Here is a 57,671-nt window from a genome sequence, read left to right as displayed (position 1 = left end):
ATCTCCGTAACTTGAAAAGTTTCAGTGCTGATCTCAAGGACATGGTAGGGATCATTGAAAAAGGAATTGAGTGTTCGGAGTGTGCGGGTGCAGTCAATGCTGTGTTTGGTGTCGCCGACCTCGCTTCATCCTCGGTCTCTATATTGCCTGCGGGTTTAGATAGCCATTGGTCTGACGGAAATACGAATCAACACATCGCAGCAGGTAACCGTTTAGGGGGAGGAAGTATGAAAAACTTCATCACCCGCGATTTACCGCTTAGTGTTGCAGGACAGTTGTCTATCGGGTGTTTAGGTTCTTCAAGTTTTAGTTTAAGTATTACCCGGAAATCCCGACTAGTATAATTATGACTTGCAAACCAATAAGCAGCGTCCTTACGCTGCTTATTATCTTTTTAGAACCACCAAAACAACATACGTTTAGTTTAATAACCTTACTTTTTACTGGTGTTTAGATTTGGCTGTTTAATGTATAGTCAGCGCTTAAAACAATAATGACCCATTTGTGCAACGATAATTTAACGCTGTGCCTTGGGAGAAGCAAAGTCAACTAGTGAGAAGACACATCATGGCAGATAAAGATTTTAAAGAGCCTTATAATATTTTTTATTTTTTAGGTTTTATTGCAGTTCTTTTGATCCCAACACTTCCTGCAACGCTAACCTGGCTTCGTGTAATGAATGGTTACGCAGGCTTTTAATCTAGCTATTTTGTACCGGAGTTCACCATTCGTATTAAGCGTTACTTTTTCAATACTGTTGGTGGACTCTGTATTGTGCTCGGCATAGCCGGCATAGCCCTTCCACTTTTACCCACCACACCTTTTATTTTGCTTGCTAGCGCATGTTTTATGCGTGGTAGCCCCGCATTTCATCAATGGTTACATAACCACAAAACGTTTGGACCCATTCTCGACAATTGGCATAAGCATCGGGCTGTTACTTCAAAAGTAAAAAAGCGTGGTGCGATTTTTATTGCGCTTAGTTTCATGGTTTCAATCGTTGTTGTCCCCCTCGTTTGGGTAAAAATTGGTCTTTTAGTGATGCTAATCGTTTTACTCAGCTGGTTTATGCGTCTGCCTGTGATTGAGTTGGTTGCTGACCGAGAAGAAAATCACTAAGATTGTAGAGAATAGTGTGCCCGCTCTTCGAGTGGGCGTTTGTATTTTCAGCGCCTGTGACTTTTACGAAAATAAGTACATAGTGGTGAAAACCTATTGTTCGTTGCCCTCGTGATACTGCGATTAGAGAGGGCGATGAGCCAATCTAAGTAAATCGGTATTATGACTACAGAAACAATTTCACTGATCAAATCTAGCATCAAAAGCATCCAAGACTACCCAAAGCCAGGCATTCTATTTCGTGATGTGACGAGCCTTCTTGAAGACGCGAAAGCATACCAAGCAACGATCAACTTACTTGTTGAACGTTACAAAGATATGGGCTTTACCAAGGTTGTGGGTACGGAAGCTCGTGGCTTTCTATTTGGCGCGCCTTTAGCGCTTGAGCTAGGTGTTGGTTTTGTACCAGTGCGTAAACCAGGCAAGCTACCACGCCCTACTGTTGCTCAATCTTATGAGCTTGAATACGGCGTTGATACACTAGAAATCCATACAGATGCCATCGTTGAAGGCGACAAAGTACTGGTTGTCGACGATTTATTGGCAACGGGCGGTACTATTGAAGCGACGACTAAGCTGATTCGCCAACTGGGTGGTGAAGTTGAGCACGCTGCGTTCGTTATCAACCTACCAGAAATCGGTGGCGATAAACGTTTAGAAGCATTAGGTCTAAACGTGTACAGCATCTGCGATTTTGAAGGACATTAATACATTCAATGAGTTATTTAGCTTTAGCGCGAAAATGGCGTCCTAATCAGTTTGACCAAGTTGTCGGACAAAAACATGTCCTGACGGCGTTGGAAAACGCACTGGCGCAAAACCGTTTACACCATGCTTATCTGTTCAGCGGGACTCGTGGTGTGGGTAAAACGAGTATCGGTAGGCTGTTTGCCAAAGGCTTGAACTGCGAAACCGGCATTACCGCGACACCTTGTGGTAAGTGTGATACTTGTCGTGAAATTGATGAAGGTCGCTTTGTCGATCTTCTTGAAATCGACGCAGCATCACGTACTAAAGTTGAAGACACTCGTGAACTGTTAGACAACGTTCAATACAAACCTGCTCGTGGACGTTTTAAAGTGTACCTCATCGATGAGGTGCACATGCTATCGCGTCACTCTTTCAATGCGTTGTTGAAAACCCTGGAAGAGCCGCCAGAGTATGTGAAGTTCTTACTCGCGACAACCGATCCACAAAAGCTGCCTGTTACTATATTGTCGCGTTGTCTACAGTTCCATCTCAAACCGATCAGCGTTGATGATATTCATCAGCAACTTGACTACATTTTGGGTCAAGAGCAAGTATCGGCAGAACCAAAAGCACTGGGTATGATTTCACATGCTGCAGATGGCAGTATGCGTGATGCTCTCAGCTTGACCGATCAAGCAATTGCTTTAGGTAACGGTGCGGTGCAAACCGATATTGTCAGCCACATGTTGGGGACGATTGATACCGACCAAGCGATTCACTTACTAGAGTCAATCAGCAGCAAGCAACCTCAACCAGCCATGGATAAAATCCAGCAATTAGCAGCAAATGGTGTTGAGTGGGATGGTTTGTTGCAGCAAGTCGCAACACAGCTTCATCGAATTGCGATGTATCAAGCGCTGCCAGCGTCGCTAGACCGAGCGCAGCCAGATGCAGAAAAAATCGAGTTGTTGAGTAAAGCACTAAGTCCGCAAGACGTTCAGCTTTACTACCAAATTGCATTGAAAGGTCGTGAAGATTTGACTCTCTCGCCAAATGGGCGAGTCGGTCTGGAAATGATTGTGCTGCGTATGATGGCGTTCCGCCCATCAAGTAACAGTGGGGCAAATGTTGTTTCCAGTAACTGCGAATCAGCTTCAGCCCCAGTTCAAAGTGCCAGTCAATCAAAGACTGCACCAGCTCGGACAGTAGCAGCTCCTCGAGCTCAGCAGCCGAGTCCAGCACAAAGCTCACCACAAGTGGCGCCTCAACCTTCATCCAATTCACAACCTGAATATCACGCGAGTGGATATGAGACGGTTCCGCCACAGTATGATATGGCGCCGCCGATGAGCGAAAACCCTGCACCGCAGCATGAAACGCCACCTCAACAAGTGCAAGAGAGCGTTTCAACACCGGCGCGCGGTGGTCTAAGCGGTTTACGTCACCAATTACGTTCTCAGCGTCAAGGCCTACAACAGAACACTCCTCAAAATGGTGGCTCAAAAAAGCCTAAAGCGGCATCTGCACAACCAGAATCGGTTATCGACCGAGTAGCGCAATTGCATGGCAATTCCGCGCAGGTGTCGCCAAACTCAGCTCCGAAGTCGACGGAGCCACAAGTTGAGGAAGCGTATCGCTGGCGTCCAAGCAAGCCTGTTGAGACAAAAGTAAATACAAAACTGACACCTACGCAGCTCAAGCAGGCACTTGAGCATGAGAAAACGCCTGAAATGGCACAAAAGCTCATCGATGAGTCATTAGAACATAATGAATGGGCGAAGCTCATCAGCTTAATGGAGATCCCTAAGCTGGTAGAACAACTTGCGCTAAACTCTCATTATAGTAAGGAAGGAACAACCGTTTCGTTACTATTGAGAAGCAGCCAAGCTCATTTGAATACTGATAGAGCTCAAGCCGAATTGCTCAAAGCACTTAATACCGTGTTAGGTGAAGAGTGCCACATGAGCATCGAAATAGGGGAGAGTGGAGAAACACCACTTGAACTGAGAGATAGGCTCTACCAAGAGAAATTACAGCAAGCGCTGAACAGTTTAGAAAACGATCCAAATGTTCAATTTATTGAACGTCGTTTTGCTGCAGAGCTTGATAAAGATAGTGTGCGCCCTATCTAATAATCGAATGGAATGGGGTTGAAAACCCAAAGGTATAACCCCATTAATTGATGCAACACCTCATTAAACCAGAGAGATAAACATGTTTGGTAAAGGCGGTATGGGCAACCTAATGAAGCAAGCCCAGCAAATGCAAGATCGCATGCAAAAGCTTCAAGAAGAAATCGCGAATATGGAAGTAACTGGCGAGTCTGGTGCTGGCCTAGTTAAAGTTACTATCACTGGTAGTCACAGCGTACGTCGTGTTGACATCGATGAAAGTTTGATGGAAGACGACAAAGAAATGCTTGAAGATCTGATCGCTGCGGCGTTCAACGATGCAGCCCGTCGTGTTGAAGAAACTCAAAAAGAGAAAATGGCTTCTGTAACTGGCGGTATGCAACTACCACCAGGCATGAAAATGCCATTCTAATCTGCTGATATTTAATTAAGCGGACTTTTAATGCGTACCAGTCATATGCTGGAGCAATTGATGGAGGCCTTACGTTGTCTACCTGGGGTTGGCCCCAAGTCAGCGCAGCGTATGGCCTTTCATTTGTTACAGCGCGATAGAAAAGGCGGTTTGCAGCTTGCAGATGCGCTGAGTCAGGCAATGACAGAAATAGGTCATTGTACTGAGTGTCGAACCTTCACCGAAGAAGAAGTCTGTCACATTTGTACCAACCCAAAACGCCAAGAAAATGGTCAAATTTGTGTGGTAGAAAGCCCGGCAGACATCGCAGCCGTTGAAGCAACAGGCCAATATTCTGGTCGGTATTTTGTTCTTATGGGGCATTTGTCGCCATTAGATGGTATTGGTCCAAGTGATATTGGATTGGATGTCCTTGATTACCGCTTACGTCGCGGTGATATTACCGAAGTGATTTTGGCGACAAACCCAACAGTTGAAGGTGAAGCCACTGCCCACTACATCGCAGAGCTATGTAAAGAGCACCAAGTTGATGCCAGCCGCATCGCGCATGGTGTGCCTGTCGGTGGGGAGCTAGAGCTTGTTGATGGCACGACGTTGTCACATTCGCTATTAGGTCGACACAGAATTTAATAAAAAGCCGCTGAATTCAGCGGCTTTTTTGATTTTGGGAGTTAGGAACGATTAATCGTTCGATTCTTTACCAAGAAGGTTTTTATAGATAACCGCACCAAGCACGCCACCCACAATAGGAGCAATCCAGAACAGCCATAGCTGAGAAACCGCCCAGTCACCCACATATACTGCGACTGCCGTGCTACGAGCAGGGTTTACTGACGTATTGGTGACAGGAATGCTGATCAGGTGAATGAGAGTCAAACACAGGCCAATTGCGATAGGTGCAAAGCCTTGTGGCGCACGTTTGTCTGTTGCACCCATAATGACAATCAGGAACATCATCGTCATGACAACTTCAGTCACAAGTGCAGCGATCATCGAGTATTGGCCTGGAGAGTGTTCACCATAACCATTGGCGGCAAAGCCAGAACCCACAACATCAAATCCTGCTTGTCCAGATGCAATAACGTAAAGCACACCACCTGCGATAAGCCCGCCGATCACCTGTGAGATGATGTAGGGAGCAACGTCTTTTGTCTCAAAACGACCGCCTGCCCAAAGGCCAACTGTCACTGCAGGGTTCAAGTGACAACCTGAAATATGACCGATAGCAAATGCCATCGTCAGAACGGTTAAACCGAATGCCAAAGAAACGCCCAACAGACCAATACCCACTTCAGGGAAACCCGCAGCCAACACCGCGCTACCACAGCCGCCTAACACTAGCCAGAACGTGCCAAAAGCCTCAGCCAAATACTTATTCATGTTCTTTCCTGATCTTTAATTAAATGACCCGCTGAACATAGTCGAGAATTGTCAATAAATTGTGAGGGAGATCGCGCAAAAACCGCAAATGGAACGCTATGTGGCAAGAGTTCTCAAGGGTGAGATAAAAGGCTGAGGGGGGAGTGCTAAATCTTGAGTTTGCTTTGATTACTGCCTCGGAGAGAAACAACCGAGGTACTAACTTTAAACGTGTGGTCTAGAGTCGCGTTACGTCAATTGTTCTAATTCAGTGATGTTGTCGAGTGCTTCTTGATTGGTGTTGCCGCATACAATCGGACACGGTTTAAAATCGTGACAGACTTTGGGGCGTTCAGGCTTACCAAATAGCTTGCACAAATTGTCGTCGTTGAGTTGCACACAACGAACACCTGCAGGTTTGCCCCTTGGCATTCCAGGTATTGGTGAAGAGATACTTGGCGCAATACAGCACGCTCCACATCCTAATCGACAATCCATAATGTAAACCTCTTAAAAATTAAGGGGCCAATTATGGTCATTTTGACGTGGATTGGAAGAGTGAAGAAAGAAAAAAACAAAAGGGCGCGCTTAACATTACGCTCCCTTTTTGGTTTTTTGCTTTTAAATCATCGTGATTATTTTAAGAAACGGTTATAAACAAACAACAGAATAAATGCGCCTAGTGTTGCGGTAATGATACTACCAATGTTGACGCCAGTTGCTCCGCCGAAACCGAGAATGCCGCCAAGGAAGCCACCTACAAATGCCCCTGCAATACCAAGTAACATTGTTGCAATCCAACCGCCCCCATCTTTTCCTGGCATGAGCCATTTAGCAAGTGCGCCGGCGATTAAGCCCAAAATAATCCAAGAAATAATACCCATGAAAACTCCTTAATGCCTTCTTGATCAATTGAGTAATGGAAACTTGTTTAAGGATAGAACAGTAAAACGAAAGTAGTTGAATATCTCCACCGTTATGTGGGAAGGATGCAAGATCTTCTCAAAACTTGAACTTTTGCGTTGAGAAGAGTATAAATCGCCCCCTAAATTCCCTTGGTGAGACCTGAAGTATGAGCACTCCATTTTGGCAAAGTAAATCGTTAGAGCAGATGACAGAAGAGGAATGGGAATCTCTCTGTGATGGTTGTGGCAAATGTTGTTTGCATAAGCTTATGGATGAAGATACCGATGAAATCTACTATACCAATGTGGCTTGTAGCTGGCTGAACAGTAAAACGTGTTCATGTAAGGATTACCCAAACCGTTTCACTTCGGGTGAAGAGTGCACCAAGCTGACCCGAGAAGACATCGACGATTTTACTTGGCTGCCACACACGTGCGCTTACCGTCTGTTGGCTGAAAAGCAGCCTTTACCAGAATGGCATCCGTTGATTACAGGCTCTAAGTCCGCAATGCATGCGGCAGGGGAAAGTGTCCGTAACAAAGTTGTTTACGAGATTGATGTGGTGGATTGGGAAGACCATATTCAAAACTTACCTGATAGACTAAAACCTCATAATTAACTTTCAAAGTTGAGAATGCTGTATATGCTGATTGTATGTACAGTATGAGGTTTAGTATGTCAGATAACGATACAAATCAGAAAAAGGTCATACGAAAAGAGATAGAAATTTCGACTATCCTTAACTTCGTTTACAAGAAACCATTGGTGTCCATTGATGAGAATGGTGAACCTCAGGTTATATACTGTGCCAATGGCAATAAGATCCCCATCAAGAAACTCCCCTTACTCCATATTGTTGGATATGACGACAAAAACAACCTAGTCAGCTACCAACCATTAGATATGGTGAATGAGTTCTTATTGTCGAAAGCAATCGATGATGGTGTGCTTGAGCTTGGCACCGATGCGCAGGGGCTTGCTCATTACTTCTGTTTTGTATTGGACAAGCAGGCAGAGTGGGATGCTGAATACGATAAAGAGGACTTTGACCCTCTCTATGATGACCCTCGTCCAGAATGGAGTAGCTTTCCTCGCAACAAGCAAGAACGGTTAACCTACCAGTATCGGGATGGCATAAAGCAGCTCGCTATTGATGGTGTATTGGCTAAAACTACAGCTAGGCAATACATGAGCAGTATTGTTGGTTTCTATAAACACTGTCTTCGCCAAGGCATCCGCTTTAATAACCCTCCCTTCCAGTTTGAGACAGTTAATATACATTTCGAGGCGTCTGCATCTAGTATGAAAGCTTACCTACGTAAGCAGGTGCATACGACGGATATGCGAATTAAATTCTCTAAATCATCTCGCAGTGGTGGCACAAACCTCAGCAACCTACGCCGAGACCTAAAACCGTTTACCAATAATGAATGGAAAATTCTGCAAAACATATTAGTAAAGTCCCGCAGAGTGGTTCGTCATGGTGATAACAGTAAATTGCACTCACTTCCGATTGAATTTTGCCTGCACCCAATGATTTGCCGTAATACTGGATTGCGGCGTGAGGAAGCAGCAAGCCTTCATTTGGGACAGATTGTTAACCCCGAAACCATGATTCAGGACGGCAAAGAGGTGTTTAAAAAGCCTGTGCTGGATTTGGGTGTCGGTGATATGTACCAATCACTCACAAAAACCGCAGATGGCTCCGCAGAGAAGAATAAAAGCCGTGAAACCATAATCCCCGCCCCATTGATGAAGATGCTTTACGATTACTCGCAGTCCGACAGGTATCAAAAGCGCCTTGAGAAATTCAAAGCATGGTGCAAGGAGCAGTCTGAGGCAGGTAACACGCACCTTTTTGAGGGTGACGATGCGATTAACCCTGAACTTGAGTACCTATTTATTACCCAGTCTGGGAAACCCATGTTTACGCGGCTACAAGACTTCACTGGCCGCTGGGTGGAAATACGTAATACTGCGAATCTAACCCAAGGTCTTGACCACCCTATTGTCGGCTCCATACATAATTTACGCTCAACGTTTGCCGTGAATATCTTCCGCCACCTTTTAAATAAAAAGGATGAGTATGGTAACCCGTCAATCACACCCGATGAGGCATTGGATAGGGTGTCAGCGTTGCTAGGACATGAAGATAGGGCGACGACGATAGAGTACCTGAAAATAGCACAAGATATACCCTCTGCCGATGAAATTTACGAGGACGTACTGGACTATATTGGCGCTTTTGATGACTTGGAGACGACAGTATGATCCAAGGACGTAAGCGTACCAAAATTACAACAAAGAAGACCAGCGCACCTATCATCCTACTTCGTTTTGAAGATATGGTTTTAGATTCTGGTAATGGATATAAAGCCTACACTCACCGCCTGCGTTATCTGAATGTCCCAACAGTAAATCAAATAAAATCAGGGAATGAGGTATTGGCGAATCGGGATGATATCGTCAGGGAGATTCACCAAAAGCTAAATCCTTTACCAAAAAACCGGTCAAAGCAGACTCACTTTTCTGGTCTTGTTAGCTACTTCCAATTTCTTGACGGTATTGGTTATCAAGGTGACCTTTTCAGTAACGCTGCTATGATTGATTGCATTAAGCACTTCAATAAATTACGCGAAAGAGGTGAGCTGGTATCGTTAGCGGGGAATATTAAAAACAGCTTATCTTTCCTATTAAGGCTGTGGAATCGAGAATCTGACCTGAAGATGCTGCCAGAAGTTGCAGCAAACCTTTTGGCTGCAAATAAGGCGTTTCATGTGGAAACAGAGCTGAAACCATTATCCAAGATATTGATTAAAGGCGCACTGGCCTTTCAGGAAGCGATTGAGAGAAATGAGTTGCTAGAGATTCATCCGTTCTTTGATGAACAGCTGTTTGATGAGCAAGCAAGGCGCAATGACTGGACACCACGTCAAATTAGTATTAAGAAAAGCGGTTTTAAGAAGTGCATGAAACCTCAACCAGGAACAATAGAGAATAGCCCGCTTCCACTTGAGCAACTTAATCGGCAAGTATTTTATAATCAGGCATCACGCAATTGTTTTTTCGTGTTTTCAATGCTGACAGGAATGAATACATCGGTGCTTACTAATGTGCGCTACAAGGACGTTTCATTTAAAAGTATTGGCAGTGGGCGGTTTGTTTTTGACGGTGAAAAGTTTAGGGCAGGCTATAAAAGTTTGGATAATAGCGCTGGCTTTAGCCAGCGAACTAAAGGGTTGATTAACCGATGGCTAAAAACCTCTAAAGTGATGTACCAATCACTGGGTATTCCGTTGTCAAATGAGCTACCGCTTTGTCCTTATTTTAGTTCCAGAGGTGAGGTCTGCACATTCAATACCAACGGTTCAAATATTGGCTACATTAATACACATCTTGAGAAGGTAACTGGGTTAAGGGTTAATGCGAGCCGATTCCGAGCAACAAAATCTAATGTTCTGATGCGAGTGACTGAAGATATCTTCCTTGTGTCACAGGGTCTGAATAATACAGTGAATGTTGTCGCCCAACGCTACTCTAGTGGTGTTCAGGCAGACCATGATAACAACCTTAATGCCACGATGGGTGCACAATACGCTATTGCCAAGGGAGAGGAAGTTGGTAAAGCCATCGAGGGTGCAAAGGCGATGCACAGCGATATTTTGTCAGATTATGATTATAAGACATTGCGCAACCGTGAAAGCAAAGAGCAGCCATTAATGACAACGCCTACTGGCATCAAGTGCGCTGGAGCAACACCAGAGAAGCTCGTTGCTGAGGCGCGGCGAATGAAGCAGTTAGGCATTGACTTTTCGAAAGACACGGGGCGGTGCACAGATTTTCTTGGTTGCTTTGATTGTGACAGCCATAAATTGGTTGCGTCAGAAAATGATATCTGGTTGATGCTGTCATTTTTAGAACAAATCGAAGACCTCAAAGAGATGGTGGCAAGTAATTCCGCACCTAAGGATGAGTATTTTGTTGTGGAGAGGATGTTGAAAAAAGTCCTTCTCAGGCTGAAACAAAAAGCACCAAAAAATTACGCTCAAGCAAAACAAAAAGTGGAAGATGGTGATTACCACCTGCTTTACCAAGACCGAGCCAGCGCCAGCCAATTTTTTAAGGGGTAATTTATGTCTAAACAGCTTATACAACCTCGCCAAGAGCTCGCTGAAAACCCGTATGTGACGTTTGACTCTGACAATAACGGTGTGTCACGTGTCTTTGATCTCGTGTGGGATTTCCACGCTCTTAACCAGAACAAAAAAATCATTTCTTTTGGATGGATTAATGAAAAGTACCGCCACGATATTCAGTCTTACCTTTATGCACTGATCCAGTACCAAAAGGAAACCTCAAGCTCTGATTCGCATGCAGCGGTTAGCTCGTTGATAACCATTAGAAGTAAGTTAAACGCCCTCGCCACACGTTGGGGTAAAAGTGACTTCAGCTTACTTACGAGCGAGCGAGAGTGGAAAAAGTGCACTAAAGCATTATATGGGGGGGGGGGCGGTCAAGGCCCGTGCCGACGCATTGCGTCTACGATTAATTCATTGAATAAAGCGGGCCTTGTAAAGCGTTATGTTCATAAGCGAGAGTATGTACGGTGGATTCAACCTGATTCAGGTGAAGGTCAGGCAATTGCGTTTCCTGAAGCGATTCATGTCAGTATATTAAAAACAGTTGTTGAGTTTGTTGAAACCTATCACCCCTATCGTCACCAAATTTCAACGGCAATGGAAAAACTTTACATCTATCAGGATGAAATGTTCAACACTAAGCTTAAAGCGTTAGGCGTGAGTGCCCTAAGCGATGGGCAAATGAAGACACTCTATACAAGGATGTCTCTCATAACAAGCAAGTGGCCTGAACGAAAAGCTATTCCTAATTTCTCATTTGACAGGAAAGGAGGTTGGTTGGGTAAATTACTCAGGATGTGCTTTATCTGTGTGGGTTTATTCTCTGCCGCCCGCAAGGAAGAGCTGCTTTCCATGAACAAAGAGAGCTATGACGATTCACTGATTGCTGTACCCAAGGTTTCAGGATTTTCTACAAAAGGAAACAAGGGCGAAAAGATTTATACAACGTGGAATACTGCCCCTATCGCAAAACTGGCACTGGAGCTAGCTTTTGATGCCACGCAAGCCGCAAGGAAATATTCGTTAGAGCGACTGGATGACGGCTATCAAAAAGCTCAGTTAACCCAAGACCAATATAGTGCAAGGAAACAAGACCTTGAGAGTGCTTTCATTTCTTCTTGTATCCCTTACGACAGTGAAGCACTCATAAATAAAACGTCGCTAAAATACACGATTGAAGGGGCTGGTGATGCATTGAACATGAATGAGTTCAACATTACTGCGACCGCTGAAGACGTTGACGAATTCGACCTGTTAAATCCAGACCGTGCAGGAAGCTTAAAGGTCGGAGGTGCCTTACCAAGGCTTAGCCCTCATGATTTACGACGGAGTTTTGTGGTCTTTATGGTGAAAAACCGATTGGGCAATGCACTCACAGTAAAATACCAGCTAAAGCACCGCAATATTAATATGTCCAACTGGTATGCAAATTATTCCGAACTCGCGCGCACCAACCAATTGCTGATGGATACAAAGTTAATTAGTGAGTTTGATAAAGCAATTGAAGCATCTGCTGTGGACGCATGGGATGAGATTTACAATGTATCCGAAACCTTGAGTGGTGCTGAGGGCGAGCGTATAGCTCAGAATAAAGCAGAGCGGCTAGCACAGGGTGAAGAAATCGTGATGTCTCGGAGTGAACTGGAGGCATTGGTAAGGTCTGGTGACAAATCTATTGTATTACTTCCTACAGGTGGCTACTGCACCAACCGTAATTGTGAACGACTTTGCTCCCTGATGGATATTGTTGAAGCATCCTGTAAGCATAAGGTAATCACTGATAAAGCGGCGAAAAGGCTATCGAGGGAGCGGGATAACCTCATTGCTTCATTCAGGTCAATAAATGAAATGGGTGACTATGTCAATGAATTAATTCTCGATGCTAGAAAAAAGAAGATTCAGTCTATTGAACCAACTCTAGTCAAACACAGCATTCCTTTTGATAACTTCAATGATGATATTAAGGCGGTATGGTCATGAAAGTAGAATATAAGGCAACCTGCAAGACCGAGGGGTTACTGGTAAATGCATTTCAACGTTTATTAGATGGTAAGCCGCTTCACGTTAAGGCGACGGGCAAACTGACGTTGAACCGAATCAATAATGAAGCTCGGCTTGGCAATAGCTATGTCCATAAGTTCAAAGAGTTCGTTGCCTACGCCAAACCTGTTATCGATGAATACAACCTCAACCGCGATAAAGCGATGACAACAGGTTTAGATATTGAGTTAGATGTCCCTTTGTCTGAGCTTGATAGGCTAAAACACGAATTAAAAAAAGCCAATGAGCTTAAAGATAAATACAGGGTGCAACGAAACAATGCAGTCGAAGCCCGAAAGCAGTTAGAAGCTGAAAATGCGAGGCTCCGCTTTAGGGTGTTTGACTTGCAGCAAGAATTATTAGATGAAAATTGTGTTGTGACCTCTATCAAGTAGCGTGCTCTTACGCTCAAAGTGTAAAGGGGCTGAGGATCGTAACGCGTTTTGTCGAGTAGACGACACCTGTTACCAAGTGGCGTCCGGAGCGACTAAGAAGCTTCTGCCCAGCAATGATTTAACGTAATTGCTCTAAGCAGTTTATGCCCCATTCCTGCTTAGTGCGATTGCTCAGCAGCGGATTACTCTTCTGAGTTTGCCATACGTGAGGTTATCGCAGATACCAGAACGGCGCTGAACGGAATCTCCCAATTTCTGTCAAAACGGTGTGTCCAGCCAGAAATCATCACCTGCATTATTATGCACTTAAATTGAAAGGTGTAACTTGGAGGTGGGCATGAAATGAGCTAGGCTCTTCATACTATTTAGACCTTGGGATTACACAAGATATAGGGTCAGCACTCCATGCACGATATAGTTCAGGACCGAGTTAACAACGTCAGCTAGTTTTGTTAGCTTTCCTAGTCCCCTGTTTATCAATTTAGACAGGTTACCTCGTCAGGCAATGGACCAGGTGCTGAAGACTTGAGCCACTGATAGAGTAAATCGATGTATTGTCTTTTAACTGAACCTTTAGGCCAGACAAGATAATAGCTATCACCAGTCACCACCGCTTGCTTAAATGGCAACGCAAGTAACTCGGTGTCAATCGCTTTCAGACTAAGTAACAAATCTCCAACAGAGATACCATGGCGGCTGATGGCCGCTTGGTTGCCTTGCTCAAGAGTATCGAACACCTTGCCCTTATTAATGTTCAAAGACTTATAATAACCAGTGCGGTCTATCCAACGCCGCCAGTCACGGCGGTCCGAAGTTGGGTGAATTAGCTCACAAGCGCTTAAATCATATTGAGCCTCACTCAGTAACGCTGGTGAACAGACGGGAATCAGCAGCTCTTCAAACAGCGGAAGGCATTCGGTATCTGTACCAAAATTACCCTGTCCCAGCAAGATGGCGCAATCGTAGGGTTCTCGGACAAAATCCACGCTGTCAATATCCATCCATACACTTACAATTTCAATAATTGGTACGGTGTGCTCATCTCGAAAACTCCTCAATGCGTCCAGTAACCAGCTCATGGTCAGTGTGGATGGCGCTTTTAAGCGCAGTTGCCGATTGTTGCGACCAAAGTAGTAACAGGCATTTTCCAGGCTCTGGAAACTTTCCGTCAGTTGACTGGCCAGAGAGTTACCAGCGGGAGTAATTAATACTTTCGGGCCATGTCGTTCAAACAGCTTGCATTCAAACCATTCTTCCAGCGTTCGCACATGGCGACTTACCGCACCAGGTGTAACGTTAAGTATTTCAGCAGCTTTAGAAAAAGATCCTAAGCGGGCAGCTGCTTCAAATGCCCGTAACGCATACAGTGGAGGCAATGTCATGTCTGTATTCCATTGTGAGTATTACTCATAATAATATACAGTTTTTTCCGTTTTTCAGCATTGATTAAGCCTTACATAATAGGATTATTTCGTTAAGTTAAATCGAACTAATGAAATTCGAAAGAATGAGTTTCACTCATCTATAGGCAATCAAGTATCTCCACAGGAAGAAACACACCATGAATCTATCATTACTCGCCACCTACAGCCTCGCTGTTCTACTGCTAATTATCACTCCCGGTCCAGTCGTTGCTCTGCTTATTTCTACAGCAACCCGCGAAGGACAGCGCAAAGCATTTATGACTTTGCTAGGCACCAATGGAGCGTCCCTGCTGTTAATGACGATTGCAGTATTGACTTTAGCTGGTGTAGTACACTTGTCTCCCGTTTATCTATATTTATTGGGCATTGCTGGTTCTTTCTATATTGGCTTCGGCGCGATATCGGAACTACTCACAATAAGGAAGTTACCAAATGTCAATATAGATAATGAATCAACATCAACTCTCAACGAAACCACCAAAAATAGTGGGTTAGTCAGAGGTTTTATTATTGGGGTAGTCAACCCGAAAGATATCTTATTCTTTGTCGCTTTTTTTCCGCAGTTTATTGCAGTGACACACAATTTTTCTACCAGCGTAATAACATTGTCATCTATCTGGGTGCTATTTGATGCAAGCATTCTCTCTCTTTACATTTTGTGCGCTAAATGGTGGTCAAAAGCATTTAACTCGCGCTGGATTGAAGGATTATGTGAGGGGTTCTTATTGGCTGTAGCTGTGGGTGGAGTGTTTTATAATTCTCAACAATTGCTTCTGTTATCGGTACCTAGCTAGCTCAAGTTTGGAAAAAGTTAGTTGTACATGATCGAGTTAATGCATGTTTTTTTTTGTGAATTCTGCATTAAATTAACCTAGAACCTCAGTTCGAGGATGCACGATAATAAGATGGTACGCCCCACACCTGCACTACACTCAGCTATGTCGCTGAATATTGGGAGGTGCCATCATGTCGGCAATCAAAGTTATTGGAATCGATTTAGGTAAGTCTACTTTTCATCTAGTTGGCCACGATTATAGTGGTCGTGAACAATATCGGCACAAATTATCTAGAAGTAAATTACTACAGTTTATCTCTGTGCATGAACCAACATTGATAGCAATGGAGGCTTGCTGTGGTGCTCACTGGCTTGCAAGAAAATGCCAAGAATACGGGCATCAAGTTAAACTTATCCCACCTCAATATGTAAAACCTTACGTTAAAGCTCATAAGAATGACTTTATCGATGCAGCTGCTATTGCTGAGGCATCTACAAGACCTAATATGAGGTTCGTTTCTCCAAAGAGTGAGCAGGCTCAAGTAGGCGTCGTTATTCGGCGTGTTAGAACTGGTTATATTAGGGAGAGGACAGCAACGATGAACCGTATTGGTTCGATGTTAATAGAGTTTGGCATCAGCTTTCCACGGGGTCATGCAAACATGAAAAAGCTGTTTCAATGGTTAGCGGACAACAAAGAACCGATCCCTCCGTTATTGGTTCAGGAACTACAAAATCAGCTCGACTATTACAATCAACTGAATGAACGGATAAAAGAGCAAGACCGAAAAATAGAAAAACTGAGTTCCGAAGATGAACTTTACACTTTACTTCAAACGATACCAGGTGTGGGTCCCATGACTGCATCTTGCTGTTTATCGTGTGTTGGAAAACCTTCAGATTTTTCTAATGGTAGAAACTTTGCAGCGTGGATCGGACTTGTACCATTCCAGTACTCGACTGGAGGGAAACAACGGATGCTGGGAATTTCAAAGCGAGGAAATAAAGAGCTGAGAGAACTCTTTGTTCATGCCGCACGAGCAGTGATGTGGAGGGAAGAAACTGCTGAACGCTATTTCGGTTCATGGTTATTAGATTTGAAACGTCGAAAGCCTTTTAATGTTGCTCTAGTTGCGTTAGCAAATAAGCTAGCGAGGATTGCATGGTCAGTAATGACAAGTCACAAGCCCTTTGAATTAAGAGTTTAATCTAGATTTGCATATGGTAATGAAAGATGACAAAACGGTTAGACCACCAGATTGAAGACCTGATGGACAGAACAGCAACTAGAGTGCTTTCACGTTTTTGAGGACAATCTGGCGCGGATCTCATCGTAGAGCTGGGGCTAACTAATCAGTGTCCCAATTAGACTCTGAATACATTAGCGCAAACCAACGCCGTTATTTGGATTTTTCACTTGCAAAACGGGGCGTACCATACATTCTGTCCATTTTCTTCCATCTCAGGCACTGCGTTCAGTGGTGCCTGATTGCGTTTTGGGATATCTAAAGTTATTCGATGATAGCTAAATCAGAAGAACCACTGACACGCCTTTGTCCAAAAGCATCTCGGATTGAATTTTTACCTGTGGCACTTTCTAACTCGAAAGTGCCCCATTATCATTTACGGCTAAAATATTCGCGGCCACGAACTACTGAAATTTGCCCAAATACAGCTCATGTAACGATAATAATATTTATGCAAAAATAGTGAGTTTCTATGTTTGCAAAGTCGCTTCGGGACAAAACCGCCTCCACTCTTTCTCACCAATTTAATCAACCGGTGGGGTTAGAACCTGCAGTCGTGCTTCATTACAAGCCGCTTCGAGCTTATGAGGTAAGGCATCATCAGAGATCAAATAGTGGAAATTTAGCAAGTTACCGATTTTGTATGTGGCGGTTTGATTGATAGTTTTCTTTTCTACTATCAGATACTTTTTCATGCTCCTTTCCATAACCAGATTCGCAATGTTTGCTACCAACATATCCGAAGCTGTCACGCCAAACCTATCGTGAACACCTGCGGACGAAATAAACACTTTCTGAAATATCATAGGTGTTAGCACATCATTAGAGGTGGAGACGAAGATATCATGTACAGCGTTATAATCGCCGCCTTGCAAGATAGACTTACAGTTAGGTTTATTCTTTAATGCCAAAAAGACATTCATAGAAGCAGTAACACCTGTAAATTTCACATGATCGGGTATTGAACCAATAATGTCAGCGTTAAGTACTCCGTTGTCGAAATACACTACATCATTCATCTCTATAAAGTCAGAAACGATAGCCGAGATATAGTTGTTCACTTTGACTGGAGGGAAAACTGTTGTATTGCGCGCTTTCTGAAGTGGAATCGCCTGAGAAGATACTTTCGAAGACATCTGTTCAAGATCTTCCGTAACTTCATCATGAACGATTGGATCACCACGACGGATATATCCGCCGTAGTATTCAAGAGGAAAAGAATGAGCAGCATTGGAGCTTAAATCACGACGAACTGTCATTTCTGACACTTCTAAAAGGCGGGCGATTTCTTTCAAATGAATTTTGTCGCTGTGTTTTAGGCATGCTTCAATTCGTCGAAGTCTTTCTAACTGCTTTGTAACCATGTTTCTCCATTTTCGGCCTTTTACAGCCGAAGGCTTCTTACTCTTAGTAACTATTCGTCGTTGGAGCTTCACCCGTGACAATGCTCACACTCGCACTAGCGCCAACTCGAGACGCCCCAGCGTCAATCATTGCTTGTGCTGTTTCTTTGGTGCGAACGCCGCCAGATGCCTTTACTCCCATTTGTTTGCCAACAGTATCACGCATTAACTTAATATGCTCAACAGTTGCACCACCTGTTGAGAAACCTGTTGATGTTTTCACAAAATCAGCACCAGCACGCTTGCTAATGTTACACAGTTCAACAATTTGTTTGTTGGTGAGTAGGCAGGTTTCGAAGATGACTTTGAGCAATTTCGGCCCACATGCCTCTTTTATAGCGGCAATCTCTCTTTCAATAGCATCCCACTCACCGTCTAAGACATCGCTGATGTTCACTACCATGTCAATTTCATCAGCGCCTAACGAGATTGCATTTTGAGTTTCAAACACTTTAACAGCAGTGGTGTTTGCCCCTAAAGGAAAACCGATAACTGTGCAGATCTTAACATTTGATGTCTTTAGGCGTTCGGCGCAATGCTCAACAAAATCAGGATTGATACAAACAGAGAAGAACTGGTGTTCGTGGGCTTCATCACAGAGTGTGTTGATTTGGTTAGTTGTGGCGTTAGCCAATAATAGTGTGTGGTCAATATAGTGATTCATGTTGTTACCCTATGCGTTAATCTTGGATTAGAGTGTATGTTACTTTAATAACATTTCAAAGTTTTAATGTTATCATATTAACCTATAAGTGTGATTTAGTGCTGGTTTTTTCATTGCTTAATAGGCGTTAACATCATTTAAGTGATCCTAATCTCAGTAAATACTCATAAAGATCGATTAATGTTAGTTTTATAACATTAGTAAGGGAAGTTAAACATGAAAACAATTGCAGTTATCGGCTCAAATATGGTCGATCTCATTTCATACACAGACCGTATGCCAAAAGAAGGTGAAACATTAGAAGCTCCATTATTCAAAATGGGATGTGGTGGTAAAGGTGCTAACCAAGCCGTAGCCGCCGCGAAAATGGGAGCAGATGTTGTAATGGTAAGTAAAGTGGGTGACGACATGTTTGCCGACAATACAATTCGAAACTTTCAATCTTACGGCATCAATACTCAATATGTGAGCAAAGTACCTCAGACTTCAAGCGGTGTGGCGCCAATATTTGTTAGTTCCACATCTCAGAACTCTATTTTGATCATTAAAGGAGCGAATGAGTTTTTAAAACCAGCTGACATTGATAAAGCGGAAAGTACCTTGGTGGAGTGCAGTTTGATTGTACTTCAGCTAGAAGTACCACTAGAAACTGTCTATGCTGCCATCGAATTTGGTAATAAGCATAGTATTCCAGTATTGCTAAATCCTGCGCCTGCAGTACCTGAGCTTGATATTGAATATGCTTGTCGTTGTGACTTCTTTGTGCCTAACGAAACTGAACTAGAAATTCTAGTGAACAAGCCTGTTGAAACGGTTGAACAGATTAAAGAAGCCGCCACCATTCTTCTAAATAAAGGTTTGAACAACATCATCGTTACCATGGGTTCGAAAGGTGCACTTTGGTTAAGCAAAGATGGTAAAGACGTATTCATTGAGCCAACCAAAGTAAACGCAGTGGATACCAGTGGTGCGGGTGATGCATTCATTGGCTGCTTCTCTCACTACTTCATGCAAACTGGTGATGTACAGACGTCCTTAGAAAAAGCTTCACTGTTTGCTGCATTCAGTGTGACGGAAAAAGGAACACAGTTCTCTTATCCGAGCATTGAACAATTCGAAGAGTTTGAAACAAAGCACTCTAAATAATACTAACGGTCTGAACTAACAATTAAAACTGGCTCATTATTTCTAATGAGCTACAGATAACCTGTTCTTTAAGGAACCCTACAATGATAAAAAATAATACCATCCAAGGCTCTGATGGCTATTTGGATAGAACACCAGTATTTCAATTTATACTATTATCTTGCCTTTTTCCTTTATGGGGGTGTGCGGCTGCATTAAACGATATTCTAATTACTCAATTTAAATCTGTTTTTGAATTATCTAACTTTGCAAGTGCCTTAGTACAAAGTGCTTTTTATGGCGGTTATTTTTTAATTGCGATCCCTGCTTCTTTAGTCATTAAAAAGTCGTCGTATAAAGTGGCTATTATGATTGGTTTGTCGCTTTATATCTTTGGCTGCGCTGCATTTTTCCCTGCTTCTCATATGGCAACTTATACTATGTTCCTAGCAGCGATTTTCTCTATTGCAGTGGGTTTGTCTTTTCTGGAGACAGCGGCGAACACATATTCTTCAATGTTGGGGCCAAAATCGCATGCAACACTGCGCTTGAACATCAGCCAAACTTTCTATCCAATAGGCGCTATTGCGGGTATCTTGCTTGGTAAGTACCTTATTTTCCAAGACGGTGCGAGCTTAGAATCACAAATGGCGGCGATGTCTCCAGATCAGATTCATGCGTTCCGTCTAGAGATGCTAGAACATACGCTGAAGCCTTATAAGTACATCATTTTCATTCTTATCGGTGTGTTAGCGTTGTTTATGTTCACTCAATACCCGAAATGTAAAGTGGCTCAACAAAGTGGTAAAAAAGCCCCTTCTATTGGTAAAACGCTTAAGTATTTATCGACTAATAATCGCTTCAAAAAAGGCATCATTGCACAGTTCTTATATGTAGGTATGCAGGTCGCGGTGTGGTCGTTCACGATACGTTTAGCACTAGAAATGGCTGATATCAACGAACGCGCAGCATCAAACTATATGGTGTACTCATTCGTGTGTTTCTTTATAGGTAAATTTATTGCCAACATCCTGATGACAAAATTCTCTGCTGAGAAAGTACTCATTGCTTATTCTGTGATTGGTATGGCGTTTCTTGCTTATGTATCTCTAGTTCACGATTTTAGCGCGGTATACGTAGCTGTTGGTGTGAGTGTTTTGTTCGGTCCTTGTTGGGCAACTATCTACGCTGGTACATTAGATACGGTAGATAACGAATACACGGAAACAGCGGGAGCTGTCATTGTTATGGCGATCGTAGGCGCAGCAGTGGTACCTGCTATTCAAGGTTTGGTGGCTGACGCTATTGGCATGCAGCTTTCGTTTTTGGTCAACTTTATTTGCTTTGGATACGTTGGTTATTATTTCTTAGGTGAAATGAAAAATAAGAACCAAAGCGAAAAACAGACTCAATTAGCAGAACAAACAAATTAATGTAGCAAAAAGCCACTTTATAAGTGGCTTTTCTGTTCCGGAGAAGATTTATGTATATCATTCCACTAAACAAAGCACAGTTTAATCAGCAAGAAACAATTTTAATTCAATCTGAGGATTTTAAAGTATCAGCGTTCCAATATAACTCTGGGGTCGAAGGGTTAAAAATCGAAAATGCGAAAGGTTATTTAACAATTCTGCCTTACATGGGGCAAATGATTTGGGATGCGAAATTTCTAGGTGAAGACATTTGTATGGAGAACATGTTTTCGGAGCCGAAACCAAACAATGAGATTGTAGCCACATACGGATGTTTCGCTTTCCATTCTGGCATGATTAGAAATGGCTGTCCAAGTCCTGAAGATGATCACCCGCTGCACGGTGAAATGCCGTGTGCTAATATGGATAAAGCATGGTTAGAAGTCGATGAATATCAAATTACTCTAAAGGGTGAATATGAGTATGTAATGGGTTTTGGAGACCACTACTTAGCGACTCCGTCAGTTTCTATTGAGAAGGGGGCGTCTATGTTTGAGATTAAAATGAAAGTGCAAAACTTAGCTTCGGTCCCAATGCCACTACAGTATATGTGTCACATGAATACGGCATACTTCCCAGAGGCGAAGATGACGCAAAACATTCCGGATAGTGCGGTTAAGTTGCGTAAATCGATTCCCGGCCATGTTAAGCCAACACAACAATGGCTCGATTTTAACGACACACTCAAAGCGCAATCAGCACCCATTCAACAGCTTTCTTCACCAGACATGTATGATCCTGAAATCGTCTATTTTATGGATGACTTGTCCCAGCATACTGACAATGCTGAGTTTGAAATGACAATACCGAATGGCAAGACGTTAATTACTCGATTTGATACGACAGAATTCAACTATGCGACGCGTTGGATCTTGTACAACGGAGACCAAAAAGTCGGAGCCTATGTCCTGCCTGCAACTTGTCGACCAGAAGGTTACTTAGCCGCTGAGAAAAACGGTACGTTGATTCAATTGCAACCAAAGGAAGTGAGAGAGTTTACAGTGAAAACAGGCATTGTTGAAAAATAAAACTTTGCGGTGTGATGTAAAAAAACAGCCATTTGTTTGGCTGTTTTTTTAGTTTGAAAGCCATTTTGTAGACAAAAAAGTAAGAATCTATGAATCTACTTATTTGCATATAAACGATGTAGTTCACTTAGACCGCATTCTGACAACGCTGAACAAATGCCACAACCTCAGCATCGAAACCGCTCTGGTCATCGAAGAACTGATTCCAGTGGACAAAAGAGATGCATGAAGATAAAGAGCTACTTGATAAGCTAAATCTTTCAGTGTATGAGATGGTGTTCTACCGGGCCTTGGTTGAAAACGAGGCCTCAGTACATGAACTTGGCGATCATGCTTTGCGAAACCTCGCTATAGAGTTAACAGTTCAGCTTCGTAATTCAGCAACGCTTGACTGGCAGAAGCGTGAAAGTGTCCGTGCTCGTATGCGTAACTTAGTTTGTCGACTGTTACGCGGCTGGACGTATCCGCCAGATGCCGCAGAGGAGACTATCAAACTTGTACTTGAGCAAGCAGAGGTTCTCGCTGACGCGTGTTACAAATAATGACAAAAGTAAGCTATCAACCTTGCCTTTTGAATATCTATGCATAACTTGTTTGATAGCCGTCCAGATGATTACATCTTTTGGTCAAAAAAAAGTAATCTAATCAGAACGAATTAGAGTTTTATAACCAAGCAATAAATGTCCAACGGCTTGCTGACGGGGTAGATCATCGTAACGCAGAACTGCCCCTTTCCTTGTTTCAGAGCTAATTTCTAGCTGCTCACTATGTTATAAATTATCTAATGTCATTTTTGAATCGAGAAGTAAGTTATGAGTAAAAAACTGCTGTCAGAAAAAGACCTTTTAGAAGGATTAACAAGTCATACTGCGCACACCGATGAATTCGTGACTACAAGTGAAAAAGATTGGGGGGCTTATTCGGAAGGTGCGGATAAGGCGGATATTGACTTTCTAGTTGAACGACGTGATGTTTTTGACTCTTCACGAATTGAATTTGAGGAAGATGAACAAGACCGAGAACTAGTTAAGCAAAGAGAAAACTCCCCAGAAATTGACGTTGATATTGATGAGTTGTGAACCAGTATGTTTGTGTTTCGGAGTTAATCACCAGAATCAAAAATGCCCCAAGTGTATCAACTTCTCATTTGTTTGAATTGCCACCCGACCGAAAAATAACAAAAGTTAGATTTAGCGATGATATGAGCGTAAAAGCTACGCTTTAGTCACTTAAATTGGATCATTTAGGGCTGGGTCTATACGAACTAGCTAAAGCGCAGAGTAAATATTTAATAGTAACTAAGAATAAGCCTAACTGTTCTTTGAGAGATCCAGAGCTATGGTAGATTGATAAAACGGAGCTGAGTAATCCTGAAAGATATGGTTGAATTGCTCACGGCTATCAAGCACAAAAGCAACTCGAACGTGGTCTAGGTTGTATGTCGTCAAAACAGAGCGTAACCAACCCGCCAACGAACTCTCCAAAAGCGCTCTACAGCCTACGAACCACACCCATGTTTGCTGATCACTTCGAATGACATCTAAGATTTCTGACTTGTATCGATAACCATCTCCCATTGAAGTTAGGTCGATGTACACAACACTAGCTCCCAGTCCATGGTTAATGCGATTGTACGTATCTTGAAGTTCTTTACCGCATTCACTATCAAATGTGTGAAGCCTCATTACGCCCAACTCCCAATAGCCGTGTATTAAGCGTTCTGGTGTACCTACAGGCCAGCTATCAAAGGTGTATAAGTTATCTTTACGCATCTACGAAACTTATTTTTATGAACGGATTAGAGAAGTGAAGCCCAATGGCTGGACACATAAGCCAATATCTTAAGTGATTGACCAGCTTATGCAGCGTAGCTCTGTCTGTCAAAGTAGACTTAATCAGGGTGAGGTCATTGAGTACCTGGTGTTTACGCTCCTCATTATAAAACACCATGTAGTGCCCGATTTCAAGCTCTGCTTCACGGGGTGTGCTGTAATCTTTTAAGCAAATCTCCTCGTATTACAGACTTCTCAATAGTCGCTCAATAAAAAGATTGTCAATCCAGCGACCTTTTCCGTCCATGTTGATCCATATCCCCCTGATTGAGCAACCTCTGTGTGAACTCAGTGCTAGTAAACTCGCAGCCCTGATCGGATAAAGATATCGGGTGGTCCGTAGTATTGGAGCACCTCTTCGAGAGCCACGATACATAAAACTTGTACCCATGGTGTTCGATAACCGCGAGGACAACACCTTACAGTTATACCAGTCGATAATGACAACCAAGAACAGGAACCCTTTTGTTGATAGTTCGTTCATTTACAAGAAAGTTTGTCACTTTTTTCTCTGTCGGTTTAAGTTGACAGAGGTGATATGAACTGCCTATAGCAAACACGCCTTTGCCCCAAATAAGATACGAACGCTAGATTATCAGCTCCCCAAAGCACAATTTGAGTTACTTTTAGTTATTCTAAAAATGTGGAAATAGAGTCAGACAATACCGCTACCAAAACGGCCTACACTTTGTAATTGTTTGAATTGAAGAGATTTATTCATCTTTCTGCAAATAATGTTAACTTTGTCTTGTTTTTTCAATGCATTAGCATGTAATAGTTTCTGTACGTTAAATTTTGGATAGTAGCTAATTTAGCAGATGTCCAAAAATTGTTTGCGGAACAGAACCAATGACTTTTCCGTCTATTCCAGAAATCAACGATAATTTGGATAAAGCCATCAATCGTTCTAAAGCAGATTTGAATTAAGTCAACGACGCATGGAGTAGCAACACACTCTGCTCTCCGCAGGGGTCGCGCTAAGCATCCTTGTGAACAATGAGAAGCACAAAGGAATACCAACTCACATGAATCCTCCAATCAAAAGCACTCAGTTAACCCGTCTTGGGTATGAATATCAGGACCTAGTATGTATAAGGATATTGGTTAACTGGTATCACGATAGGGATATATATCAGTGGGTAAAAGTAGAAAGTACCTCATTACCTGACGCAAAGGTATCCAGCTTAGATGATGTTATTGCCCTTCGAGCAGACGGAAAATACGAGCTAACCCAGGTTAAGTTCACAATTGATGCGAACAGAGAAGATCTTACACTTAGTTTTGATTGGCTAACGTATCGTACAGGGAATGGCACTTCTCTAATTCAAAAGTGGTTCAAAGACTTAACTGAAGCGGTTAAGAATAGTCAACTGGGAAAAGCCGAGCTAATAACAAATAGAAGGCCGGACACTGAAGTTTCTGCATGCTTGAAAAATGGAATGATCGACCTTTGCAGTATTCCAAATGAGCACCTGAAGATTATTGAATCCCAGTTAGGTGGAAAGGCCGAGGCTGAGGAGTTCTTCAACAATTTCAACTTTATACATAGCCAACCAACGATTGATAATCTAGAGAATCAGCTTCATGACTCTTTAGTTCCAGACCACACTAACGAAGAGGGCTGGCACAGATTTTTATCCAAAGTAAAGAGATGGGCTACTAGAAAAGGAGAGCCTTCGGCTGATGGATGCATAAGGTTTGAGGACCTACACAGCTTATTGAGTCTAGGAGTCAGCCGGGATCTCTCTCAGTATTTTGATATACCTGAAAAATACCTCCCCCCAACAATGAATTTTCATCAAGATGTTACTAATAAGCTAGAGACGGGGGGAGCTTGGGTTGTGTCGGGCGCTCCTGGTATGGGAAAAAGCACCTACCTCTCCTATTTGTATGAAAATCTACAGGCTAAGAATGTTGCTGCAGTGCGACATCATTATTCACTGGGCCTTCAAAGTCTGGACGATAGGATTTCTTTCTTTAACGCCGCATCATCAATTATTAAGCAAATCAAAAACTCCCCAATGATTTCGTGGGTTGGGCTAGATGAATCACCAGAGAATATAGATAAGTGGCTAGTTCGTGTAGGAGAGGAGGCAAGCAAAAAAGGGAAAAAATTTATACTAATTGTGGATGGATTGGACCATGTATGGAGAGAGAGGTCTGATATATCTCAATTAGAACATTTAATAAATAGAATTCTACCAGTTCCAGAAGGCGTAACAATTGTCTTTGGAACTCAGCCGGTCAGTAGCTCTAAGTTGCCTAACAGGTTGCTAAGCAATTGCCCTGTCGAAGGTGATCGGTGGGTGGATATCCCTTATATGGATTTGTCTGCAATTGGATCATGGCTTGAAGGCTTACGTGATTCCGGTGTCGCCAATATTGGAGGAAGCACATCTGTAAGCTCTATTCCTGAAATAGCTCTAGCATTACAACAGATTTCAAGCGGATATCCTTTGCATGTAATTTATTCGTTGCGTACATTGTTAGCTAAAGAAAAGAATGTGTCCGTTTATGATATCGAGAAGCTGGATAAGTGTCCGGATGGTGATATTAACACTTACTACTGGAATATTTGGGCAAACCTCTCGGAACTAGCTAAGGAAATTCTATACTTAATGGCTGTGACAGAATTTCCATGGCCAGGTAAAAATAGCTTTGCAAAATGTTTTGAAGGGACACAAACATTTTTAGAGGCGTATAAAGAAATTGAGCATTTGGTGGAACACCGCCGGAGCGGTGTGTTTCCGTTTCACGGAAGCCTATTAGTAAATATCCAGAAGCGGAAAGAATTTGAAGGCGCTAAAAGAAGGCTATATCCGGTTGTAAGTAATTGGCTTAGCAACGACGCTCCATCATTTTGGAGGTGGGCCTGGGATTGGATTGTACAATCGGAAATGAAAAACATTGATCCGCTGCTTAAAGGTGTTACTAAAGAGTGGGTTATAAATTCGTTATGCGATGGGTATCCGTTGGGGCATATCGAACATATTATCTCTAGTGCTGAAAAAGTAGCTTTTTCTAATAAAAATTATACTCGCCTAGTTGATTTGCGTCTGATGAAAACTAGGTTTATCAATGGTCCTGAATATCAGGTTCAGGATTTTTCAGAATTTTCTCGCTCGGCTATGAAGCATTCTGATGATGAATATGGATTGCTTTGGAAATCGGACAATATAAGAACATTAGATATCGAGGATATCGTCGCTGTTGCATCACTATGTAGGGAAAAGTATCCAGAAGTTGCAGAGAACTGCTATCAAGAACTATACAAAAGGGCAGTATTTTACGCGAATATATATGAAGGAACTGAAAATAAATTTAGCTTAATAGTTGATTCGTTAATTCAAGTTTTGTGTGATTGTGATGACCCAGATGTGGGCAGAGTTACTGATTTAATTGACCGGATTACCCCTAAAGATGGTTTGTATGAAAAGCTATTTTCATCCTTGTTAAGAAGCGATAATTCAGAATATATTTTTGATATTGACTACTTTAATCTCCCTGAAGAAAGTAAACCGAAGTTTTTAGAATACTCTATAACTGCCGCTTGTATTTCAGGTATTGATCTATCTAGCAGAGATTATCGAGGTGAGGTATTATCTTCTTCGTTTGGTGTGTCGTATTATTTATTAAAAGATCAGATACTAGTACATAAGAATTTTATTGGTCCGGTATATTTTAGGCATAAAGATGTGTCAGAAAGTGAGTTGCTTGATTTCTTCTTTCATACATTGAATGATCATTTGGCTTTTGATGTATTAACTTTAGATAAAGAAATTTTAAAACTCCAAATTGATGATAATTATGACTTTTCGATTTGGTTTGGCTTTTATATTGCAGCTGTGAATACAGCGAAGTTAATCCGTAACGGCGAAAAGTTAAACCCTTTAGATATCTACAAGTATATAGAAAGTTCGGGTTGCAAAAAGCATATTGGGTACGATTATGAACTTCATTCTAAAACATTATCTGTAATACATGCCATTCCTAATGCATGCATCAAAATTGCTTTATTGCTGAAAGAAAAAAATCTTTTTGAAAATATTGATAAGAAATATCTTGATGAGGTTCAAGACTATTCGTGGTGGAGTCCAGTCGTTTTCTTTCAAAAGTCAGTAAAACAGTCTTTCGTTCCTGTCGACCATGATAGTGCTAATAATTACTGGTGTGATTCTTTAAATGACCTTAACAATAGGGAAGGTAATACAGCTGAACTAGGTGATGAGTGTATTGATATTGTATCAATTTCATCTTCACTCGGTTTAAAGGATGCCGTGAAAACTGGTTTAGAGCAGGCTTGTAAGTACATGCTTGGCTACGGGTATAGAAAAGATATTACATTTCATGAGGTGTTTGAATCAATTCAGGCATGTTCTGATGCTGATATTGGGGATGTTGCTGATTATTTGAAGAGGGTTTCATGTTTTACAGTAGACATGTTCTCATTCACGGAGAGGGAAATAAGGCATATACCATTCTGGTATATGCAACTGTTGAGCAAGCATTTGCCTAGCAGAATATACGATGAGTTTTCCTTTCACCTTGAAGAGCAGAATTGGTATGTACTTGAAGATATTTTAATTGCTTATATAAAGAACGGTGACATCAGTTTGCCTGGTGTACTAGATTTGATTGGCTGCTTTTATTCTTATGGTTTGGTTGAGGCTATTAAAGAACGATCAAATGAAGATTCTTCTCTTGACCCAGTACTCCAAGAAATTGTTGAATATTATGGTACAGAGCCACCTAAGCCAAGAGATAGAGATTCTAGTAGCAATATAGATAAAGAAGAAATAAAAATTCCTTTTGGTTCTTATGTGCCAGAGTATTTAGGTGATTTAATAGAGAGAATAAGAAAAGAGTATAGATACTCAGATTCTAGTTATCTTTCACAATGGATAGAACATTGGGTTGATCTTGGAGAAGGTCTGCGAGTCATAGCTGAATATGAAAACTTCTTCAAGGACGATGAAGACCTCCCTTATTTATCTGGGCTTAAGGAAAGTATCGATGCTATTTATCAAGCGAGCAAGAAGCTTCAAGGTAAAAGGAGGGCGTATGTTTGGGCACTTAGAAGTATTAGAGCTAATAGTTATTGGAGTAGATATTCTGGCTCAAAATCTGAAGAAATGATTTGCTATTATGCCCGAGAGTATAGAGACCGATGGGAGGAACTGTTCGCTGATTCAACTCATGGTGAGCACCTTCAATTGCGTGGCGATGAGTGGTCAATTGTACCAACCAGTAAGCTAGTAATGTTTTTAATAGCTGTTGGTCAGAATGATTTAGCGACGGATGTCACTGACGTAATCGTCCGTGGTTTGGAAAGGGATATAGAGCACTTGCCAATTCGAGAGTCCTATTGGTTGCACGATACAAAATCTAAAGAGGTATGGGCCTTTAGTTTTCTCTTAAAATTTTATCAATGGCCAGATAAAGCTGTAAAGAAAAAAACAGCTATGAAGATAGCCCATATTATTGATAATGACGATAGTGGCTTGTGCAGAAAAGAGTTTATAGAATGTATTAAATCACTCCCTAATGAAATGTCTGTCGTTGAATATTTATCAATACTTCAGCTTGTTGAAAAAAAACATTTTGATGCAGACGAACTTATAGAGGCGGTCCCATTTCACTCCTTGTCTTTGAAATATCTATTTGAAGATTTGGGGTTTTACTACGACGAGAAAAATCTAGCTAATTCATATTTGGATAAATCTATATATATTGGAATTAGTGAAAGGTTGAAAAAATCTTTAAACGGAGTGCCTGGCTATATCTCAACATCTATAAGTACTTTGGGCAACAATGTTGGTGCTGACCTTCTTGGCCATATGTCCTCAGAGCTGGAATACATTAATAGTAGGGAGAATTATTCTTACTTTGATCCATACAGCTTCACCGGCGGCATGTTTTGGTTGCGGGATCATCTGATGTGTAGTTTATCTTCAGCTACAGAGTCGGCGGTGATGTCGGCTTATGTACGAACTATTTTATATGCGGCTAATAATTACTCTATTGATCAATCTGAAGTATTTCACTTGGTGCAACAGGCCAATCCTTTCTCTGAGTTGCTTCATTCTGTTGGTCCAATATCTAGACCTGCTTTTTGGCCAGATACGTCAGAAATCATACAGAATGAACAGTTACCCGCTGAGAGGAAACTGAAAAGGATTTTGGACAAGCTTGCATGTAATGATGATGTGGTGCTGGGTGGTTCGGGGCCTGTTGTGCATCAAGTTAATGGTATCAATGTTGATCTAGAGGTATTCGCCGTGAGCATTGCTGAAGGCTGCGAACTAAATGCTTCAGAAAAATTTAGCGCAATTGAAAATAATCAAAACCCAATTTTTACAGGTGTTTACCCTTTATCAATATGTTTGCATGAAAAAATCGCTAGTAGATTTGAAGTTGATAAAGCTGTAAGAGGATTATATGCGCCGCATTTATCTCTGGGAACGGGTACTCCATATATTGAAAGCAATACTGATGGAATCAGTTTTAAGGAAGGTGATATAAATATAGCTAAGTGGGAATTCTGGTATCAAGACTGGTACCCGGCTCGTTATTATGGCTTAGGTCCTTCTTTGGGGGTAGCGACTATAGCAAGTCCTAATCTAAGGTTTATTCTTAAGTCTTCGGATGAGCAATTCTATTTAATTGGGCGATTTAGTGTGGTTAATAAAAGTGGATTTTCTACGGATAATGCGAATACAGAGCATTTCTACTTTGAGTCTAAGCTGAAACCTGGTCAATTAGAAGCATTGGATACCAGTTATGTTTCACCAGTAGTATCTGAGTATATGAAAACTTACATTGCAGGCAATCGGCTACCCAGAGGGAAAATGTTTCGAAATATTCACATTAAGTAGTAGGTAGTTGATATGGGTTTATTAGGTGGTTGAATTTGCTCTCTGAGTTAGATGTTTTGCAATATCCTATTTAATCCGTTAAATGCTAATTTAGTAAACTCACTGACTCATTTTGTCCAAAAGTTTCTTACGCGGAGTTGTGGTTGTATGTGGTTGTATGATGCAAAGGAGGATTGCTTGTATCGCAGAGCGCTGGTTAGCAACGAAATGTCGAGAATTGCTTTGATCGACTTGATGGGATAGTTGAGAATTTTAGGGTGATTTTCTCAGGTTTTGGTTAGAGAAAGTGCTTTTTGTTGAGAAAGTTGTGATTCCATTGGTACTACTGGCTTCTCTCATGATTCATAAAAACAAAAAATAATTCTTGCATAACTTAAATCATCCCAACCGTCCTTAGTCGAATAAAAACAAGCCTTTCATTGATTAAATGAAAGGCTTGTTTGCTATTGGGGCTCCCAACTTTGACGTCTCGCTAACGAAATGCTGCTCAGTTTATTATTTAGTGTTGTAAACTTAGGAGTATGATTTCAACGCTTTACACTTCTATTCCTGATTGTTTTGATCAGGATTGTTCCCTATGAGGTAAACATGACGTTTCATTTCCCCCAGAAACTGCGCCTGACATCTTGGGTGACATTATTCGCACTTGCCGTCATTATGTTCTCCCCAATGGCTGTTCATGCGACTGCTACTGACGATATCCAAGAGCCTTCTGCTGCCGAAATCTCGATTGACAACTTGAACCGAGAGATTGTGGATTTATCCCAAAGCCTCTCGCAAGCGAGTGGCGACGAGCGTGATGCCCTTCAACTGCAACTATTCCAAAAGAATGAAGAATTAAGAAGCCAGTTAGCGTCAGCGATTGAACGTGAAACTATCTCTCGCGACAAGCTGATCTTGCTAGTTAAAAAACAAGAACAATACTCTGAGGATGCGACGAACTATCTATCGGAAAAAATAAAGAAAGTCGTCGAGGATTTAAATAAGGCTAAGGATGAAGAGAAGCTTGCTCTTGTTAATGATTATCGAGAGCTACAGCGTTATCTTGATGTTAGCTTCGATTCGAGCTGGCAAAATCTCGCTTGGTTGAAGGAGCTAGGGGCCCAAAACGAGCGCGCAGAAGCGGAACTAAAAGATAAAATTGATAAACGTATGCGCTTACTGTCTGCTTCTATTGAGTACTTGAGTCAGCAAAGTGAGATCATTGGCTCCCAACTTTCGTCTAGCCCAGAATCGGAAAAAGCGTCGTTGCAACTTAGTCAGCTCATTACTAAACAAAGGCTAAATATTGCGACAGAAAGCTTACGCAACCTGATTTCAATTGGTGATAAAGTCGGTTTAGAAACGTCTGAATACAAACGCCAAATTTTTGAAGTGACGGGTAATATCACCCATGATTTACTGAATACCAAAGTTGTGTGGTCAATACTGAGCCACTGGTCCAACTCGGCACTGGATTGGTTTGCCGAGAATGCACCGCAGCATATCTTCCAGTTGTTTGTTTTTGCGCTGATTTTATTGATCGCTCGCGGACTGGCTAAGTTAACGCGCAAAGTGGTCCGTAAGGCAGTTGCATCGAAAAACTTAAAACTTTCCCACTTGATGCAGGACTTCTTTATCTCGATGTCCGGCAAATTCGTGTGGGTGATCGGTATCATGGTAGGCTTATCTCAGCTTGGCTTGAACCTAGCGCCAATCCTAACCGGTTTCGGTATTGCTGGTGTGATTATTGGTTTCGCGTTGCAAGACACGTTATCCAACTTCGCGGCGGGTATGATGCTGCTTATTTATCGTCCATTTGATGTTGGTGATTTTGTGTATGCTGGCGGTGTGGATGGCAAGGTAAGCCATATGAGTTTGGTGAACACCACAATCCGTACGTTTGATAACCAAATTATTATTGTGCCTAACAGCAAAATCTGGGGAGATGTTATTAAGAACGTCACGCATGAACGCATTCGCCGCGTGGATATGGTGTTTGGTATTGGCTATGCGGATGACCTCTTAAAAGCGGAGTCAGTATTGTCTGATATCATTACCTCTCACCCTTCGGTACTTCGCACTCCAGAGCCAATGATCAAAGTTCATACATTAAATACGTCTTCTGTAGATTTTATTGTGCGTCCTTGGGTAAAAACGGATGATTACTGGGATGTATACTGGGATGTGACAAAAGAGGTGAAACTACGCTTCGACCGAGAAGGTATTTCGATTCCTTTCCCACAACAAGATGTGCATTTGCATATGGTGGAGAAGCAAGACGCCTAATCACAGGTCCCAACAAGTGAAAGGCACTCTAGGTAGAGTGCCCTTTTTGATCTTCAGTTAGCGCCATAGTTACAGTTCGTTAAAGAACACCAGTTTCGGCTCGCATTCTAACAAGTTGTCGATCTGGCTAATCAAAAGAGCAAAGTGTTCTGTTTTACCATGAAGCTCAAATGCTTGTTGGTTTTTAAATTGCTCCTGAAAAACGAAGTGGCATGTATTGTCTTTATCTTGGAACAATTGATAACGAACGCAACCTTCTTCATTGCGAGTAGGTTCAAGCGCTCGGGTAAGTACCTCTTTCAACTCTTGTTCTTTTCCCGGTTGTGCATGAAAGGTAGCCGTCAAGTGAATCATAATGTTTACTCTTTTTGTTATAGGTAACGCCCTTGGCGTTGCAGGAACTCAATTTTGTAACCATCAGGGTCGGTTACAAAAAAGAACGTTGCTAAATGCTTTTGTTGATGGTCAAAGGCTTTGATGTCACCAGTTTCAATGCCGAGAGATTTAATGCGTTTGTGGGCTTGTTCAATGTCCTCCACGCTGACGGCAAGGTGGCCGTAACCTGAGCCGTGAGTGTAGGGCTCACTTTGGTCGTGATTGTGCGTCAGTTCCAATTCAAAGCCAGTTTCTTGGTTGGCTAGATAGGTTAGAGAAAAGCCATCAAAGATGTATTGATCAGCGACTTCTAGTTCAAGTACGTCACAGTAAAATTGTAGAGAGCGGTCCAGATCACTTACTCGGATCATGGTGTGAATCATTTTTGTCATAGGTACTCCTTGATAGTCCGCACAGGTTAGCGATTTCAAAAGGAGTCTGGGTAGTACTCTAGTACGACAAATTAGAAGATGCTCAAGGGTTTATAATACGGATGCATAGCCTAGGATGGTTATTGGTCGGTTGGTTGCTATTAACTGTTAAGTTGCGCAAGTGCTTGACGAGTGGTCTCTTGAGGTTGGCGGGCGTAAGTGAGGCAAGCGCATCGAAGTAAGGAGGCAAAGTTGTTCACTTCACCATTGTATTCGAGTGCTTCTTGATAAACAGTGCTTATGAATTTAGGAACCGTCATGTTTTGAGCACTAGCGATTTCCTCAAGAATTGTCTAAAAGCTCGCTTCAAGTTTTACACTGGTCGCGTGACCATCAATACGGATAGAGCGGGTGATGAACTGATAGTTGTCTTGGGGTTGCTTAGCAAAGATTTCGCACATTTTCTTTATTCATATAATTAAAGACCCATAATTATTGTGGTGTACGATTTAAAACGTCAACTGTTTTCATGCATAAAAAAACGCTCCCTTGCGAGAGCGTTGAAACATCACGAGTTGTGAAGTAAGTGCAAGTTGATTATTTAATTTGTTGTTTCAAGTACTCGCCTAGTTGCGAGTGGTGCATGATTTTTGATACTGGAAGGATAGTTTCTGCAGGTCCCCAAGCAAATACGTTGACAGGAGTATGCGTATGAGTACCCGTCCCCCATACTGTGTTTTGCTTTGTTGCATGCTCACGCGCTAGCAAGTTGCCACGGTCGTTGTAAGGAAAGAAAGCATCAAAGTCATTGATTGTCGGTACGTTCTCTTCGCTTAAGTATTTGTGTCCAGCGAGTCGGTATGGATTTGGTTTACTTGCTAATACGCGTTCTGCTTGCTCAGGCGTAATCGAAAAATCGCTATTTGCGTTCACGACTTCCGCAAACTTCTCTGGAGTTTGCTCTTTCTTATCAAGCGCTTGGAATTCACTGATCATGCCGTAGTAACTTTTCTTTTGGTTGTATAAACCATCGAGGATCTCGAACTGACCAAAGTTGAAGTTTGGCGCGTAATCCTGATTTTTGAATGCTTCGCCGTCGCGTTTTTGTGGTTTAGGCAAGTTTGCTGATGAGTAGCTAAAGCCAAAAGAGCCGGTTTCGTGGTCAGCAGTAACAATGATCAGGGTGTCATCACGGCCTTTTGCCCACTCATAAACTGAGTTTACCGCTTCATCGAATTTAAGCATTTCATGCAGCATCGTACCTGCATCGTTACTGTGGCCAGCCCAGTCAATTTGGCCGCCTTCAACCATCAAGAAAAAACCGTCTTTGTCTTTTGAAAGAATGTCGATTGCTTTGGTGGTCATTTCTTTCAGCGATGGCTGCGTGCGTTTTGGATCGTTTTTGCTTTGACTGTAGGCAATACCATCGTTCATGCCCGAGTAAGCAAAAAGTCCAAGTAATTTGTCACCTTTAGCTTGTGTGAGCATATCGCGGCTGAAAGCCAGGTTGTAACCTTGGTCTTGCGCCTCAGTAAGCAAGTTGCGTTCGTCTTTGCGTTTCGATTTTAGGTAGACATTTCCTTCAGTGAGCTTTTCAAGCTGCTCGTATGTCTCTCCCTTGTCGTTTGTCGACTTTGGAATCCAATGACGAAGTCCACCAGACATCATCACGTCTACGCCTGTTTCGAGCATATCCGCCGCAATACTGTTTTCTAGGGAGCGATGTGGTTGATGAGCGGCAAATGCTGCTGGCGTTGCGTGGGTCATACGCGTATCAGAGACGAGCCCAGTTGCTTTACCTTTACTTTTGGCTTTTTCTAAAATAGTTTCGACATGGTTGCCTTGGCTATCAATGCCAATGACTTCAGAAGCGGTAGGGATTCCTGTCGCTAGCATCGTAGCTGAGCACGCAGAGTCGACGACAATTGCGTCTTCTGGATTGGTCAGTGATGATCCAATCACACCTTCTTGAGCGAGTTTGTATAACGCTGTGCTTTCGCCTTTGTAAACCGAGTTAGGTGCGTGTTTTGCGTAGGTCTCGAGTAAACCAACTTGTTGAGGACCCATGCCGTCGCCGATCATCAAAATGACGTTTTTGATTTCAGCTGAGAGTGCATTGAAAGAGAGGGTAGATGCAGCCACTGCCGTAACGATTGGAGATACTAAGCGCTTCATTATATTTTCCTTGTTTATTGAAAGCGCAGGCATTAAAGCAATGATTTATGAAGGTTTTGTGTCGGTAATAAAAGTTTAACCAAATTGTCGTTTTTGTTTGGTTTTGCAGAAAAAATGAGTCGCTCTCTAACGTTCGTTAGTTTGGAAAGAAGAAAGCCCACAAACGTGGGCTTGGATTACGCTTAGGAGTTGAAAGCATGGACTAAAGTTATCCATTCAGTGCCTTCACAAGAAACCTAGTTTAGGGAGCAATAAACGAGCATGTATTATCGGGCCACAAGAGCGGTCGAATTCACTTACGTTTGCATCATATCGTTCTTTGGCTTATTAAATTATGGGCTGCAGTAAGTGTTTGGTTCAAATAGGATTTGTTGTCGTGACGATTATCAGACTGGTTATCAGACTAATGCCAGTATGATGCCACCAACGGTAAGTGCCGCAGAAAGGTATTGACCCGCAGAATATGAGCCATCCTCTTCTTTCTCGATTTTATCGGGGTGATCCATGCCAAGCGCACCATGCGTGAAAGATTCGACCTTTTCACCAACAGATTTATCTTCTGCTTCTATTTTCTTGCTGTCGTGCTCGATTTGTTGCAGAGCGGCAAGTAGCGCTTTGCCTTCGGTCGAAAGCGTCACTTTATTGTGTTCGACTTTCAGCGGCGAAGCACTAGTTTCTTCTTGTGCAATACTTGCTTGTTTAGAGGCGACAGATTGTTTGGCATAGCTATTAACAGAAGTGCTTCCTACTGGATTCATCGAATACTCCTTGGAACATCGACACTCGGTCACTGAGTGCGGGTAAAAAGCAGTTATATTTTTATCGGCGGCAAAGTTTATTTCTGAAGCTATTTGGATAAAAACAGGTCTGCTTTTGCCGCTTCTAGTTTCTATTGGTGATCATTAGCAAAAAATAGACCAGCAGGAAGCAGATCCTTGTCACTCGATGAACTCGGAGCGGTTTGATGATGCAACGCAACGACAAGGTAGTAACTTAAATTGAAGACCAGCTACTTACATTGAAGATCGTTATTGCGTTTAGTTAGATGTTGATATGCCGCCATGCGGTGAGCATCTTGTACATACCGTACTGGTGGTGCGAGAACCTCTAACTGATAGTCAGTATTATCGGAAAGCACGTTATCTGTTGGGCTAATTACAACCACTTTTAAGCTCGGGTTGCGGCTTAAGATTGATGCTGCCGTACCCAACCCTTGCTCGGTGTGAAACTTGCCTGCAACATGGACAACCTGAGCGCCTGGGTTGTCGTCTAGGTAGCCAACGATAGATTCCGCCATAGTTTCATCCCAAGTAACTTGAGCTGCAAACTGTTTTTCCGTCTGCTCTGGCTTACCGTGATGCATGGATGCCATGAACTTTTCTTTGTACGGACTACTACCAGTGTTGATGGCTTGTGCAATGAACATCCGCTGATCATCATCGAGCTTGTTAATGTAATCTAGCCCTTGTCGACCAATGCATCGAACAATGCTCTTTGGTGCATTTGCTGCAATGACCGGGAGATTTTTCTGCTTAGCAAACTCCACGAGAGGGCGATAGTCGCTTTCATAATTGGGCCAAGCGTTGGCTTGTTTCATTAAGTACTGTTCGCCGATCTCCCCACGTAGGTAAGCGTCAACAACAGGTTGTTTGTCACGGGTAAATTGTTCCATAGATAACGCGAGTGAGCGGTCGTAGGACGTAAGTTGTTTGAGCATATCGGTTTGAAAGCGATGAATGCCGGCGTGTGTGTGCCATTCACCAATAAGAATGACATCTGCTTGTTGCAGCTCAATTGGCAGTTTGCTTAGAGCGATGTGCTCGCCAGAAGGGGTGTATAGTTGGTAGTCGTAAAAACTAGTGACTTCCGCTGAGGTTGCGTGAGAGTTGGTGTGCGTATATGAAGAGCAACCAGTAAGTAAGCCTGCAAAGAGCAAGCTCAAAGTAGAAAAGCGCATTGAAAAGCCTCCAAAAATGTCCGGATGATATTAATGGAGGCTGAGCAATGAATCAATATAAATGATAACTATTTGCGTTTGTTGTTTTTTTGACGTATTAATTGAGTGTTTTTTTGCGATATACACGCAACATAAAATCAGCCTCACATTGGAAAAGTGTAGCGGATTTCAACTCTTCACGAAGAGCATCGGTTGCTTTCCATGCGAATGGCGTCATTTGCAATAAATCGATTGCGGCTCCGTTTTTCAAGTCCATAACATAGTTAAGATGCTGCTGGTGCTCTAATTCAAACCCTTCAATATGTTCTGGTTCTTCATTGTGAAGACGAACTTCTTGATAAATGCGCTCACGCAGTTGGTATAAGTGGCGGCTAGCAGGAGTAACCGTGACAACAACGCCGTCGTTTTTTACAACGCGCTGCAGCTCCTCAGCTTTACACGGGGCATAAATGCGCAAAATGGCATCTAAGGATTCATTTGCGAAGGGAAGTCGGTGACTAGAAGCCACACTAAAGTTGCAGTGCGTGTAACGCTTCGCCGCGTAACGAATGGCAACTTTGGAAATGTCTAAGCCATAAATCGTGGCATGGTTCGCTTGTGTTTCTATCGTCTTTTGTACTTGATCTGTGTAGTAACCTTCACCACAACCAATATCTAATAATTGATGGGTGCTCCCCTCAGTGTATGTTGCACACAGCTGCGCCACTTCTTGGCGCATTGGGTTGTAGTAATCTCCTTCGAGGAATCGACGACGAGCTTGCATCATCTCTTTGTTGTCACCAGGATCTTTAGAACGTTTGTGGTGCGCTGGCATCAAGTTAACGTAGCCTTCTTTTGCTAAGTCAAACTGATGATTGTTTTCGCACTTAAACGTTTTTTCATTTAACGCTAGAGCTTGGTGGCATAGAGGGCATTGATAGTTCATGACGATCTCGAACAGAAAGTAGGGCGGCAAATTCTATCAAAAAGCGTGGTATCAAGTGAAACAAAAAGAGCCGACTGGGTCGGCTCTTATTAAGTATTAGTGGAAGAAGTCGACTTGCTCTTTCAAGTTTCGTGCTTGTTGTTGAAGTTCAATGGCACTTTGCGAGGTTTTTGCGCTCGTGTTGCGGCTTTCTCGGTTAAGTTCACTGATAGAATGGGCATTTGCTGCAATTTCTTGTGAAACTTGAGCTTGTTCTTCTGAAGTCGCTGCAATGGCGTCGGCTTGAGAGGCTATCGACTGCACTTGTACTGCGATGGCTTCTAATGCTGTGCCCGCGTCTTGTGCTTTGTCCAAGACCTGGTTTGCACTGCGTTGGCTGTCTGTCATCATATTAACTGCATTATGAGTCGACCCTTTTAGTTTCTCGATAATTTCCACGACATCCTGAACTGAGCTTTGGGTTCGGTGCGCAAGTGTGCGCACTTCATCTGCTACAACTGCGAAGCCACGGCCTTGTTCACCTGCTCGTGCTGCTTCAATGGCGGCATTCAAGGCAAGTAAATTGGTTTGCTCAGCAATTTCATCAATCATTTTAGTGACGGTTTGAATACTCTCGCTATCGCGATTTACTTGCTCGATAGCCGTTGCTGATTGATCCAATTGATCGTTAAGTTGAGCAACGTCGATACATACGCCTTCAACAATCGCGAGACCAGACTGGCTATCGGTATTTGCTGAGCGTACGTTTTCCGCAATGCTTTCGACTTGTTGTGCGACAGATTGAGCGGAAGAGGCCATTTCTTCAATCGCTGTCACAACTTGCTCGACTTCTTGTTGTTGTCGGTCGGCTTGGGTCAAATTGCTATGTGCATCGTTGGCAACGCTGGTGGAGTTGCTCTCCACTAAGTCGCTTGTTGAACGGATCTTACCGACAAGTTCATTGAGCTGACTTGCCATACTGGCGACACCCGAGCTCAGGTTCGTAATTTCATTCTTTGATGCTTTACGAGACGCTGGGATGCTCAAGCTGACTTCGCCGCCGGCTAAGCGAGTCATGTATGAGTTTAGAGTCGTGAGAGGTTGTAAGCTGTGATTCAAGAAAAGTGTCAGTACAACAAAAGTAATGATTGCCGCTACCGAAGAAATGATGGCAATGAGTGTGAGAAGCGTGTCGCTACCTTTTGTAACTTCTTTGATAAACGTACCGCCTAGCAGTTTCCAGTTCCAACCTGGAACCTCTGTGTAGACAAGATACTTTTCGCCTACGTTACCTTGGTACTCGAAAGGGTAGCGAATTAATCCACTAGATTGTTCGAAAATCTGGCCAAAAGGCTTGTGACCATTGTAGTCGGCGACTTCTAGTATTGACGAATCTGAGCCGCTTTTTGCTGGATGAAGTAGGTATTTACCAAGATTGTTTTCGTCGTTATCAACGATAATGGTGTAACCAGTGTCGCCCCATTTTATCTCTTCGAGTGCATCGAATAAGGTTTGTGTCGCTTGGTCTACTGGTAAGCCAATAAACGATAGGCCTGCTACCTTTCCTGTCGCATCTTTGATTGGGGCATAGTAGGTAATGTAGCGCTCGCCATACAATTTAATTTGAGCGTAATACGGTTGTCCTGCTTTAAGTTGCTGATAACCAGGATGGTTGATGCCTAGCGTGGTTCCGACCGCTCGCTGACCTTGTGGATCTTTTAGGGAGGTGGACACCCGAATAAAGTCGTCACCCAATGGTGCGAATAGCGTTGCTATAGCGCCGGTATCACGTGTGAAACTGTCGACCAACTTGGTGTCATTAATTAAGCTTTCACTGTATTGAGTGATGTTTGGTACTTCATGTCCCATGAAGTCAACCGTGTAATTTTCGACATAGACACCGGCAAGGTAGCCATTGCGAAAAGTAGATTCGAGGACTTTAGCGGTGTGCAGGTAAGCATCGAATTGGCCAGCAATGGTTTTTGCCATTGATTCTACTTTAGATTGGTGTTCTTTCAGTGTGCTTTCCAATAGAACATCGGAAGCGTTGCGGTAAACAAGCGCTGCAATACTGCTGAAAGCAATGAATAGACACAAAGTGATCACCAGTTTCAACTGGAATCCGACACTTTGATTTCGGTATCTCTCTAACATAGACTAATTCCTGATATTTTTATTATTTATGAGTTTTGTATCGGTATGCTATCGGTTTATATGATCAATTTTTTTGATATTTATTAATGAAACCGTCAAAAGTGACCAGTAACCAATAAGTTAGTAAAGATAGGACCATCTAAGCAGAGTTTTTATTACAAAAAAAGCCGGGTATCCCCGGCCTTTATATGGTGATTCTTACTGCGCTGAAATGACAGTGACAAGTTCATGTGTCTCACCTGGTTGGAGGGTTTGACCTTGCTCAATACTTGGTGCATGAACAGCAGACTCCACACACAACATGGTTTGATAACCATCGTCAGCCATGTCACCCATGCTTTGCGCACCTTCTGCCCAAGGGTTCCATAATACTGCTGAGTTGTGGCCTTGGTTGTGTACGCTTAGCGTACGATCCAATACCGGGTCTTTTACCAAAATTTTCGCTTCTGGTTGCGTGTAAACGCGATCAATGGTGTCAGTTAGTTGTAGAACATTACCACCTTGGCATACCGCATCAGCTTTCAAGCTATCAATGTACTCGGCACCCATGCCTGTCGTTTGTGCTTGCTTAATGTCTCCAACGTTTAGGTAAGTATGTAATGCGCCAGAGAAGGTCCAAGCCTCGTCATCAATGTTCATGACTTTGAGCGTCACTTTTAGCTCATCGCCCACTTCAATCACCAAACGAGCGTCAAACATATGGGGCCAAATATCGTGGATTTCTTCTGTCGGGAACAGAGCAAGTTCAACAATCACACCGTTATGGTTCTCACGATGTTCAACCAACTCCCATTCTGCGGTGCGGGCAAAGCCGTGAGCTGGAGCAGCAATACGCCCAAACCAAGGCCAACAAACCGGAATGCCACCGCGAAGAGCAGCTTTACCATCGAAGACAGCTTTTTCGCTCATCCAGATCAGATCTTCTTGACCTTTAGGCGTGAACGACACGACATGACCACCGTGTAGCGAGATGCCTGCCGTTGCTTTGTCATGAATCACGCGGACGATTTTTATCTGATCAACTTCAACGATAGTGACGTTATCAGATAGCACCGTTAGGGCTGGGAGAGTTTTTAAATCCATGTGTAGTTTCCTATCGCTGGGGGAGAGCTTTTAGACGCGCTTCGCACATTAAATGCAACATCGAGCCTGCATTCTCTCAAATTCCAGATACAAAAAAGGCGACTCTAGAGCCGCCTTTTCTTTAACGAAGTTATTCGCTAATTGCTAACTTTCTAATTACTTAGAGATGTGAGCGATTAGGTCTAGAACTTTGTTTGAGTAACCGATTTCGTTGTCGTACCAAGATACAACTTTAACGAATTTGTCAGTTAGCGCGATACCAGCTTTAGCATCGAATACTGAAGTGCAAACTTCGCCGATGAAGTCTTGAGATACAACTGCATCTTCAGTGTAGCCTAGAACGCCTTTTAGTTCGCCTTCAGAAGCTTCTTTCATCGCTTTACAGATGTCTTCGTAAGAAGCACCGTTAACTAGGTTAACAGTTAGGTCAACTACAGAAACGTTAGCAGTTGGTACGCGGAAAGCCATACCAGTTAGTTTGCCGTTTACTTCTGGAAGTACAACGCCTACAGCTTTAGCAGCACCAGTTGAAGATGGGATGATGTTTTGAGAAGCACCACGACCACCGCGCCAGTCTTTAGCAGAAGGACCATCTACAGTTTTTTGAGTTGCTGTAGTTGCGTGAACTGTAGTCATAAGACCAGATTCGATACCGAACTTGTCGTTAAGAACTTTAGCGATAGGCGCTAGACAGTTAGTAGTACAAGAAGCGTTAGAAACGATGTCTTGACCAGCGTAAGTGTCGAAGTTTACGCCGTTAACGAACATTGGAGTAGCGTCTTTAGAAGGACCAGTTAGTACAACTTTTTTCGCGCCAGCAGTGATGTGCTTACGTGCAGTCTCGTCAGTTAGGAAAAGACCAGTTGCTTCAGCTACAACGTCAACACCGATTTCGTCCCATTTTAGGTCTTCAGGGTTGCGCTCTGCAGTAACACGTACAGTTTTACCGTTAACGATTAGGTTACCGCCTTCAACTTCAACAGTACCGTTGAAACGGCCGTGAGTTGAGTCATACTTAAGCATGTATGCCATGTAATCTACATCGATAAGGTCGTTAATACCTACTACTTCGATGTCGTTGCGCTCTTGCGCTGCACGGAATACGAAACGACCGATACGGCCAAAACCGTTAATACCTACTTTGATAGTCATTATAGTTGCTCCACAACTTAATTTCTGATTAAAGATAACTGGTAGTAAAATTACAGAATCCAGTAAACATCTGCAAGTGATAATCGGACTTAACTTGTTTAAAGTCAAAAAAAAGCGACGCTTTTTTTAACAATTCTTTGCAAATGTACGTTTTTTAAACTTTTAACTGATTCTTCTGTAGCCCAGTTGGCGTAATATAACTGGTGAGATAAGTGTTCTTATCAAATTAATTACGCATGGTGTCCTGGTGAGAAAGTATGTGCTACAACTGTTAAGAGAAGCAAGTTTTTTGCTAAAAAAGTCAATACCAAGAACAGTAAATAAGGAGCCGAAAGTCGTGGAACAAAGCGGGAAAAAAGTGACGAAGTCAGATGAACAGTGGCGTGAGCAACTGTCTGATGAAGAGTTCCGTGTTTGCCGAGAGCAAGGTACAGAGCCTCCTTTCAGCGGTAAGCTACTGCATAATAAGGAAACTGGTGTTTATGCTTGTACTTGTTGTAATGCCCCTCTCTTTGTCTCTGATAACAAGTATGACTCTGGCTGCGGATGGCCAAGTTTTGATGCGCCTATCAACGATCAAGCGGTGCGCTATTTAGAAGATCTAAGTCACGGAATGGTACGTACAGAGATTCGTTGTGCAACGTGTGATAGCCATCTAGGGCACGTTTTTGAAGATGGCCCACAGACCACAGGAGAGCGTTTTTGTGTTAATTCTGTGTCGTTAATTTTCAACAAATCAGAATAATAACGACAAAATTGTGCTCGAGATTGTTTTATCCTTTCAGGATGATTCATGCTCAACGGTGATCTGAGTGTCGCTCGACTTAAACGAAAAACTCCCGCTCATTGCGGGAGTTTTTCGTTTATATCTCAGTGGGTATCATTGCTGGGGAATAGATACCTTTCTCTATGGCTTTCGCCACCGATTCGGCTAATTCATCCAACTGCTTATATCGCTCTGGATGACTGAAATTGAACATACGTTGGAGCTGCTTTTCATCAGCAAGCGGTACGTCGAATCTCTTCGCGACCATTGCCCATAGATACGCTTGCTCTTTGTCTCCAAGCCCCTGATGAATACTTGCCATTGACTTGAGAATGACCGGATTGATGTTGTCTTCATCAGATAAAGACAACGCGTTATTAAGAAGCTCCAGGGTTTTCTTGGTATCTCGGTTGGTATAAAAAGTGGCTAATGCATATTGCATCTCAGCATTATTTAATTGGGGAGACCCTTCCATTTGTAAAAATGCGCGCCGAGCTTGAGTATCTCCCGTTTGAGACCATAAAAAATACAAAGTAGCCGGGTCTTCTGAGCCTTTTAACTCGTTTACAATGCGCTCTAGCTCATCAATACTGTGTACCAATGCATTAAAGCGTTGTCTTTTGAGAGCACTTTGATCAATAGGGGTGATCTGGGAGGCGAGTTCTAAGCATTTCCTATATTCAGCGACCAGACCGTATTCGATGATTTGGTTTGCTTCCGATGGGTTTTTCAATTGCTCAAACCGATGCCAAACCAAATTTGTTCTTGGAATTCGACATTGGCCGTCATCCATATTGAGCTGCTCGCAACGCAGTTCTGGTGTTTTTTGGCACAACTCTTCGGTTGTCACGTTACCTTCAAAACAGCCCGATAGCACAAAACATGCGAGGCTGAGAAGTAACCAGTTTGTTTTTTTCATGGTTTTGCTTGTGATCCGTTACACCAATTCATTTTCGTATTCTTGACTCAATTTCTTAACCCGTTATGTTCTGTAAATAGAATGTAATAAGAAGGTACACTATGGACGCAGAACAACTATTACAAGCGATGACTCCAGAAGTTTATGATCGCTTAGTGTATGCAGTAGAAACGGGAAGATGGCCTGAGGGTACAACACTTTCTAAAGAGCAGCGAGATTCGTGTATGCAAGCTGTGATGTTGTATCAATCAAAACATAATACTGATGCGCAGCATATGACGGTTGCAGCCGGTGGTGAAATCAGTTTTAAATCAAAACAAGAGCTTAAAAAACAATTCAGCGGAGAAGAGAGCGATATTGTTCGTGTCAATCCGAACATTGATTAATCCTTTCGCCTTATTTCTCAAAATTTTATTATTTTGATTTTGAAAGAAAAAAGCCCAAATTGTATTGGGCTTTTTAGATCGTAGAAAGCTTGAACTTACAGGCTCATTTCACCACGCAGTACTTGTTGCATTCTCTCTTTTACTTCTTCGTAAGAAAGGTTTTGGCTTAGAAGGTAGTGTAGTTTTGCCAGCGCCGCTTCGGGCGTCATGTCAAAGCCACTGATAACACCAGAGTCTGCGAGAGCACAACCTGTGGCATATCCGCCCATATTCACTTTACCTGCCAAACACTGAGTTAGGTTTACGACAATAACGCCGCGCTCAGAGGCTTCTTTCAGGTGACCAAGCAGCTCAGGGTTCTGAGGAGCATTACCGACACCAAAAGTCAGAAGAATCATCGCATTCACGGGCTGACGAAGCGTGTTGCGGATAACTTCGTGTGAAATACCAGGGTACATGGTGATCACACCGATTGGTTGTGGCGTGATGTTGTGAACCTTAAACTCACCTTCTGGTTGTGCACCAACGGTTACGCTGTTGCTAACTTGAATATTGATCCCAGCTTCCAATAGTGGAGGAAGGTTTGGTGAAGTAAAGGCATTAAAACCGTCTGCATGAGATTTTGTGCTGCGGTTACCACGCATCAATTGATTATTGAAGAACAAAGTTACTTCGTTGATCGGGTAGTTTGCTGCAATATGTAGCGCGTTTAATAGGTTTGCTTGGCCGTCAGAACGCAGCTCTGCGAGAGGGATTTGTGAACCCGTTACAATCACTGGCTTACCAAGGTTTTCAAGCATGAAAGACAATGCGGACGCTGTGTACGCCATGGTGTCAGTACCATGTAGGATAACGAAACCATCGTATTTGTCATAGTTGTCACGAATATCATTCGCAATCTGCTGCCAGTCAGCAGGTGTCATATCTGATGAGTCAATCAGAGGGTCGTATTCGTGGATGGTGTAATCCGGCATTTCAGGACGATGGAATTCGGGCATGCTTGCTAATTGCTTTTCCATAAAGCCAGCAACAGGCACATAGCCGTGGTCGGATTTTTGCATTCCGATGGTACCACCGGTGTAAGCGATGTAGATGTGTTTTCTAGTCATCGTTTTTTCTTTCGTGTAGGGGAACAGAGGTGGGGATTATATACCTAAATAACCTTGAGATGCGAGGCTATACGCACAGCATCAGAAAGTCATCTGAGGAGATGCAAAGCCTAATAAAAAGGGCACTTCAAGTAGAAGTGCCCTTTGTAATATTGATGGAAAAACTACTGCACTTGGCAGTTCAAACAAAATGCGTATTGACCTTTAGGATCGTTGAAGCTTTGGAGCAAGCTTGCGTCTTGTTCGAATTGTTGAGCTACGGGTTGAAGACCTTTTGGTAGCAAGCTTGTTGCATCAATACCTAGAGAGACTTTCACCTGTTTCATAAACTCTTGCAGAAATAGTTCAGTAGGTGAAAGAGGCTCTTCTACCCAGTAAATGCCGTAATCGGTCACGTTCGCTAGTTTCGCCGCTAGCTCTACAGCATCATCAAAGTCACCCATTTGATCGACAAGACCAAAGGATAGTGCATCTTGGCCAGTCCAAACTCGACCTTGAGCAACTTTGTCAACTTCCTCTAGAGACATATCGCGATTCTCGCCAACTAGAGAAATAAAGCGCTTGTAACCGTGTTCGATACCTAATTGGAACACTTGAGACGCGCCCTCAGAAAGGCCAGTGGTAATACCGTCACCTGAGAACGGCGATGTGCCAACGCCATCAGTATTAATACCTAACTTGCTAAAGCCTTTTTCAAACGTGGTGATGACACTAAATATACCAATGGAGCCCGTCAGGGTTGTTGGCTGAGCAACGATTTTGTCTGCGCTCATTGAAATCCAATAACCACCAGAAGCGGCCAAACTCGACATGGATACAACAACCGGCTTACCTGCTTGCTTCAGAGCTTCTACTTCGTTACGAATCACTTCAGAAGCAAAGGCACTGCCTCCTGGACTATCTACTCGTAACACGACCGCTTTCACTTTTTCATCATTGCGTGCTTGACGCAGCAAGCTTGCGACCGTGTCACCACCAACAGTTCCGCGAGGTTGTTGACCGTCCATAATCGCGCCACTGGCTAGAACAACGGCGATGTCGTGTTGAGGTAGTGTGTAATCAGGACGAATCGTTGCAAGGTAGTCGTAGTAACCAATCGCGTTGTAGCTGTCTTTGCCGTCGCTACCAAACTGTTTTGCAAATAGAGTGCGAATGTCTTGGCGTGTCGCGAGTTCATCCACTAGCCCCAATTTGACTGCGAGCTGAGCAATATCGCCATTTACAGACTTCATCTCGTTAATCAGCTCATCCATGGTTGGATTAAGCACTTTCGCATCAATGTTTCGGTTTGTTGTTACGTCATCAACAAAAGCACTCCATAATTGAGTAACCCAACGTGTTGCTGACTCTTTCGCCGCATCGGACATGTCATCACGAATAAACGGTTCGATAGCGGATTTATAAGTACCTACGCGAAAAACATGAGTAGAAACGTCAAGCTTTTCAAGTAACGTTTTGTAGTACATTGAGTAAGCGCTGTAACCTTTAATCAATACACCACCATCAGGTGCCAGATAAACTTTGTCAGCGTAACTTGCCAAGTAATATTGGCTTTGGTTGTAGAAATCACCTACGGCGTAAACGGGTTTGCCTGACGCTTTAAATTCGTTCAACGCTTTCGCGATGTAACGTAGTTTCGTGAGATTTGTTTCTGGCATGTCTCGCAGTGCTAGCACTAATCCAGATACTTTAGGATCGTCTTTCGCGTAGCGAATAGTATCAACGATATCGAAAAGGACGTTTTCTTTCGGTAACTCATTACCCAAAAGGGAACCAGCAAAAGAGTCCATTGGGTTTACATAACGTCTTTGTTCGACAATTGGGCCTGAAAGGTTCATCACCAATGCCGATTCTTTTTCGACGACAGGTTGACCGTCTCCGGTATAAGTAAAGGCAAAGTAGAAAACGGCAATCATCAGCAAGAAAATTAGGTTTGCCAGTGCGAGTCTGATGAAAGTGATACTTTTCCATATCCCTTTAAATATCAAACCAATAAATTTGAAGAGTTTTTTCATCTTGTCTCCATAACGAGATAGTTACGCCGAGTCTAACAAAGTATGGGTTCTTATCTCTAAGATCTCAAAAGATAACATTTTTTTAGCTTATCACGACCACTCAACAATTGGCATATTTTCACACGAGATTGATCGGTGTTACAAAAATGTAAACGCTTGTTTGATTTTTTGGTTGAGCAGGCTTAATCTGGTCAGACCATGATAATAACAATGGATGTTAAGTGATGTCTGCCATGTACCCAAACCTATTAAAGCCACTGGATCTCGGTTTCACACAATTACGAAACCGAGTTCTGATGGGATCAATGCACACGGGCTTAGAAGAGCACAAAGAAGGATTACAGAAGCTCGCTGCTTTTTATGAAGAACGCGCGAAAGGCGGTGTCGGACTGATTGTAACCGGAGGTTTTTCTCCTAACTTACGCGGTCGTTTACACCCGTTGAGTGCTGAATTCAGCAAGCCAAAACATGCTAAAGCCCATAAAGTTGTGACAGAAGCGGTGCACAAGCACGGTGGTAAAATTGCGTTGCAAATTCTCCATGCTGGGCGTTATGCAATGCATCCATTCTCGCAAAGTGCATCTGGCATTAAAGCGCCAATTGCAAAGTTTGCTCCGAGTGAAATGAGCGACCGCCAGATAAAGAAAACCATCGACGCGTTTGCTAATAGTGCGGAGTTAGCACAGCTTGCTGGTTATGATGGCGTCGAGTTAATGGGCTCGGAAGGTTACTTGATAAACCAATTCTTATGTAAACGTACTAATATGCGTTACGACGAATGGGGTGGCAGCTATAAAAAACGTATGCGTTTTCCGCTAGAAATTGTTAAAGCGGTACGCAAGGCGGTGGGTGACAAGTTCATCATCATCTTCCGTCTTTCTATGCTGGATCTTGTCGAGCAGGGCAGCACTTTTGAAGACGTTATCGAATTGGCGAAAGCACTTGAAGAGGCTGGCGTCACGATTATTAATACGGGTATCGGTTGGCATGAGGCTCGAATTCCGACCATTGCGACTCAAGTACCACGTGGTGCGTTTACATGGGTTACGGAAAAAGTTAAACCTCACGTTTCGGTTCCTATTATCACTTGCAACCGTATAAATACGCCAGATGAAGCAGAACGTATTTTATCTTCAGGTCATGCCGACATGGTTTCGATGGCGCGCCCATTCTTGGCCGATCCTTACTTTGTTGCTAAAGCCGAACAGGAAAAAGCGCAGCTTATTAATACGTGTATTGGTTGTAATCAGGCGTGTCTAGATAACGTGTTTAAAGGTAAGCGCGCCAGTTGCTTAGTGAACCCTCTAGCGTGCTATGAAACCGAAATTGTTGTTGAACCAGCCTTTAAAAAGAAAAACATTGCAGTTGTTGGTGCTGGACCTGCGGGCTTGGCTTGTGCGACCACACTGGCTGAACGTGGCCATAAGGTTGATTTGTTCGAAAAGAACGACCGCATCGGTGGTCAGTTCCGTCTTGCGATGCAGATCCCTGGTAAGGAAGAGTTTCGAGAGACGATACGATATTTCGCTAACCGTATTGATGAAACAGGCGTAAATCTGCACTTATCGACGGAAGCGAACTATGACTTACTCACAGAGTACGATGAGATAGTGATGGCATCGGGTGTTGAGCCACGTAAAGTCAATATTGATGGAATTGATAACCCAGAGAAAGTCGTCGACTATCAAACTCTCATTCGAGACAAAACGCCAGTCGGTGAGAAAGTGGCTATCGTTGGTGCTGGTGGCATTGGCGTAGATGTCGCGACCATGCTCACAGAGCCAGTTGGACAAACGTTGGATGACTGGTTGCATGAATGGGGAATCGACAAGGAGATGTCTCAGCCGGGTGGTTTATACCCTTACCCTGATGCGGTTAGCGATAAAGAAGTCTGGGTACTTCAGCGTCGTAAAGGTCGTGTAGGTAAAGGTCCGGGTAAAACGACAGGTTGGATCCATAAACGTACCCTTGAAAAACGGGGCGTACATTTAGTCGGTGGTGTGTCTTACGATAAAATTGATGATCAAGGTTTGCACATTCATGTAGACGGAAGCGCGCAGGTACTTAATGCAGACAAAGTTATCATTTGTGCTGGGCAAGAGTCTGTACGTCCGTTTGAAGATAAATGGTCTGAACTTGGAGAGAAGGTTCATATCATTGGCGGAGCTGACCATGCGGGTGAACTTGATGCTGTGCGTGCGATTCGTCAAGGTGTTAAATTGGCGGTAAAACTCTAGCCTTTTAATGTGTGTTTACCATAAAAGCTGCGCTTTGAGCGCAGCTTTTTTGTATAGAACTAGTCACTGATATCTGGCAGTTGTTTGGCCATTACCACGCCAGCAAAAGTAATAAAAGAGAACACTAACACCACAGCTGAAAGGCTCAAGAAGTTCGACATAACACCAAGAGAGCTCATTAGAAGCAGCATTATCCCAACCACTGTGTTACTCACGGCTACATAGCTCGTCCGTTTGTCACCTTCTGCGATATCAACTAAATAGGTTTTTCGTCCGACTCGTATTCCGTCGTGGGCAATACAAACACAAAAGTAAAGCAGAGGAATCACGAATAGGAAGCTTTGGCTAGCGGTGACCCATGTATCGTAAACAAATAACACAACACCAAGTAGCGCGCTCATCATTGCGCCTATGACCATCACACTGCGGCTAGAGCGATCGGACATTCTTCCCCAGAAAGGACCTGACACAAAGGAGGCTAAGCCACTCGCAAACATAAAGAGAGCTAGCACCCAGAGCTGTCCACCCAGAGATTGCTGTGCCAGCACAACGTAGTACGGTGCACTCAGCGCAGAACATAAAAATAGTGTCCGCGTGATAACGAATCGACGAAAGGTCACGTCTGTCTTAAGTAACGCGAGTTGTTTAAATGCTTCGAGGACGCCATTTCGACCACCGTCTACCTCACCGGCATACTCATTAATTCGCGCATAGACTAATGCCGCGATGAGCCATATGACGCCCGCTAAGCCTAAACTCAGACCGTAAAAGCGCTCTGTCGGCTCTACGTCCCATAACCAGGCTAGTGCCAGAAGGCTAGCGAAAAGCAGCGTAACCAGGCCAGCAGCGCTTGAAGACCAGCCGTTGACTTGACCTCGTTGGTTTTTAGGGATGGTTTTGCCCAATACATCTTTTGATGCGACGGAATTTAAACCGCGTGAGAGGCTGAAGATCACAAGACATGCAATCACACCATAACCCGCAGCTGCTCCTGTTAGAGTTAATGCGACCAATCCGATTGCAAATATGGAAAGAGCCTGCAAGATGCTGCCAATTACCCAGACCCATTTTCTTACTGGAATGCGTCGGATGTAGTGCGCGATGCTAAGTTGTGGGATAAGGGAGCCTGACTCACGAATAGGAACCAGCCAACCAATTAAGTAAACCGGAGCCCCGAGACTTTGTAGTATCCACGGCAACGTGACTTTAGGATTGATTAACGCATCGCCGACTTTCGTTAAAAACTGAGCGAGAATGATTTTAAGAAAGTTGCCGGGAACTTGATGACAAGCTGATTCAGGAATCGCCTTACAGGCACGGGCATCTTCGTCATTAACGATCTTTTCGTAAATGCTGTTTTGTTTGTCCTTGTTCATCAACCTGCCTATGTTTAACTTATTCATTTCGCGAATAAATTAACATTAAACCCAGATTGATGTTAAGTGAAGCACGTTATCAAGCCCACAGAGAACCGGTTGTTATTCGCAGGAGCAGATTGTGCTAAAGTGGCGTAAACAAAATAACAACGATCTTCAATAAGGATTCTTTCATGGACGCTCTCGATCTTTTGCTCAATCGCCGATCTATCGCGAAGTTATCCGCGCCTGCACCAGAAGGTAAAGCACTTGAGAACATCATTCGTGCTGGCCTTCGTGCGCCTGACCATGCGGGATTAACCCCTTGGCGTTTCGTTATCGCACAGGGCGATGGTTTGAAAAAACTGTCAGATATATTGGTAAAAGCGGCAGAAGCTGAAAATAGTGATGAAGCGGTGGTCGAAAAGGTAAAGAATGCCCCATTTCGCGCACCAATGGTGATCACGGTGATTGCTAAAGTAACAGAACATGAGAAAGTACCAGCACTAGAGCAACACTTATCTGCGGGATGCGCTGTACAAGCGATGCAAATGGCAGCCGTAGCGCAAGGCTTTCAAGGGTTTTGGCGCTCAGGTAAGTGGATGTTCCATCCAGAAGTTCATCAAGCATTTGGTTTAGAGGGTGACGATGAGATTGTTGGTTTCTTGTACTTAGGCACGCCTGGTTGTACACCGATGAAAGTTCCTGAGCGTGACCTTTCTCAGTTTGTTGAATTCCTATAACTAAAAACTTAAATAAACTGACTGTTTATTTATACAGTTTTTCTTGATTTATTAGGGCTACATTCGATAATGTGGCCCTAATTATATTTATTTCCAAAACGTTATGTCTCGTCTGTTTATTGCTGAAAAACCAAGTTTAGGCCGTGCGATTGCCGCTGCACTGCCAAACCCTCAAAAGAAAGATCAAGGATTCATCCGCTGTGGGAACGGGGATATCGTTACTTGGTGTATCGGCCACTTACTCGAACAAGTCGAACCCGACGCTTACGATGAGCGTTATAAAAAGTGGAATATGGCAGATTTACCAATTGTTCCGCAGCAATGGCAGCTCAGACCGAGGAAAAGTGCAAGTAAGCAATTAACAGTGATTCGTAAATTGCTCAAAGAAGCTAACGAAGTCATTCATGCAGGAGACCCAGATCGAGAGGGTCAGCTGTTAGTTGATGAAGTTCTGGACTATTGCAAGTTATCTAAAACCAAGAAGGAATCTACACAGCGTTTGTTGATTTCCGACTTGAACTTACCTGCGGTTAAACGTGCTCTCAGTTCTATGCGCAGTAATCGCGAGTTTATCCCACTTTCAGTTTCAGCATTGGCCCGCTCTCGGGCTGATTGGCTGTATGGTATGAACATGTCTCGTGCTTATACCTTGCTTGGTCAAAAAGCAGGGTATCAAGGTGTTCTCTCGGTAGGGCGAGTGCAAACGCCAGTTCTTGGCTTAGTGGTGCGTCGTGATGAAGAAATCGAAAACTTTGTCCCGAAGGACTATTTTACCCTACATGCTCTGATCCCATATCAAGATGCCAATGGTACTTTTGATATTCGTGCTCGTTGGAAGCCAAGTGAGGCATGCAAGCCTTGGCAGGACGAAGAAGGTCGAGTATTAAACCGTAAGTTGGTGGAAAATGTTGCAAACCGTATCGCAAATCAACCCGCAAAAGTAACAGAGTCGGAACAAAAGCAAACCAAGCAATCAGCACCATTACCTTATTCGTTATCTGCCTTACAGATCGATGCCGCGAAGCGCTATGGTATGAGTGCGCAACAAGTACTAGATACTTGTCAGGCATTGTATGAAAAGCACAAGCTGATCACTTACCCGCGTTCAGATTGTCGCTATTTACCAATGGAACACTACTCACAAGCAGGGACGGTGACAACTGCTATTGCGAATAACGCAAAAGAGTTGCAAGTTGCCGTTCAGGGAGCAGACTTAACATTAAAGTCCAAAGCCTGGAACGATAAAAAAGTGGATGCGCACCATGCGATTATCCCTACACCGAAGCAAGCTAATGTGAATGCGCTTTCCGGCAATGAGATGAAAGTGTATCAATTGATTGCGCGCCAGTACCTCATGCAGTTCTATCCGGCGGCGGTTTACGCAGAAGCGAAATTGGTTTTCGATATCGCTGGTGGTACGTTTGTCGCGAAAGGTCGTCAGTTAGTTTCGCCGGGTTGGAAAGCGCTAATGGGCAAAACTGACAAGGAAGATGAAGGTATTGATGCCGTGCCACCGCTACCCGAAGGCACCGTGTTAACTTGTCGTGAAGGGGAAATAAAAGACCGAAAAACCGAGCCACCAAAGCATTTTACCGAGGCATCGCTGTTGCAAGCGATGACCGGGATCGCCCGTTATGTTGCGGATAAAGAACTGAAAAAAATCCTTCGTGACACTGATGGGCTAGGCACGGAAGCGACTCGCGCTGGTATTTTGGACACGCTGTTCAAACGCCAACTGCTTACGCGTCAAGGTAAGTCAATTCTCAGTTCTCCTGCGGGAAGAGGTCTCATTCATGCCTTGCCAGAAGATTCAACATACCCTGATATGACGGCTCATTGGGAGCACCAGTTACAAGGTATGGCAGAGAGAAATCAAGCATATCAGCCGTTCATGCAAGCACTGGAACAACGCATTGATAGCTTGATGGCACAAGTAAAAGCAGGGCCTATCCCTGATTCATTACGTCATCTACCCAAGGTGGAACGTCCTGCGTTTAAACGTAAAAAGCGCAGTTATTCAAAGAACGGTGGCGCGACTAAATCTCGTGCAACCAAAGGTAAGCAGGCATAGGACAAGCGCGGCGTAATTAAACTCCGCGCATGCTTGAAAATAGATTACTCGAACAGATCACCGTGGTTTTGGATCGCGCCTCTTACTTCACCTTGAGTTAACACGCGTTTGTCCAGTACCTCTTTCACCTGGTTGCCCAAGTCAACTAATGTATCTCGATTCGCTTGAGTTTGGCGTTTACCAGCACTTCTCAAGCAGTAATTTAGTTCGTGCTCTTCGCTAAAATTAACCAAATCCCTATCTGCTGCCATCGTGCTTTCTCCTTATTTGTTCTACTTTTTCCTAAGTCTGGATTGGATGTAGATAAATTCAAGTTAGATTGCGCGAATTATGCTGGTGGATCACTGATGAACATTATGTTTGCCAACCAAGTCACGATTATGAAGCATGGCTTTGATGGTATTTGGTTTAGTGATGGTTGTGTCTTAATGCTGCTACCAAGGTAACTCAGTACCATCGTAGTTAATAAATCGACCTGAAAGCTGCGGTGTGCTCAGTTCTATCACGTTCGCTAGGCCTAGCGCGGAGGTTTGCGTATCTATCAAAGCATTTGGCCCGCCCATCGCCGTTTTTACCCAACCAGGGTGAAGCGCTAAAACGGTAAATCCTTCAGGTGTTAAATCATTACTTAAGCTTTTCACAACCGAGTTAAGCGCCGCTTTCGATGAGCGATAAATATAACCGCCACCGGACGTATTTTCGGTCATGCTCCCCACTTTTGATGAGATACAAGCAATCTTTTTTATCTTGCCTTGTTGTAAGCGAGGGTAACAGTGCTCAACCAGTTTTAACGGTGCAATGGTGTTTACTTCGAAGGCTTTACGCCATTCTTCTACGTCAGTGTTTCCAAAGCCATATCCCTTGGGGCCGTAATATCCTGCATTATTGATGAGTAAGTCGATGGCAGGGAGTTTATCGGCAAGCTTAGCGACTTGTTCGTAGTGAGTGACATCCAGTTCGTGCAAAACCAAATTACTGAATTGTGAGGCTAGAGTTTGTAGTTCTGAACTGTTCTCTAAGGAACGGCTAGTAGCATGTACTTGGTGGCCTTGCTTCAGGTACAGCTCAGTTAAGCTAAGGCCAATGCCGCGATTTGCTCCGGTAATAAAGACGGTTTGACTCATACAAACACCTATGTTTTTTTGATTTCAGTTGAAAGTCATTGTGTTAGTTAAGCACAATAAAATCAACCAACCACCACGCACCAACAACAAGAGATGAAAATAGGGACAGGGCACAAAGAGAGCCAAACAGTGCGCCGAGAATAGCAAAGAAAGTAGAATTCATATGTATATTAAATTTAATTGATATTGAAAATCATTATCAATTAAATTGCGTTTTATTCAACCCTTTAAGTTGATACTATTTCGTTACCATTGTTATTAAGAATTTCTCATGCTGCCATTTATCTACCACCCGATTTATTCTCAACTTGAGTTGCCAGAGGGGCATCGTTACCCAATTATGAAATACCAGTACCTCTATGAATCGGTATTGGTGCATATGGAGAAAGATAACTGGAAAGAGCACACGCAGTTTTTCCAGCCCGAAGCATTAACTGTTGGGGAAGTAAAACGTGTTCATGACGAGGAATACGTCGAGTTACTTGTTAGTGGAAACATGCCAGCTGCGAAGATGCGCCGAATAGGTTTTCCTTGGAGTGAGTCTCTCATTACCAGAACGCTAACTTCAGCAGCGGGCACGGCTCTGACCGCAAAAAAGGCACTTGAGTACGGTGTGGCCATTCATTTGAGTGGTGGGTATCACCACGCACACAAAGAGTTTGGCAGTGGTTTTTGTTTATTTAATGACTTAGTGATCGCGGCCAGGCAAGCGCTCGAAGTCGAGCATGTCGATAAAGTATTGATCATTGATAGTGATGTTCACCATGGGGATGGAACAGCAACTTTATGTGACGATGAGCCAGATATCATCACGCTTTCTTTCCACTGTGATAAAAACTTCCCAGCGAGGAAGCCTCAGTCTGACCTCGATGTGCCTTTGGTGCGAGGGACAGGTGATGAGGATTTTTTAATGGCGTTTAAAGAAGTGGTCGATATGGCACTTAATCTTCATCGCCCTGATTTAGTTATCTACGATGCTGGTGTCGATATACATCAAGACGATGAGCTTGGATATTTTGATGTGTCGACTCAAGGGATTTTAGAACGTGATAGATTTTTAATGCAAACAGTGAAATCTCGAGGTATCCCTGTCGCAGCTGTCGTTGGAGGTGGATATCGAACGAATCATGCTGACCTCGTCCCAATCCATTTGCAGCTTATCAATGCCGCTAAAGAAGTCTTTATTGATGAGTAGATACAACTAGATGTAAATATCAAATTGATTCAACACTGGAACGAACGAAAAGGGCATTAATTTTTTGTGGGTTCTTTCGGAGTGTGGCGGAGTGCTTAGTTGCGTTCAAGAAGTGATAAGTGATTTGTACAAATCTTTTAAGTCTGGAGATGCGAAAAATCCCGCTAATTTCTTAGCGGGATTTTTCTAAAAGTGGCGGAGAGATAGGGATTTGAACCCTAGATACGCTATTAACGTATGCCGGTTTTCAAGACCGGTGCTTTCAACCACTCAGC

48 protein-coding genes, 1 tRNA gene and 3 pseudogenes (2 of these 52 only partly in view) are annotated in these 57,671 nt (G+C 43.1%); 27 read left to right on the top strand and 25 right to left on the bottom strand.

Annotated elements, in window-relative coordinates; genetic code table 11:
• The 7 genes from KI742_RS15320 to recR all read left to right on the top strand — a co-directional run.
• Window positions 1-344, top strand: the 3' portion of a protein-coding gene (locus KI742_RS15320) for a response regulator (RefSeq protein WP_005380606.1). Its footprint begins 763 nt before the window's first position; 344 of the gene's 1,107 nt are visible here — the last part of the coding sequence; its start codon lies off the left edge, out of view; it ends in the stop codon at window positions 342-344.
• 223 nt (window positions 345-567) lie between these two features.
• Entirely contained in the window at window positions 568-699 is a 132-nt protein-coding gene (locus tag KI742_RS15315) for a hypothetical protein (RefSeq protein WP_005380608.1), read from the top strand.
• A gap of 33 nt (window positions 700-732) precedes the next feature.
• Complete coding sequence (locus KI742_RS15310; protein ID WP_080276930.1) at window positions 733-1,119, top strand: YbaN family protein; 387 nt, start codon at window positions 733-735, stop codon at window positions 1,117-1,119.
• A 162-nt stretch (window positions 1,120-1,281) separates the two neighbouring features.
• Entirely contained in the window at window positions 1,282-1,827 is a 546-nt protein-coding gene (gene apt / locus KI742_RS15305) for an adenine phosphoribosyltransferase (protein ID WP_005380615.1), read from the top strand.
• A gap of 8 nt (window positions 1,828-1,835) precedes the next feature.
• Window positions 1,836-3,941, top strand: a complete 2,106-nt coding sequence (dnaX, locus tag KI742_RS15300; RefSeq protein WP_225495508.1) for a DNA polymerase III subunit gamma/tau — start codon at window positions 1,836-1,838, stop codon at window positions 3,939-3,941.
• Between the two features lie 82 nt (window positions 3,942-4,023).
• Window positions 4,024-4,353, top strand: a complete 330-nt coding sequence (locus KI742_RS15295; protein ID WP_005380618.1) for a YbaB/EbfC family nucleoid-associated protein — start codon at window positions 4,024-4,026, stop codon at window positions 4,351-4,353.
• Window positions 4,354-4,383: 30 nt separating this feature from the next.
• Entirely contained in the window at window positions 4,384-4,983 is a 600-nt protein-coding gene (gene recR / locus KI742_RS15290; protein WP_005380619.1) for a recombination mediator RecR, read from the top strand.
• A 51-nt stretch (window positions 4,984-5,034) separates the two neighbouring features.
• On the opposite strand, the gene aqpZ is transcribed toward recR, so the two are convergent.
• The 3 genes from aqpZ to KI742_RS15275 form a co-directional block, all read right to left on the bottom strand.
• Window positions 5,035-5,733 carry an aquaporin Z gene (aqpZ, locus tag KI742_RS15285; RefSeq protein WP_005384951.1) on the bottom strand — a complete coding sequence of 233 codons (699 nt, stop codon included), beginning with the start codon at window positions 5,731-5,733 and terminating at the stop codon, window positions 5,035-5,037.
• 228 nt (window positions 5,734-5,961) lie between these two features.
• Complete coding sequence (locus KI742_RS15280; protein ID WP_213891758.1) at window positions 5,962-6,210, bottom strand: YkgJ family cysteine cluster protein; 249 nt, start codon at window positions 6,208-6,210, stop codon at window positions 5,962-5,964.
• Between the two features lie 137 nt (window positions 6,211-6,347).
• On the bottom strand, window positions 6,348-6,596 hold the full coding sequence (locus tag KI742_RS15275) for a GlsB/YeaQ/YmgE family stress response membrane protein (RefSeq protein WP_005380625.1): 249 nt from the start codon (window positions 6,594-6,596) through the stop codon (window positions 6,348-6,350).
• Between the two features lie 188 nt (window positions 6,597-6,784).
• On the opposite strand from KI742_RS15275, the gene KI742_RS15270 reads away from it, so the two are divergent.
• Genes KI742_RS15270 through KI742_RS15250 form a run of 5 tightly spaced genes read left to right on the top strand, consistent with a single transcriptional unit; the run spans window position 6,785 to window position 13,192 of the window.
• Entirely contained in the window at window positions 6,785-7,237 is a 453-nt protein-coding gene (locus KI742_RS15270) for a YcgN family cysteine cluster protein (protein WP_017635991.1), read from the top strand.
• Window positions 7,238-7,293: 56 nt separating this feature from the next.
• Window positions 7,294-8,889, top strand: a complete 1,596-nt coding sequence (locus KI742_RS15265) for a site-specific integrase (RefSeq protein WP_262656787.1) — start codon at window positions 7,294-7,296, stop codon at window positions 8,887-8,889.
• Window positions 8,886-10,748 (top strand): hypothetical protein, encoded by a 1,863-nt coding sequence (locus KI742_RS15260; RefSeq protein WP_285385552.1) that lies wholly within the window; start codon window positions 8,886-8,888, stop codon window positions 10,746-10,748. The genes KI742_RS15265 and KI742_RS15260 overlap by 4 nt, the downstream gene beginning before the upstream one ends.
• Window positions 10,749-10,751: 3 nt before the next feature.
• Window positions 10,752-12,737: a hypothetical protein gene (locus KI742_RS15255; protein ID WP_285385553.1), complete on the top strand. Its 1,986-nt coding sequence runs from the start codon at window positions 10,752-10,754 to the stop codon at window positions 12,735-12,737.
• Entirely contained in the window at window positions 12,734-13,192 is a 459-nt protein-coding gene (locus KI742_RS15250; protein WP_213900135.1) for a hypothetical protein, read from the top strand. The genes KI742_RS15255 and KI742_RS15250 overlap by 4 nt, the downstream gene beginning before the upstream one ends.
• A gap of 476 nt (window positions 13,193-13,668) precedes the next feature.
• Here the strand turns inward: KI742_RS15250 and KI742_RS15245 are convergent, their stop codons facing one another.
• Window positions 13,669-14,574 (bottom strand): LysR family transcriptional regulator, encoded by a 906-nt coding sequence (locus KI742_RS15245; RefSeq protein WP_014204414.1) that lies wholly within the window; start codon window positions 14,572-14,574, stop codon window positions 13,669-13,671.
• Between the two features lie 179 nt (window positions 14,575-14,753).
• Here KI742_RS15245 and KI742_RS15240 point away from each other — a divergent pair, with 179 nt between their 5' ends.
• Complete coding sequence (locus KI742_RS15240) at window positions 14,754-15,410, top strand: LysE family translocator (protein ID WP_169644330.1); 657 nt, start codon at window positions 14,754-14,756, stop codon at window positions 15,408-15,410.
• A 172-nt stretch (window positions 15,411-15,582) separates the two neighbouring features.
• The gene (locus KI742_RS15235) at window positions 15,583-16,599 is read left to right on the top strand and encodes an IS110-like element ISVpa1 family transposase (protein WP_017636235.1); all 1,017 of its coding nucleotides are present in this window, start codon (window positions 15,583-15,585) and stop codon (window positions 16,597-16,599) included.
• Window positions 16,600-17,162: 563 nt separating this feature from the next.
• Here KI742_RS15235 and KI742_RS15230 read toward each other — a convergent pair.
• Entirely contained in the window at window positions 17,163-18,002 is an 840-nt protein-coding gene (locus KI742_RS15230) for a DeoR family transcriptional regulator (protein WP_250155025.1), read from the bottom strand.
• A 43-nt stretch (window positions 18,003-18,045) separates the two neighbouring features.
• Complete coding sequence (gene deoC, locus KI742_RS15225; protein ID WP_285385555.1) at window positions 18,046-18,705, bottom strand: deoxyribose-phosphate aldolase; 660 nt, start codon at window positions 18,703-18,705, stop codon at window positions 18,046-18,048.
• Window positions 18,706-18,921: 216 nt separating this feature from the next.
• On the opposite strand from deoC, the gene rbsK reads away from it, so the two are divergent.
• The 5 genes and pseudogenes from rbsK to KI742_RS15200 all read left to right on the top strand — a co-directional run bounded on the left by rbsK (window position 18,922) and on the right by KI742_RS15200 (window position 23,409).
• Window positions 18,922-19,851 (top strand): ribokinase, encoded by a 930-nt coding sequence (gene rbsK, locus KI742_RS15220; protein WP_213900132.1) that lies wholly within the window; start codon window positions 18,922-18,924, stop codon window positions 19,849-19,851.
• Between the two features lie 83 nt (window positions 19,852-19,934).
• Complete coding sequence (gene fucP / locus KI742_RS15215; protein ID WP_213900131.1) at window positions 19,935-21,263, top strand: L-fucose:H+ symporter permease; 1,329 nt, start codon at window positions 19,935-19,937, stop codon at window positions 21,261-21,263.
• Between the two features lie 50 nt (window positions 21,264-21,313).
• The gene (locus tag KI742_RS15210) at window positions 21,314-22,330 is read left to right on the top strand and encodes an aldose 1-epimerase family protein (protein WP_174208768.1); all 1,017 of its coding nucleotides are present in this window, start codon (window positions 21,314-21,316) and stop codon (window positions 22,328-22,330) included.
• 112 nt (window positions 22,331-22,442) lie between these two features.
• Window positions 22,443-22,872 (top strand): annotated as a pseudogene (locus tag KI742_RS15205) (type I restriction enzyme endonuclease domain-containing protein); the annotation flags it as partial.
• 270 nt (window positions 22,873-23,142) lie between these two features.
• Complete coding sequence (locus KI742_RS15200; protein WP_005379032.1) at window positions 23,143-23,409, top strand: hypothetical protein; 267 nt, start codon at window positions 23,143-23,145, stop codon at window positions 23,407-23,409.
• A 231-nt stretch (window positions 23,410-23,640) separates the two neighbouring features.
• Here KI742_RS15200 and KI742_RS15195 read toward each other — a convergent pair whose 3' ends face one another.
• Entirely contained in the window at window positions 23,641-24,102 is a 462-nt protein-coding gene (locus KI742_RS15195; protein WP_213899713.1) for a hypothetical protein, read from the bottom strand.
• A gap of 86 nt (window positions 24,103-24,188) precedes the next feature.
• Window positions 24,189-24,628, bottom strand: a pseudogene (locus KI742_RS15190) (transposase); the annotation flags it as partial.
• Window positions 24,629-25,187: 559 nt separating this feature from the next.
• Between KI742_RS15190 and KI742_RS15185 the strand changes: the two are divergent.
• Both KI742_RS15185 and KI742_RS15180 read left to right on the top strand, forming a co-directional pair.
• Window positions 25,188-31,037 (top strand): ATP-binding protein, encoded by a 5,850-nt coding sequence (locus KI742_RS15185; protein WP_258500736.1) that lies wholly within the window; start codon window positions 25,188-25,190, stop codon window positions 31,035-31,037.
• Between the two features lie 588 nt (window positions 31,038-31,625).
• A complete protein-coding gene (locus tag KI742_RS15180; protein WP_005380681.1) occupies window positions 31,626-33,305 on the top strand; it encodes a mechanosensitive ion channel family protein in 1,680 nt (559 codons plus the stop codon).
• Between the two features lie 69 nt (window positions 33,306-33,374).
• Here the strand turns inward: KI742_RS15180 and KI742_RS15175 are convergent, their stop codons facing one another.
• The 10 genes and pseudogenes from KI742_RS15175 to gap all read right to left on the bottom strand — a co-directional run bounded on the left by KI742_RS15175 (window position 33,375) and on the right by gap (window position 43,476).
• Window positions 33,375-33,659, bottom strand: a complete 285-nt coding sequence (locus tag KI742_RS15175; RefSeq protein WP_005384942.1) for a putative quinol monooxygenase — start codon at window positions 33,657-33,659, stop codon at window positions 33,375-33,377.
• Between the two features lie 17 nt (window positions 33,660-33,676).
• Window positions 33,677-34,072 carry a VOC family protein gene (locus KI742_RS15170; RefSeq protein WP_005380685.1) on the bottom strand — a complete coding sequence of 132 codons (396 nt, stop codon included), beginning with the start codon at window positions 34,070-34,072 and terminating at the stop codon, window positions 33,677-33,679.
• A 140-nt stretch (window positions 34,073-34,212) separates the two neighbouring features.
• Window positions 34,213-34,512: pseudogene (locus tag KI742_RS15165) on the bottom strand (ribbon-helix-helix domain-containing protein).
• A 136-nt stretch (window positions 34,513-34,648) separates the two neighbouring features.
• Complete coding sequence (locus KI742_RS15160) at window positions 34,649-36,226, bottom strand: alkaline phosphatase (protein ID WP_025767190.1); 1,578 nt, start codon at window positions 36,224-36,226, stop codon at window positions 34,649-34,651.
• 398 nt (window positions 36,227-36,624) lie between these two features.
• Complete coding sequence (locus KI742_RS15155) at window positions 36,625-36,984, bottom strand: hypothetical protein (protein WP_005380688.1); 360 nt, start codon at window positions 36,982-36,984, stop codon at window positions 36,625-36,627.
• A gap of 251 nt (window positions 36,985-37,235) precedes the next feature.
• Window positions 37,236-38,183, bottom strand: coding sequence for a ChaN family lipoprotein (locus KI742_RS15150; protein ID WP_285385556.1), 948 nt, complete (start codon window positions 38,181-38,183; stop codon window positions 37,236-37,238).
• 97 nt (window positions 38,184-38,280) lie between these two features.
• Window positions 38,281-39,108, bottom strand: a complete 828-nt coding sequence (gene rlmA / locus KI742_RS15145) for a 23S rRNA (guanine(745)-N(1))-methyltransferase (RefSeq protein WP_005380691.1) — start codon at window positions 39,106-39,108, stop codon at window positions 38,281-38,283.
• 96 nt (window positions 39,109-39,204) lie between these two features.
• The gene (locus tag KI742_RS15140) at window positions 39,205-41,241 is read right to left on the bottom strand and encodes a methyl-accepting chemotaxis protein (protein ID WP_033907353.1); all 2,037 of its coding nucleotides are present in this window, start codon (window positions 41,239-41,241) and stop codon (window positions 39,205-39,207) included.
• Between the two features lie 198 nt (window positions 41,242-41,439).
• Window positions 41,440-42,324: a D-hexose-6-phosphate mutarotase gene (locus tag KI742_RS15135; protein WP_017820788.1), complete on the bottom strand. Its 885-nt coding sequence runs from the start codon at window positions 42,322-42,324 to the stop codon at window positions 41,440-41,442.
• Window positions 42,325-42,480: 156 nt separating this feature from the next.
• A complete protein-coding gene (gene gap, locus KI742_RS15130; RefSeq protein WP_005380697.1) occupies window positions 42,481-43,476 on the bottom strand; it encodes a type I glyceraldehyde-3-phosphate dehydrogenase in 996 nt (331 codons plus the stop codon).
• Between the two features lie 337 nt (window positions 43,477-43,813).
• Between gap and msrB the strand changes: the two genes are divergently transcribed.
• Window positions 43,814-44,221, top strand: a complete 408-nt coding sequence (gene msrB, locus KI742_RS15125) for a peptide-methionine (R)-S-oxide reductase MsrB (protein ID WP_005380698.1) — start codon at window positions 43,814-43,816, stop codon at window positions 44,219-44,221.
• 118 nt (window positions 44,222-44,339) lie between these two features.
• Here msrB and KI742_RS15120 read toward each other — a convergent pair whose 3' ends face one another.
• On the bottom strand, window positions 44,340-45,161 hold the full coding sequence (locus tag KI742_RS15120; protein ID WP_213907166.1) for a DUF2989 domain-containing protein: 822 nt from the start codon (window positions 45,159-45,161) through the stop codon (window positions 44,340-44,342).
• 101 nt (window positions 45,162-45,262) lie between these two features.
• Between KI742_RS15120 and KI742_RS15115 the strand changes: the two genes are divergently transcribed.
• On the top strand, window positions 45,263-45,547 hold the full coding sequence (locus tag KI742_RS15115) for a YeaC family protein (protein ID WP_005380700.1): 285 nt from the start codon (window positions 45,263-45,265) through the stop codon (window positions 45,545-45,547).
• A 95-nt stretch (window positions 45,548-45,642) separates the two neighbouring features.
• Here KI742_RS15115 and ansA read toward each other — a convergent pair whose 3' ends face one another.
• Both ansA and sppA read right to left on the bottom strand, forming a co-directional pair.
• Window positions 45,643-46,656, bottom strand: a complete 1,014-nt coding sequence (gene ansA / locus KI742_RS15110; RefSeq protein WP_017635822.1) for an asparaginase — start codon at window positions 46,654-46,656, stop codon at window positions 45,643-45,645.
• A gap of 164 nt (window positions 46,657-46,820) precedes the next feature.
• On the bottom strand, window positions 46,821-48,671 hold the full coding sequence (gene sppA, locus KI742_RS15105) for a signal peptide peptidase SppA (protein WP_285385558.1): 1,851 nt from the start codon (window positions 48,669-48,671) through the stop codon (window positions 46,821-46,823).
• A 224-nt stretch (window positions 48,672-48,895) separates the two neighbouring features.
• On the opposite strand from sppA, the gene KI742_RS15100 reads away from it, so the two are divergent.
• Window positions 48,896-50,908: an NADPH-dependent 2,4-dienoyl-CoA reductase gene (locus tag KI742_RS15100; protein WP_213901806.1), complete on the top strand. Its 2,013-nt coding sequence runs from the start codon at window positions 48,896-48,898 to the stop codon at window positions 50,906-50,908.
• Between the two features lie 59 nt (window positions 50,909-50,967).
• On the opposite strand, the gene KI742_RS15095 is transcribed toward KI742_RS15100, so the two are convergent.
• A complete protein-coding gene (locus tag KI742_RS15095) occupies window positions 50,968-52,284 on the bottom strand; it encodes an MFS transporter (protein ID WP_054701571.1) in 1,317 nt (438 codons plus the stop codon).
• Window positions 52,285-52,457: 173 nt separating this feature from the next.
• Between KI742_RS15095 and KI742_RS15090 the strand changes: the two genes are divergently transcribed.
• A complete protein-coding gene (locus KI742_RS15090) occupies window positions 52,458-53,006 on the top strand; it encodes an NAD(P)H nitroreductase (RefSeq protein ID WP_005380711.1) in 549 nt (182 codons plus the stop codon).
• 103 nt (window positions 53,007-53,109) lie between these two features.
• Window positions 53,110-55,077: a DNA topoisomerase III gene (locus KI742_RS15085; RefSeq protein ID WP_017821143.1), complete on the top strand. Its 1,968-nt coding sequence runs from the start codon at window positions 53,110-53,112 to the stop codon at window positions 55,075-55,077.
• 44 nt (window positions 55,078-55,121) lie between these two features.
• Here the strand turns inward: KI742_RS15085 and KI742_RS15080 are convergent, their stop codons facing one another.
• On the bottom strand, window positions 55,122-55,328 hold the full coding sequence (locus tag KI742_RS15080) for a hypothetical protein (protein WP_005380717.1): 207 nt from the start codon (window positions 55,326-55,328) through the stop codon (window positions 55,122-55,124).
• Between the two features lie 183 nt (window positions 55,329-55,511).
• A complete protein-coding gene (locus KI742_RS15075; RefSeq protein ID WP_258470091.1) occupies window positions 55,512-56,201 on the bottom strand; it encodes an SDR family oxidoreductase in 690 nt (229 codons plus the stop codon).
• A 271-nt stretch (window positions 56,202-56,472) separates the two neighbouring features.
• Between KI742_RS15075 and KI742_RS15070 the strand changes: the two genes are divergently transcribed.
• On the top strand, window positions 56,473-57,396 hold the full coding sequence (locus tag KI742_RS15070) for a histone deacetylase (RefSeq protein ID WP_005384909.1): 924 nt from the start codon (window positions 56,473-56,475) through the stop codon (window positions 57,394-57,396).
• A gap of 193 nt (window positions 57,397-57,589) precedes the next feature.
• Here the strand turns inward: KI742_RS15070 and KI742_RS15065 are convergent.
• A tRNA-Ser gene (locus tag KI742_RS15065) sits at window positions 57,590-57,671 on the bottom strand; it runs 9 nt beyond the window's last position.

It is taken from the genome of Vibrio sp. D417a (assembly GCF_030248595.1).
Lineage (GTDB): Bacteria > Pseudomonadota > Gammaproteobacteria > Enterobacterales > Vibrionaceae > Vibrio > Vibrio alginolyticus.
The sequence above is the reverse complement of the archived record's forward strand: the minus strand, read 5'-3'. Positions and strand labels throughout refer to the sequence as shown.

Excerpts from the sequence above, each read along its gene's own strand:
- ansA (WP_017635822.1), bottom strand. The coding sequence starts at position 46,656 with ATGACTAGAAAACACATCTACATCGCTTACACCGGTGGTACCATCGGA.
- KI742_RS15275 (WP_005380625.1), bottom strand. The coding sequence starts at position 6,596 with ATGGGTATTATTTCTTGGATTATTTTGGGCTTAATCGCCGGCGCACTT.
- KI742_RS15115 (WP_005380700.1), top strand. The coding sequence starts at position 45,263 with ATGGACGCAGAACAACTATTACAAGCGATGACTCCAGAAGTTTATGAT.
- KI742_RS15280 (WP_213891758.1), bottom strand. The coding sequence starts at position 6,210 with ATGGATTGTCGATTAGGATGTGGAGCGTGCTGTATTGCGCCAAGTATC.
- rbsK (WP_213900132.1), top strand. The coding sequence starts at position 18,922 with ATGAAAACAATTGCAGTTATCGGCTCAAATATGGTCGATCTCATTTCA.
- KI742_RS15070 (WP_005384909.1), top strand. The coding sequence starts at position 56,473 with ATGCTGCCATTTATCTACCACCCGATTTATTCTCAACTTGAGTTGCCA.
- aqpZ (WP_005384951.1), bottom strand. The coding sequence starts at position 5,733 with ATGAATAAGTATTTGGCTGAGGCTTTTGGCACGTTCTGGCTAGTGTTA.
- apt (WP_005380615.1), top strand. The coding sequence starts at position 1,282 with ATGACTACAGAAACAATTTCACTGATCAAATCTAGCATCAAAAGCATC.
- KI742_RS15265 (WP_262656787.1), top strand. The coding sequence starts at position 7,294 with ATGTCAGATAACGATACAAATCAGAAAAAGGTCATACGAAAAGAGATA.
- KI742_RS15180 (WP_005380681.1), top strand. The coding sequence starts at position 31,626 with ATGACGTTTCATTTCCCCCAGAAACTGCGCCTGACATCTTGGGTGACA.
- rlmA (WP_005380691.1), bottom strand. The coding sequence starts at position 39,108 with ATGAACTATCAATGCCCTCTATGCCACCAAGCTCTAGCGTTAAATGAA.
- KI742_RS15155 (WP_005380688.1), bottom strand. The coding sequence starts at position 36,984 with ATGAATCCAGTAGGAAGCACTTCTGTTAATAGCTATGCCAAACAATCT.
- KI742_RS15245 (WP_014204414.1), bottom strand. The coding sequence starts at position 14,574 with ATGACATTGCCTCCACTGTATGCGTTACGGGCATTTGAAGCAGCTGCC.
- KI742_RS15160 (WP_025767190.1), bottom strand. The coding sequence starts at position 36,226 with ATGAAGCGCTTAGTATCTCCAATCGTTACGGCAGTGGCTGCATCTACC.
- KI742_RS15090 (WP_005380711.1), top strand. The coding sequence starts at position 52,458 with ATGGACGCTCTCGATCTTTTGCTCAATCGCCGATCTATCGCGAAGTTA.
- KI742_RS15260 (WP_285385552.1), top strand. The coding sequence starts at position 8,886 with ATGATCCAAGGACGTAAGCGTACCAAAATTACAACAAAGAAGACCAGC.
- KI742_RS15250 (WP_213900135.1), top strand. The coding sequence starts at position 12,734 with ATGAAAGTAGAATATAAGGCAACCTGCAAGACCGAGGGGTTACTGGTA.
- fucP (WP_213900131.1), top strand. The coding sequence starts at position 19,935 with ATGATAAAAAATAATACCATCCAAGGCTCTGATGGCTATTTGGATAGA.
- KI742_RS15240 (WP_169644330.1), top strand. The coding sequence starts at position 14,754 with ATGAATCTATCATTACTCGCCACCTACAGCCTCGCTGTTCTACTGCTA.
- recR (WP_005380619.1), top strand. The coding sequence starts at position 4,384 with ATGCGTACCAGTCATATGCTGGAGCAATTGATGGAGGCCTTACGTTGT.
- KI742_RS15185 (WP_258500736.1), top strand. The coding sequence starts at position 25,188 with ATGAATCCTCCAATCAAAAGCACTCAGTTAACCCGTCTTGGGTATGAA.
- KI742_RS15120 (WP_213907166.1), bottom strand. The coding sequence starts at position 45,161 with ATGAAAAAAACAAACTGGTTACTTCTCAGCCTCGCATGTTTTGTGCTA.
- sppA (WP_285385558.1), bottom strand. The coding sequence starts at position 48,671 with ATGAAAAAACTCTTCAAATTTATTGGTTTGATATTTAAAGGGATATGG.
- KI742_RS15075 (WP_258470091.1), bottom strand. The coding sequence starts at position 56,201 with ATGAGTCAAACCGTCTTTATTACCGGAGCAAATCGCGGCATTGGCCTT.
- KI742_RS15235 (WP_017636235.1), top strand. The coding sequence starts at position 15,583 with ATGTCGGCAATCAAAGTTATTGGAATCGATTTAGGTAAGTCTACTTTT.
- KI742_RS15080 (WP_005380717.1), bottom strand. The coding sequence starts at position 55,328 with ATGGCAGCAGATAGGGATTTGGTTAATTTTAGCGAAGAGCACGAACTA.
- KI742_RS15315 (WP_005380608.1), top strand. The coding sequence starts at position 568 with ATGGCAGATAAAGATTTTAAAGAGCCTTATAATATTTTTTATTTTTTA.
- KI742_RS15230 (WP_250155025.1), bottom strand. The coding sequence starts at position 18,002 with ATGGTTACAAAGCAGTTAGAAAGACTTCGACGAATTGAAGCATGCCTA.
- KI742_RS15150 (WP_285385556.1), bottom strand. The coding sequence starts at position 38,183 with ATGCGCTTTTCTACTTTGAGCTTGCTCTTTGCAGGCTTACTTACTGGT.
- dnaX (WP_225495508.1), top strand. The coding sequence starts at position 1,836 with ATGAGTTATTTAGCTTTAGCGCGAAAATGGCGTCCTAATCAGTTTGAC.
- KI742_RS15295 (WP_005380618.1), top strand. The coding sequence starts at position 4,024 with ATGTTTGGTAAAGGCGGTATGGGCAACCTAATGAAGCAAGCCCAGCAA.
- gap (WP_005380697.1), bottom strand. The coding sequence starts at position 43,476 with ATGACTATCAAAGTAGGTATTAACGGTTTTGGCCGTATCGGTCGTTTC.
- KI742_RS15210 (WP_174208768.1), top strand. The coding sequence starts at position 21,314 with ATGTATATCATTCCACTAAACAAAGCACAGTTTAATCAGCAAGAAACA.
- KI742_RS15200 (WP_005379032.1), top strand. The coding sequence starts at position 23,143 with ATGAGTAAAAAACTGCTGTCAGAAAAAGACCTTTTAGAAGGATTAACA.
- KI742_RS15100 (WP_213901806.1), top strand. The coding sequence starts at position 48,896 with ATGTCTGCCATGTACCCAAACCTATTAAAGCCACTGGATCTCGGTTTC.
- KI742_RS15175 (WP_005384942.1), bottom strand. The coding sequence starts at position 33,659 with ATGATTCACTTGACGGCTACCTTTCATGCACAACCGGGAAAAGAACAA.
- KI742_RS15095 (WP_054701571.1), bottom strand. The coding sequence starts at position 52,284 with ATGAACAAGGACAAACAAAACAGCATTTACGAAAAGATCGTTAATGAC.
- KI742_RS15195 (WP_213899713.1), bottom strand. The coding sequence starts at position 24,102 with ATGCGTAAAGATAACTTATACACCTTTGATAGCTGGCCTGTAGGTACA.
- KI742_RS15135 (WP_017820788.1), bottom strand. The coding sequence starts at position 42,324 with ATGGATTTAAAAACTCTCCCAGCCCTAACGGTGCTATCTGATAACGTC.
- KI742_RS15270 (WP_017635991.1), top strand. The coding sequence starts at position 6,785 with ATGAGCACTCCATTTTGGCAAAGTAAATCGTTAGAGCAGATGACAGAA.
- KI742_RS15255 (WP_285385553.1), top strand. The coding sequence starts at position 10,752 with ATGTCTAAACAGCTTATACAACCTCGCCAAGAGCTCGCTGAAAACCCG.
- deoC (WP_285385555.1), bottom strand. The coding sequence starts at position 18,705 with ATGAATCACTATATTGACCACACACTATTATTGGCTAACGCCACAACT.
- KI742_RS15085 (WP_017821143.1), top strand. The coding sequence starts at position 53,110 with ATGTCTCGTCTGTTTATTGCTGAAAAACCAAGTTTAGGCCGTGCGATT.
- KI742_RS15140 (WP_033907353.1), bottom strand. The coding sequence starts at position 41,241 with ATGTTAGAGAGATACCGAAATCAAAGTGTCGGATTCCAGTTGAAACTG.
- KI742_RS15170 (WP_005380685.1), bottom strand. The coding sequence starts at position 34,072 with ATGACAAAAATGATTCACACCATGATCCGAGTAAGTGATCTGGACCGC.